General features: G+C 38.5%; 66 protein-coding genes and 1 tRNA gene (1 of these 67 cut by a window edge). 11 read left to right on the forward strand and 56 right to left on the reverse strand.

From position 1 onward, the window contains the following. Window positions 1-182: 182 nt before the first annotated feature. The 6 genes from K1I43_RS09185 to K1I43_RS09210 form a co-directional block, all read right to left on the reverse strand. Window positions 183-455, reverse strand: a complete 273-nt coding sequence (locus K1I43_RS09185) for an EamA family transporter (protein WP_019417669.1) — start codon at window positions 453-455, stop codon at window positions 183-185. A gap of 37 nt (window positions 456-492) precedes the next feature. Continuing rightward, window positions 493-1425, reverse strand: a complete 933-nt coding sequence (locus tag K1I43_RS09190; protein ID WP_019417670.1) for a DMT family transporter — start codon at window positions 1423-1425, stop codon at window positions 493-495. 163 nt (window positions 1426-1588) lie between these two features. Further along, on the reverse strand, window positions 1589-2005 hold the full coding sequence (arsC, locus tag K1I43_RS09195) for an arsenate reductase (thioredoxin) (protein ID WP_019417671.1): 417 nt from the start codon (window positions 2003-2005) through the stop codon (window positions 1589-1591). A gap of 15 nt (window positions 2006-2020) precedes the next feature. Next, the gene (locus K1I43_RS09200) at window positions 2021-3319 is read right to left on the reverse strand and encodes an arsenic transporter (RefSeq protein WP_019417672.1); all 1299 of its coding nucleotides are present in this window, start codon (window positions 3317-3319) and stop codon (window positions 2021-2023) included. Between the two features lie 18 nt (window positions 3320-3337). Next, a complete protein-coding gene (locus K1I43_RS09205; RefSeq protein ID WP_019417673.1) occupies window positions 3338-3667 on the reverse strand; it encodes an ArsR/SmtB family transcription factor in 330 nt (109 codons plus the stop codon). A 207-nt stretch (window positions 3668-3874) separates the two neighbouring features. Further along, window positions 3875-4015 (reverse strand): YrzI family small protein, encoded by a 141-nt coding sequence (locus tag K1I43_RS09210; RefSeq protein WP_009361250.1) that lies wholly within the window; start codon window positions 4013-4015, stop codon window positions 3875-3877. Between the two features lie 450 nt (window positions 4016-4465). On the opposite strand from K1I43_RS09210, the gene K1I43_RS09215 reads away from it, so the two are divergent. Next, window positions 4466-5386 (forward strand): CobW family GTP-binding protein, encoded by a 921-nt coding sequence (locus K1I43_RS09215; protein WP_026011670.1) that lies wholly within the window; start codon window positions 4466-4468, stop codon window positions 5384-5386. A gap of 13 nt (window positions 5387-5399) precedes the next feature. Here K1I43_RS09215 and K1I43_RS09220 read toward each other — a convergent pair whose 3' ends face one another. From K1I43_RS09220 to K1I43_RS09315, 20 genes are all read right to left on the reverse strand, one after another. After that, complete coding sequence (locus tag K1I43_RS09220; protein ID WP_019417675.1) at window positions 5400-5996, reverse strand: ribonuclease H1 domain-containing protein; 597 nt, start codon at window positions 5994-5996, stop codon at window positions 5400-5402. Between the two features lie 72 nt (window positions 5997-6068). After that, window positions 6069-6161, reverse strand: a tRNA-Ser gene (locus tag K1I43_RS09225). Window positions 6162-6212: 51 nt separating this feature from the next. Then, a complete protein-coding gene (locus K1I43_RS09230) occupies window positions 6213-7172 on the reverse strand; it encodes an MBL fold metallo-hydrolase (protein WP_019417676.1) in 960 nt (319 codons plus the stop codon). Between the two features lie 2 nt (window positions 7173-7174). Beyond that, on the reverse strand, window positions 7175-7807 hold the full coding sequence (locus K1I43_RS09235) for an NUDIX hydrolase (RefSeq protein WP_009361254.1): 633 nt from the start codon (window positions 7805-7807) through the stop codon (window positions 7175-7177). Then, complete coding sequence (locus K1I43_RS09240) at window positions 7807-8787, reverse strand: ABC transporter permease (RefSeq protein WP_019417678.1); 981 nt, start codon at window positions 8785-8787, stop codon at window positions 7807-7809. Before K1I43_RS09240 ends, K1I43_RS09235 begins: the two co-directional genes overlap by 1 nt. Then, on the reverse strand, window positions 8780-9691 hold the full coding sequence (locus K1I43_RS09245; RefSeq protein WP_019417679.1) for an ABC transporter ATP-binding protein: 912 nt from the start codon (window positions 9689-9691) through the stop codon (window positions 8780-8782). The genes K1I43_RS09240 and K1I43_RS09245 overlap by 8 nt, the downstream gene beginning before the upstream one ends. Continuing rightward, complete coding sequence (locus K1I43_RS09250) at window positions 9691-10482, reverse strand: SGNH/GDSL hydrolase family protein (protein ID WP_026011671.1); 792 nt, start codon at window positions 10480-10482, stop codon at window positions 9691-9693. Before K1I43_RS09250 ends, K1I43_RS09245 begins: the two co-directional genes overlap by 1 nt. Window positions 10483-10581: 99 nt before the next feature. Continuing rightward, the gene (gene glnA / locus K1I43_RS09255) at window positions 10582-11943 is read right to left on the reverse strand and encodes a type I glutamate--ammonia ligase (RefSeq protein ID WP_019417680.1); all 1362 of its coding nucleotides are present in this window, start codon (window positions 11941-11943) and stop codon (window positions 10582-10584) included. A 271-nt stretch (window positions 11944-12214) separates the two neighbouring features. Next, complete coding sequence (locus K1I43_RS09260; RefSeq protein WP_003398700.1) at window positions 12215-12415, reverse strand: cold-shock protein; 201 nt, start codon at window positions 12413-12415, stop codon at window positions 12215-12217. Window positions 12416-12604: 189 nt separating this feature from the next. Beyond that, on the reverse strand, window positions 12605-13165 hold the full coding sequence (locus K1I43_RS09265) for a thioredoxin family protein (RefSeq protein ID WP_026011672.1): 561 nt from the start codon (window positions 13163-13165) through the stop codon (window positions 12605-12607). A gap of 82 nt (window positions 13166-13247) precedes the next feature. Beyond that, entirely contained in the window at window positions 13248-15713 is a 2466-nt protein-coding gene (locus K1I43_RS09270) for a U32 family peptidase (protein ID WP_019417681.1), read from the reverse strand. Between the two features lie 101 nt (window positions 15714-15814). Beyond that, complete coding sequence (locus K1I43_RS09275) at window positions 15815-17722, reverse strand: DUF6449 domain-containing protein (RefSeq protein ID WP_019417682.1); 1908 nt, start codon at window positions 17720-17722, stop codon at window positions 15815-15817. Continuing rightward, complete coding sequence (locus tag K1I43_RS09280) at window positions 17697-18596, reverse strand: ABC transporter ATP-binding protein (RefSeq protein ID WP_019417683.1); 900 nt, start codon at window positions 18594-18596, stop codon at window positions 17697-17699. The genes K1I43_RS09275 and K1I43_RS09280 overlap by 26 nt, the downstream gene beginning before the upstream one ends. Beyond that, entirely contained in the window at window positions 18583-18978 is a 396-nt protein-coding gene (locus tag K1I43_RS15940; RefSeq protein WP_019417684.1) for a GntR family transcriptional regulator, read from the reverse strand. Before K1I43_RS15940 ends, K1I43_RS09280 begins: the two co-directional genes overlap by 14 nt. A gap of 112 nt (window positions 18979-19090) precedes the next feature. Next, window positions 19091-19759: a nitrous oxide reductase accessory protein NosL gene (locus K1I43_RS09290; RefSeq protein ID WP_019417685.1), complete on the reverse strand. Its 669-nt coding sequence runs from the start codon at window positions 19757-19759 to the stop codon at window positions 19091-19093. Between the two features lie 102 nt (window positions 19760-19861). Then, window positions 19862-20071 (reverse strand): DUF6501 family protein, encoded by a 210-nt coding sequence (locus K1I43_RS09295; RefSeq protein WP_006318546.1) that lies wholly within the window; start codon window positions 20069-20071, stop codon window positions 19862-19864. 14 nt (window positions 20072-20085) lie between these two features. Next, on the reverse strand, window positions 20086-20289 hold the full coding sequence (locus tag K1I43_RS09300; RefSeq protein WP_009361263.1) for a hypothetical protein: 204 nt from the start codon (window positions 20287-20289) through the stop codon (window positions 20086-20088). 112 nt (window positions 20290-20401) lie between these two features. Continuing rightward, a complete protein-coding gene (gene ilvA, locus K1I43_RS09305; RefSeq protein WP_019417686.1) occupies window positions 20402-21610 on the reverse strand; it encodes a threonine ammonia-lyase in 1209 nt (402 codons plus the stop codon). Between the two features lie 166 nt (window positions 21611-21776). Then, complete coding sequence (locus K1I43_RS09310) at window positions 21777-22673, reverse strand: manganese catalase family protein (RefSeq protein WP_026011673.1); 897 nt, start codon at window positions 22671-22673, stop codon at window positions 21777-21779. A gap of 17 nt (window positions 22674-22690) precedes the next feature. Next, window positions 22691-22897 (reverse strand): YuzF family protein, encoded by a 207-nt coding sequence (locus tag K1I43_RS09315; protein WP_009361266.1) that lies wholly within the window; start codon window positions 22895-22897, stop codon window positions 22691-22693. Window positions 22898-23066: 169 nt separating this feature from the next. Between K1I43_RS09315 and K1I43_RS09320 the strand changes: the two genes are divergently transcribed. Next, a complete protein-coding gene (locus K1I43_RS09320) occupies window positions 23067-24320 on the forward strand; it encodes a two-component system sensor histidine kinase NtrB (protein WP_019417688.1) in 1254 nt (417 codons plus the stop codon). Between the two features lie 24 nt (window positions 24321-24344). On the opposite strand, the gene K1I43_RS09325 is transcribed toward K1I43_RS09320, so the two are convergent. Then, complete coding sequence (locus K1I43_RS09325; RefSeq protein WP_026011674.1) at window positions 24345-25760, reverse strand: alanine/glycine:cation symporter family protein; 1416 nt, start codon at window positions 25758-25760, stop codon at window positions 24345-24347. 155 nt (window positions 25761-25915) lie between these two features. Between K1I43_RS09325 and K1I43_RS09330 the strand changes: the two genes are divergently transcribed. Next, window positions 25916-27256, forward strand: a complete 1341-nt coding sequence (locus K1I43_RS09330; RefSeq protein ID WP_019417690.1) for an MATE family efflux transporter — start codon at window positions 25916-25918, stop codon at window positions 27254-27256. Between the two features lie 28 nt (window positions 27257-27284). On the opposite strand, the gene K1I43_RS09335 is transcribed toward K1I43_RS09330, so the two are convergent. The 4 genes from K1I43_RS09335 to K1I43_RS09350 form a co-directional block, all read right to left on the reverse strand. Beyond that, window positions 27285-27404 (reverse strand): YjcZ family sporulation protein, encoded by a 120-nt coding sequence (locus tag K1I43_RS09335; RefSeq protein ID WP_019417691.1) that lies wholly within the window; start codon window positions 27402-27404, stop codon window positions 27285-27287. A 25-nt stretch (window positions 27405-27429) separates the two neighbouring features. Then, entirely contained in the window at window positions 27430-27534 is a 105-nt protein-coding gene (locus tag K1I43_RS09340; protein ID WP_009361270.1) for a YjcZ family sporulation protein, read from the reverse strand. Between the two features lie 106 nt (window positions 27535-27640). Further along, window positions 27641-28540 (reverse strand): EamA family transporter RarD, encoded by a 900-nt coding sequence (rarD, locus tag K1I43_RS09345; protein ID WP_019417692.1) that lies wholly within the window; start codon window positions 28538-28540, stop codon window positions 27641-27643. 20 nt (window positions 28541-28560) lie between these two features. Then, window positions 28561-29439 (reverse strand): cation diffusion facilitator family transporter, encoded by an 879-nt coding sequence (locus K1I43_RS09350; protein ID WP_019417693.1) that lies wholly within the window; start codon window positions 29437-29439, stop codon window positions 28561-28563. Between the two features lie 227 nt (window positions 29440-29666). On the opposite strand from K1I43_RS09350, the gene K1I43_RS09355 reads away from it, so the two are divergent. Together K1I43_RS09355 and K1I43_RS09360 are read left to right on the forward strand one after the other, a co-directional pair. Then, window positions 29667-30977: a Na+/H+ antiporter family protein gene (locus K1I43_RS09355; protein ID WP_026011676.1), complete on the forward strand. Its 1311-nt coding sequence runs from the start codon at window positions 29667-29669 to the stop codon at window positions 30975-30977. A gap of 132 nt (window positions 30978-31109) precedes the next feature. After that, window positions 31110-31382: a hypothetical protein gene (locus K1I43_RS09360; RefSeq protein WP_019417695.1), complete on the forward strand. Its 273-nt coding sequence runs from the start codon at window positions 31110-31112 to the stop codon at window positions 31380-31382. Window position 31383: 1 nt separating this feature from the next. Here the strand turns inward: K1I43_RS09360 and K1I43_RS09365 are convergent, their stop codons facing one another. The 3 genes from K1I43_RS09365 to K1I43_RS09375 form a co-directional block, all read right to left on the reverse strand. Continuing rightward, complete coding sequence (locus K1I43_RS09365; protein ID WP_136260194.1) at window positions 31384-32193, reverse strand: M15 family metallopeptidase; 810 nt, start codon at window positions 32191-32193, stop codon at window positions 31384-31386. Between the two features lie 61 nt (window positions 32194-32254). Next, on the reverse strand, window positions 32255-32959 hold the full coding sequence (gene deoD / locus K1I43_RS09370) for a purine-nucleoside phosphorylase (protein WP_009361276.1): 705 nt from the start codon (window positions 32957-32959) through the stop codon (window positions 32255-32257). Between the two features lie 109 nt (window positions 32960-33068). After that, on the reverse strand, window positions 33069-33434 hold the full coding sequence (locus K1I43_RS09375; protein WP_009361277.1) for a hypothetical protein: 366 nt from the start codon (window positions 33432-33434) through the stop codon (window positions 33069-33071). A gap of 81 nt (window positions 33435-33515) precedes the next feature. On the opposite strand from K1I43_RS09375, the gene K1I43_RS15690 reads away from it, so the two are divergent. Beyond that, window positions 33516-33641 (forward strand): hypothetical protein, encoded by a 126-nt coding sequence (locus K1I43_RS15690; RefSeq protein WP_019417697.1) that lies wholly within the window; start codon window positions 33516-33518, stop codon window positions 33639-33641. Between the two features lie 99 nt (window positions 33642-33740). Here the strand turns inward: K1I43_RS15690 and K1I43_RS09380 are convergent, their stop codons facing one another. The 8 genes from K1I43_RS09380 to K1I43_RS09415 all read right to left on the reverse strand — a co-directional run bounded on the left by K1I43_RS09380 (window position 33741) and on the right by K1I43_RS09415 (window position 39518). Next, complete coding sequence (locus K1I43_RS09380) at window positions 33741-34064, reverse strand: YodL domain-containing protein (RefSeq protein WP_168707717.1); 324 nt, start codon at window positions 34062-34064, stop codon at window positions 33741-33743. Between the two features lie 132 nt (window positions 34065-34196). Next, window positions 34197-34967 (reverse strand): sporulation protein, encoded by a 771-nt coding sequence (locus tag K1I43_RS09385; RefSeq protein WP_136260196.1) that lies wholly within the window; start codon window positions 34965-34967, stop codon window positions 34197-34199. Window positions 34968-35056: 89 nt separating this feature from the next. Then, complete coding sequence (locus tag K1I43_RS09390; RefSeq protein WP_009361280.1) at window positions 35057-35230, reverse strand: YozD family protein; 174 nt, start codon at window positions 35228-35230, stop codon at window positions 35057-35059. A 235-nt stretch (window positions 35231-35465) separates the two neighbouring features. Beyond that, window positions 35466-35660 (reverse strand): hypothetical protein, encoded by a 195-nt coding sequence (locus tag K1I43_RS09395; RefSeq protein ID WP_009361282.1) that lies wholly within the window; start codon window positions 35658-35660, stop codon window positions 35466-35468. 83 nt (window positions 35661-35743) lie between these two features. Beyond that, a complete protein-coding gene (gene bioB, locus K1I43_RS09400) occupies window positions 35744-36733 on the reverse strand; it encodes a biotin synthase BioB (RefSeq protein WP_009361283.1) in 990 nt (329 codons plus the stop codon). Between the two features lie 108 nt (window positions 36734-36841). Beyond that, window positions 36842-38278 (reverse strand): NAD(P)/FAD-dependent oxidoreductase, encoded by a 1437-nt coding sequence (locus tag K1I43_RS09405; protein WP_136260197.1) that lies wholly within the window; start codon window positions 38276-38278, stop codon window positions 36842-36844. 144 nt (window positions 38279-38422) lie between these two features. Next, window positions 38423-39361, reverse strand: coding sequence for a magnesium transporter CorA family protein (locus K1I43_RS09410; protein WP_009361285.1), 939 nt, complete (start codon window positions 39359-39361; stop codon window positions 38423-38425). 22 nt (window positions 39362-39383) lie between these two features. Continuing rightward, window positions 39384-39518 (reverse strand): hypothetical protein, encoded by a 135-nt coding sequence (locus K1I43_RS09415; protein WP_255572031.1) that lies wholly within the window; start codon window positions 39516-39518, stop codon window positions 39384-39386. Between the two features lie 164 nt (window positions 39519-39682). Here K1I43_RS09415 and K1I43_RS09420 point away from each other — a divergent pair, with 164 nt between their 5' ends. Continuing rightward, window positions 39683-39970: a HesB/YadR/YfhF family protein gene (locus K1I43_RS09420; protein WP_009361287.1), complete on the forward strand. Its 288-nt coding sequence runs from the start codon at window positions 39683-39685 to the stop codon at window positions 39968-39970. Window positions 39971-39988: 18 nt separating this feature from the next. On the opposite strand, the gene K1I43_RS09425 is transcribed toward K1I43_RS09420, so the two are convergent. From K1I43_RS09425 to K1I43_RS09470, 10 genes are all read right to left on the reverse strand, one after another. After that, window positions 39989-40408, reverse strand: coding sequence for an acyl-CoA thioesterase (locus K1I43_RS09425; protein ID WP_019417703.1), 420 nt, complete (start codon window positions 40406-40408; stop codon window positions 39989-39991). Window positions 40409-40510: 102 nt separating this feature from the next. After that, complete coding sequence (tlp, locus tag K1I43_RS09430; RefSeq protein ID WP_009361289.1) at window positions 40511-40735, reverse strand: small acid-soluble spore protein Tlp; 225 nt, start codon at window positions 40733-40735, stop codon at window positions 40511-40513. Between the two features lie 125 nt (window positions 40736-40860). After that, on the reverse strand, window positions 40861-41004 hold the full coding sequence (locus K1I43_RS09435) for an acid-soluble spore protein N (RefSeq protein WP_003396082.1): 144 nt from the start codon (window positions 41002-41004) through the stop codon (window positions 40861-40863). 34 nt (window positions 41005-41038) lie between these two features. Then, window positions 41039-41170: an FbpB family small basic protein gene (locus tag K1I43_RS09440; protein ID WP_009361290.1), complete on the reverse strand. Its 132-nt coding sequence runs from the start codon at window positions 41168-41170 to the stop codon at window positions 41039-41041. Window positions 41171-41250: 80 nt separating this feature from the next. Beyond that, window positions 41251-41766, reverse strand: a complete 516-nt coding sequence (locus K1I43_RS09445) for a peroxiredoxin family protein (protein WP_009361291.1) — start codon at window positions 41764-41766, stop codon at window positions 41251-41253. Between the two features lie 52 nt (window positions 41767-41818). Then, the gene (locus K1I43_RS09450) at window positions 41819-41959 is read right to left on the reverse strand and encodes a hypothetical protein (RefSeq protein ID WP_009361292.1); all 141 of its coding nucleotides are present in this window, start codon (window positions 41957-41959) and stop codon (window positions 41819-41821) included. A gap of 61 nt (window positions 41960-42020) precedes the next feature. After that, the gene (locus K1I43_RS09455) at window positions 42021-42293 is read right to left on the reverse strand and encodes a YpbS family protein (protein ID WP_019417706.1); all 273 of its coding nucleotides are present in this window, start codon (window positions 42291-42293) and stop codon (window positions 42021-42023) included. Beyond that, window positions 42286-45915 (reverse strand): dynamin family protein, encoded by a 3630-nt coding sequence (locus K1I43_RS09460; RefSeq protein WP_136260198.1) that lies wholly within the window; start codon window positions 45913-45915, stop codon window positions 42286-42288. The genes K1I43_RS09455 and K1I43_RS09460 overlap by 8 nt, the downstream gene beginning before the upstream one ends. 78 nt (window positions 45916-45993) lie before the next feature. Beyond that, window positions 45994-46494 carry an isoprenylcysteine carboxyl methyltransferase family protein gene (locus tag K1I43_RS09465; RefSeq protein ID WP_136260199.1) on the reverse strand — a complete coding sequence of 167 codons (501 nt, stop codon included), beginning with the start codon at window positions 46492-46494 and terminating at the stop codon, window positions 45994-45996. Then, window positions 46491-47558, reverse strand: coding sequence for a type III polyketide synthase (locus tag K1I43_RS09470; RefSeq protein WP_136260200.1), 1068 nt, complete (start codon window positions 47556-47558; stop codon window positions 46491-46493). The genes K1I43_RS09465 and K1I43_RS09470 overlap by 4 nt, the downstream gene beginning before the upstream one ends. Before the next feature lie 260 nt (window positions 47559-47818). On the opposite strand from K1I43_RS09470, the gene K1I43_RS09475 reads away from it, so the two are divergent. The 4 genes from K1I43_RS09475 (at window position 47819) to K1I43_RS09490 (ending at window position 50827) form a co-directional block, all read left to right on the forward strand. Continuing rightward, a complete protein-coding gene (locus K1I43_RS09475; protein ID WP_009361297.1) occupies window positions 47819-48274 on the forward strand; it encodes a chemotaxis protein CheX in 456 nt (151 codons plus the stop codon). A 262-nt stretch (window positions 48275-48536) separates the two neighbouring features. Beyond that, window positions 48537-48686 carry a cytochrome c oxidase subunit 2A gene (locus tag K1I43_RS09480; RefSeq protein ID WP_009361298.1) on the forward strand — a complete coding sequence of 50 codons (150 nt, stop codon included), beginning with the start codon at window positions 48537-48539 and terminating at the stop codon, window positions 48684-48686. Window positions 48687-48707: 21 nt separating this feature from the next. Then, window positions 48708-49181 (forward strand): cytochrome c oxidase subunit II, encoded by a 474-nt coding sequence (locus K1I43_RS09485; protein ID WP_006318623.1) that lies wholly within the window; start codon window positions 48708-48710, stop codon window positions 49179-49181. Continuing rightward, window positions 49178-50827, forward strand: a complete 1650-nt coding sequence (locus K1I43_RS09490; RefSeq protein ID WP_075039111.1) for a b(o/a)3-type cytochrome-c oxidase subunit 1 — start codon at window positions 49178-49180, stop codon at window positions 50825-50827. The genes K1I43_RS09485 and K1I43_RS09490 overlap by 4 nt, the downstream gene beginning before the upstream one ends. A gap of 25 nt (window positions 50828-50852) precedes the next feature. Here K1I43_RS09490 and K1I43_RS09495 read toward each other — a convergent pair whose 3' ends face one another. From K1I43_RS09495 to K1I43_RS09510, 4 genes are all read right to left on the reverse strand, one after another. Then, a complete protein-coding gene (locus tag K1I43_RS09495) occupies window positions 50853-52364 on the reverse strand; it encodes a carboxypeptidase M32 (protein ID WP_136260201.1) in 1512 nt (503 codons plus the stop codon). Window positions 52365-52416: 52 nt separating this feature from the next. Next, complete coding sequence (locus tag K1I43_RS09500; RefSeq protein WP_136260202.1) at window positions 52417-54345, reverse strand: ATP-dependent DNA helicase; 1929 nt, start codon at window positions 54343-54345, stop codon at window positions 52417-52419. A gap of 96 nt (window positions 54346-54441) precedes the next feature. Then, window positions 54442-55593 carry a THUMP domain-containing class I SAM-dependent RNA methyltransferase gene (locus K1I43_RS09505; RefSeq protein ID WP_136260203.1) on the reverse strand — a complete coding sequence of 384 codons (1152 nt, stop codon included), beginning with the start codon at window positions 55591-55593 and terminating at the stop codon, window positions 54442-54444. A gap of 13 nt (window positions 55594-55606) precedes the next feature. Beyond that, on the reverse strand, window positions 55607-57223 hold the 3' portion of the coding sequence (locus tag K1I43_RS09510) for a putative bifunctional diguanylate cyclase/phosphodiesterase (RefSeq protein WP_370628352.1). Its footprint extends 93 nt past the window's final position; only the last 1617 of its 1710 coding nucleotides appear in the window; its start codon lies off the right edge, out of view — the gene reads right to left on this strand; its stop codon occupies window positions 55607-55609.

Genomic DNA, 57223 nt, shown 5'->3' on the forward strand with positions numbered 1-57223 from the left:
TTGAATGGAGTACACATATCCTCTGCCACGTTTCACTTCTGCCATGTGGTTCACCTCAATAATAGCGCAACATATATCAGAGGAGTTTTAAAGTCAATTCCTTTTAAAACAAGCATTTTAAATCAAACCATACATCGACATATGTCATTTGTTTAAAAAGCCGATTCATCTCATGACTGAAGTCACGAGTGTTCTCGGCTAAAGTCATAAAAAGAAGATTGCATCATATAGAAAATGCCACCTAGTAAAAATAAATACAATAGATGTGACCGCGAAACCTTCCAGTTTTTTTCTTTTAACCATAAGTACAGAAAAAAGAAGAGCGCAGCCAATGCAAAACGTAAAAACAACAAGGTCGTCACAGTGACACCGCTGTCGTATGCGTATAATGCAAAAATGGGAATAAACGCAAATCCTGTTGCCGATAACAATATAAGTCCATATCCTTTCCACATGTTCCTTACACCTCAAATGTAATCATTTTTCACGAGATCATATGTTCGCTCCTTTTTTGATGATGGGGAACATCGCTTTTTCTTGTTTGCTGTAAATGTTAAACAAAATACCGCTAAATACAAACGCCGCTCCAACGATATGGGTCATTGATAAATGTTCATTAAAAAAGATCGTTCCCATCACCGTAGCAGAAATAGGCATCACATTAATGAAAACCGAAGCGGTTGAAGCTCCCACCTTTTGAATACCATTATACCACCAAACGAAGCTGATAGCCGAAACGACAACAGCAACGTATAAAACGCTTAACCACACATCCCATCCACTCATTTTGACAGATGCAAAGGAAGTATAGTATAGCGCAAACGGTGCTAAAAATAACGTTCCAAAACCTGTTGCGTACGTTGTTGCTGCGAGCGGACTATATGTTTTCATTGCCACTTTTCCGATAACAGAGTATGTACTCCAGCTGAGACATGCCCCTGCTAGCACGAGATCGATCGGAGCAACACCAATTTCGATAAGTACGGACGGATGACCATTTGTAATAATATATACCGCTCCAAATACAGCGAGCAACATACCAAATATACTTCTTCCGTTCAATTTTTCCTTCAAAAATAGTGCAGACAACAATGTAATCAACGGAGCATTGACTGCAATGACTAATGAGCTTTTAACAATTGGTGCATATTTTGTAGCTATAAAAAAGAAAATGTTGTATAAAAACACTCCCGTTAAACCGAGGAGCGCTAACACGATCCAATCTTTTCTCGTCGGAGTTGGTCTATTCGGTTCTTTCCAGTACAGTAATGGAAACAAAATCAAACTAGCACCGAAAAAGCGAAAAAAAGCAACTGACACAGGATGTAAAGTCGTCGTTGCTACTTTTCCAGCAACAAAGGCACCACCCCAAATCGTAGCAGTTAAAAACAAAAGAATATACGTTTTTATATTTTTTACTGACACAAAAACATCTCTCCCTTATTCGTAAAATATATATCTTTTAGGGTGGATAAAAGGAAAACTATACTTTAATCATTTTATGCTCTTTTTTATCTGAAAACAATATATTTTCGTTATATTAAGAAAAGAAGCCGGGACGTTTCCTTCCGGCTTCTTGTTTTTCCTCTTATTCTCCTGTTTCGGCAAATCGTTTAATTCGTGCACCAATTTCATCACGGACGCGTTGGAAGACAGCCCATTTTTCTTCTTCTGTTCCTTCTGCTTTTGCAGGATCGTCAAACCCCCAATGAACACGTTTGACATGCGGTGGTGTGACTGGACAATGATCAGCCGCATGTCCACATAATGTAACGACTAAATCGGCTCTGTTTAAAATATCTTCATTGATAACGTCTGATGTTTGATTTGAAATATCGATCCCTACTTCTTTCATCGCTTTGACTGCGTTCGGATTTAAACCGTGGGCCTCAATGCCAGCACTATATACTTCCCATTCATCGCCGAGATATTTTTTTGCCCATCCTTCTGCCATTTGGCTACGGCAAGAGTTCCCTGTACATAAGAAATAAATTACTTTTTTCATCTCAATCGACTCCTTTTAATGAATAATAAGTAACCATATATATAACCCAACGAGAGTAATAAATAACGTTGGGATGGTTAAAATTAAACCATTTTTAAAATAAGTGCCCCACGTGATTTTTACTCCTTTTGTTGAAAGCACATGTAACCAAAGAAGTGTGGCGAGCGAACCGATCGGTGTAATTTTCGGTCCTAAGTCTGAGCCAATCACATTTGCATAAATCAGCGCTTCCCGAATGATTCCCGTCGTATTCGTATCAGCTATCGCTAGCGCATCAATCATGACGGTTGGCATATTATTCATGACAGATGATAAGATAGCTGCGATAAATCCCATGGCAATCGTCGCCATAAACAGCCCTTGATTCGCAGCCGCTTCGATCATATCAGCTAGAATGTTCGTTAATCCGACGTTACGTAATCCGTAGACAACAACATACATCCCGATCGAGAAAAAGACGACAGCCCATGGCGCCCCCTTTAATATTTGTTTCACATGTACAGCCGGACTACGTCTTCCCATCCATAAAAACAATAACGCGACAGCACCAGCAATAAACGAAACAGGGATATTTACAAATTCACCGACAAAATAACCGACTAATAAAACCGCAAGAACGATCCAAGACAATCGAAACATGCGCACGTCTTTAATCGCTTCGTATGGTTGTTTGACATGCGATAAATCATAACGTTTCGGAATGTCTTTTCGAAAATATAAGTAAAGTACCCCGATGCTCGCTGCGAGCGAGAAAAAGTTTGGTACAATCATACGCGATGCGTACTCAGCAAAGCTAATATGGAAGAAGTCCGCAGAGACAATATTGACAAGATTGCTTACAATAAGTGGCAAAGATGTTGTGTCTGCAATAAATCCACTTGCTAAGATGAATGGCAATACGTTTCGTTCATCAAACTGCAATGCACGTACCATGGCTAATACAATCGGTGTTAAGATGAGTGCAGCGCCGTCGTTTGCGAAAAACGCTGCCACAAGTGCGCCGAGAATAGAGACGAATATAAACATGTTCATCCCATTTCCTTTAGCCGCACGCGCCATATGTAACGCTGCCCATTCGAAAAAACCAATTTCATCTAAAATTAAAGAAATGATAATGATCGCAATAAAAGCAAGCGTCGCATTCCAAACAATGTTTGTTACATCTATAACATCTTGGAAATCAACGACTCCAACAAGCAACGCTAATAAGGCGCCCCCGCAGGCAGACCAACCAATGGATAAATTGCGCGGTTGCCAAATGACAAAAACGAGGGTAATAAGAAAAATCAGTGATGCAAGAATAACGGAAAGCAAAAAACCACTCCTCTCTTTTTATTCACACTGCATACGCATTCCTTTTTCCTCAAGTGGACGAATGCGCTCTTTTGGATCTGGCAAATAAGCAAAAATGCTTTGCATCATTGGATAAAACTCATGTTTTTTATTTAGTGAATAAAATACCCACTGCGCTTTTTTTGATTCTTTTACTAAACCGTTGTCTTTTAATTTTCGTAAATGTTGACTAATGGCTGGCTGGCTCATTTGTAACATGTCAACAAGCTCACATACACAGCAGTCTGTTTCGTTCAATATACTGATAATCATCAGTCTAGTCTTATCGCCTAGTAACTTTAACATATTTGCAACTTCTTCGTGATACATATACCTCCCTCCTTCATCCGTTAATCATTATATAATCATATACTTATATGAACAAGTAAAGATTTTGTAAAGAAAAAAGAGCTGATCTATAAGAGATCAACTCTTGTCGCGTAAAACTAATCGTCATCTACCGTCCAAGTCACATTTGTTTTCGAGCGTTGTTGTTTCATTTTTCATTCCCCCTTCAACATGTGTTTGTTTTCCAAATTAAAACAATTGGTACATTGAACATTTTCGATCCATCATCTCTTCTTCAAGTTGATGAATGAGCTGTTCTTGCTTTATTTCTTCAGCCGTCCATATTCGTCGTTGAATAGAAATCGTTAAGAAAAATAAATGAAACTTCATCGCTTGCTCACCTCCTTTCAATAAAAAATCCGCAAGAGAAGATCCCTTTGCGGACTGAAAATAAAAGCCGCAAGGAACAGTACCTTCCTTGCGGCATGTGAGCGCTTATGAAAAGATCAATGATCTTCACACGGGAAGGTTGGACCAGTCTTTCTTTGTTCGATTGTGCAATATGCTACTGTCATTGTCGTCATGGTCCTTCCCTCCTTTTCAAATGATTGGATATAGTAAATTATATACATGATAAGATAAGTTTGTAAATAGATGATAAAAATTTTTCCAAAAAGATTACAAAGATATGTATATGAAAGAAAACAAAAGGTATGCAAGGACAGATGCATCATTTTTTCTCTTTTAAGCAAATTGCCCATCGATGCACGATATATTTTTCTTGTGCTATGCATTACTTTTGACTATGATCAAAAAAGAACATGTAGAAAGGAGAACTTTATGAAACATACAGACATATACATCTTATCTGGATTTCTCGGAAGTGGTAAAACGACATTATTAAAGCGACTACTACAAAATGAAAACGAGCGTGGACGGAAAGTGGCTGTGGTAATGAATGAAATCGGTCAAGTATCTATTGATTCGCATGCCGTTTTAGAAGATGCTGTGTTAAGCGAATTATTAAGCGGCTGTGTATGTTGCACCATTCAAGATCAATTTGAAGTAGAGCTTTATTCCCTCCTTCAAAAACATGAGTTAGATGTCATTTATATTGAAACGACAGGGGTAGCACATCCTGTTGAAGTACTCGATGCGTGTATGTCGCCATTGTTTGCTGGTCGCATTCAAATGGGGGGGATTATTACGACAATCGACGCAACACGTTGGATGAATCGTCAACAACTCTCCATTCCCCTGCAAATGTTGTTAAAAGAACAAGTTCGTCACGCGGATGTATTAATTGTCAATAAGACAGATATATTACGTCCGGATGAACAAGCGAAATTATCGTTTGAATTACAAACGATCAACAGCGAGGCGCGCACAATTTTCACAACGTTTTCTAATGTGCGAATGGAAGATATTCATTTGTTATCGAAGCGGATGAGAAACGAGCATGAGCGAATGAATATCGAAAGACTACGCATTCAAACATACGTACATACATTTACAAGTCCAATTGATTTAGACGTGTTCGAACACTGGGTACGACAACTTCCTGATACTATTTACCGCATGAAAGGATTTTTACGCTTTACTCATACAAGTGGAGTTTATTCCTTTCAGTATGCATACGGCACACCGCTTTATATGAAAGAGGAAATGAATGTCCCGTTACATTTTGTCATGATCGGTGAACAATTGGATAAACAAAAATTAAAACAACAACTCGATGACATGCAAAAAGGAGAAGGTTAATATCCCTCTCCTTTTACTTTCGTCCAAAGTCTGCTTTAATTTCTCCCCATTGCTCGGTTTCCCATTTCATAATTTCATTTGTATAATGGTGCGTGCGCAGCCACGCTTCAGCACGTTCAACAAGTTGCCAGACACGTTCTGTTTCAGCGTTGCGAACGAGCGTTGTATTTGCTTTTTTTCCTTTTACCCATTTTATAGCTGTTGCCGAATCAGAATAAATCGGCAAACTTTTGTTTTGTTGTTGTAACCATGCTAATGCGTGGACAATGGCTAAAAACTCCCCAATGTTATTTGTTCCGATCATCGGTCCAACATGAAACAACTCTTTCCCTGTTTTCGTATGTACTCCTCGATACTCCATCCATCCTGGATTTCCGCTACATGCCGCATCTACGCAAATACTTTCCTCTACATAGTTCGTTGCAAGCACTTTATTTTTTTTCGTTCGGTTTACAAACGGACCAGACGCAAATGCTTGTTCTGCTTCTTCTTTCGATGAAAATGAGCGATATTTTGCCCCTGGAACGCCAATGACGTACGGTTTACACTCGTCCCAAGAAGAAAAAATGCCTGTTTTCGTCCCTTCCCAAACGACATAATATTTTTTCAAATTGTCACATCCTCGCAATTGAAATAAAGAAACAAAGTTGAAGATTACAAAGAAGGAATAAAAGAGGAGATATGGCGGAGGAGGGGGGATTCGAACCCCCGCGGGCTTTGACACCCCTATCGGTTTTCGAGACCGACCCCTTCAGCCGGACTTGGGTACTCCTCCGTATCAGTGGGGTGCCAAAGAAATTATAGCGAAAACATGATTTTTCGTCAATTACCTTTTTTGTTTCTCCATATAGTCAACAAGACCCATTGCACACACTTGTAAATCGAGTTGAAGTATTTTATATACATCAGCATCATCAGGTACTTGCTGTTTGCGCAAAAATGTTTGGATATGATCAAATAAACGATTGGAAACAGCCTCTGTTTTTTCTGTAAACGATTGATTCATTTGCTCATTTACAATCTCATGACCGATTTGTACAAAGAGCGGTAACCAGTAATGAAGTTGATCCCAAACTACTTGTGTATGTGTTGACATACCAAAATGACCAAAATATATTCGCTCTGGACGCAACGTCATAAATCTTTCAATCGATGCGCGCATCGCCTCGGGATCAAATTGATTTGGCGATGTAGACGGCAGGTATAACTCTACACCATACGAAAGCAATTGAGGATAAAAGACACCGGCTGTATCGCCTGTAAAAATGCCGTTACTTTTTTGATCATAAATAGAGAAATGGTGATTTGCATGCCCTGGTGTATGAAGAAACGTTAATGTACGATTTTTTCCGATTTGTAACGTTTCCCCATCTTCTTTTACAATTAATCGCTCTTCAGGAATGGGAACAATCGGGTCAAATAAAGCATCAAACGATTCACCATAAACGGCTTTTGCCCCTTCAATGAGACGAGATGGATCGACCAAATGGCGCATCCCCTTTGGATGAACAAATACGCGAGCATTTGGACAATGTTTTAATAATAATCCAGCTCCACCAGCATGATCTAAATGAATATGTGTAACGATAATATTTTTTACATCGTGTAAATCAATAGAGAGTGCCTCTAGTCCTTTAAGTAAATGCGGGATAGACGGGCTCGCACTTGTTTCAATAATTGTCACTTCTTCTTCATGAAAAACATACGCTCCTGTTCGTTGGGCAGTTTGTAGATCATATAAATCAATAAGTGAAATGCCAAATCCTAAATCAACAGGTTGTCCCATACTTATTCTCCCCTCGTCTGTTCAATAAGTCTAGCGAAATGATAAACAATTTTTGCGGTTAATCCCCAAATGACTTTGTCTTTGTAGTAATAAAAATGTTCTTCTATTTGCCTTGGTCGCCAATTATACTGTCTTCCTCCAGGAATATCGTCAAATGGAAAATCGTCTTCAGGCTTTGGTTCGAATTGAACACGATATATTTGTGGCTTCGTTTCAATAAAAAAAGATAACGGGACGGTAAATACATCTTCCACTTCTTTTTTATTAATTTGCATGTGTGCGTTATTCACAAATGCAACAAACGGATAAATGACCATCCCAAATGGTGAAAGCACATAATCAAGTGGAACGACATGTGTAATATGTTCTGTTTCAATCCCCAACTCTTCACATGTTTCCCGAATGGCTGTTTCTTGTGGATTTTGATCACACGGATCCATTTTTCCACCCGGAAAACAAATTTCACCGGGCTGTCGACGCAATTGAAATGAACGTACTTCAAATAAAACAAACACGTCATCGTGTTGACGGATAAGTGGAAGAAGAACAGCATATGTAGCAAATTTGTCGAAATCCATAATTGTTGGTGTTCGGTGTCGTAATGCATCCATTGCCGTATAAATCATTTTTTCCATTAGTAAACATCCCTTTTCGTAAATACGTAAAACGAAACGATTAGTGCACCAAGCGCCCAAATGGCGAGTACAGTCATTGAAAAAGAAAGTGTCATCCCATCAATCGGTGGCGCCATTCCACTAATGTAACTTGTGAGTCGTAAATTTACCATAAACAAATATTTTGCAGACTCCCACGATGATACCATACTTGATAAAATTGCACCTGAAATAAGAGCAGCTAGCATAATTCCCATCACTGCGGCTGTACTACGTATTAACACGGATAACATAAACGTAAGTGTACCGACGACGAGCGAAACAAAAAAAGCGAGCCCGAATTCAATAAGCAAGTATTTCCATTGGGCAATAAGATGAACAGTTGTTGTATTTAATTCTTCGCCTTGAATCGAAAATCCTGTTAAAAGCGGCAAATTCCATCCACCATATCCAAATACAATGCCAGAGATAGCGTATGATAATAGAGCGACAGAAAATACGATAAACGACGTAGATAAAATCAACGCTATATATTTGCTCATTAAAACTTTCCATCGTTTCACTGGACGTGTCAACAGCAGCTTGATTGTTCCGCCGCTTGCTTCTGACGAAACGAGATCAGCTGCAATGACCATAACGAGAAGCGGTAAAAATAACTCAATGGAGTTTTCAATAAACATGCGCATAAATGTTGGAGCACCGGGTGCCATTGGATTAATATTGTTGTCTAAATAATATTGTTGTTGCTGTAAACGGATTTTAAGAAACTTTTTCCACTCCTCAGAAATTCCTGTTGAGTTTAAGCGGTTTTGTGTGTCGATGATTTGTTGTTGTAGCTGTGTACGCCAATCTGTCGTTCCGATCCGTTCTCGAATCGTTTCGATTTGTTTAAATTGCGCGTATGTAAATAAGCTAACAAGAACAGCAACGATCGCTGCGATAATAAACAAGCGTTTTTTACGAACAATTTTTAACATTTCATTGTATACAAGATTAATCAATCGTTTCCCCTCCCGTTAATTCAATAAATAAGTCTTCTAGTGTTGGAAGTTTGCGTTCAATTCCACTGACATATACTCCTGCTTCAATTAAACGAGCATTGCAACGCGCAATCGTTTCGTTTGATTCATACATTGTCACGAGCGCTCCATCTTTTTCACCAAGCACAGTCGTTTCATTTTGTAGTATTTGTTTTGCTTTATCTACCGGATCAACGCTCCAATATGTCCGAGCTTGTTCTTGTAGCAAATGTTCGACCGTATCAATACGAATAATCTCTCCTTTAGACATAATCGCCACACGGTCACACATGAGTTGTATTTCACTCAATAAATGCGATGAGACGAGCACACTTAACTGTTCTTTTTCAGCAAGCGAGCGAATAAACTGTCTCATTTCACGAATGCCGACAGGATCTAAACCGTTTGTTGGTTCGTCTAAAATAAGCACCGTCGGTTTTCCAAGTAGCGCTTGCGCAATACCGAGGCGTTGACGCATGCCGAGCGAATACGTACGAACAAGATCATGGATCCGATTTTGTAGACCGACGAGTTCAACCACTTCTTGAATGCGATGAGCTGTAATTCCTGGAACCATTCTTGCGAAGTGTTCAAGATTTTCCCAACCGCTTAAATACGGATAAAGTTCAGGGTTTTCAACGATACACCCTATATGTTGGATCGCTTTTGTAAATTGTTTTTGTAAATCATAGCCGCAAATTGAAATCGTTCCAGCTGTCGGTCGAATTAATCCGACGAGCATGCGAATAGTCGTTGTTTTTCCTGCGCCGTTTGGACCTAAGAAGCCGAACACTTCCCCTTTTTTTAACGAAAACGAAAGTCCTTTAATAATTTCTTTTTTTCCGATTGTTTTTCGTACATGTTGTACAACTAACGTTTCTTCCATTATTCTTCTCCTTTCGTTAACGTAATAAGTGAGGCAACACGTTCACCGATTCGTTTATATCCTTCTTTATTAGGATGAAATTTATCTGTATATAAATAGTCGTTTACTTGCAGTTCAAACAAGTCATATGTCGGCACACAAATAATGGATTGATAGTCGGCTGCTACTTCAGATGCTGCATAATTCCAACTACGTACAACGGCAGATGTTTCTTTCCCATTATCTAAATCATTGAACGGATTATATAAAGCAATATAAAATACGGGCGCATCGTTGTTTACTGTGCGAACAAGCTGAAAAATCGTACGTAGCTGCTGGACAAATTTCTCTTTTTCTTTTTCTAATTGCGTAGTGGATAAGTCTCTCAATGCTTCACCACCGCGAAATAAGTCGTTTCCTCCGATCGTCATTAAAATCATGTCAGCTGCTTTTAATTGCCGCTGCACTTCTTTTTGTTTCAGTTGGCTAATCAATTGCGCAGATCGTTGCCCTTTAATGGCTAAATTGGTGAATTGGACATGTTGATTTGTCCGTTTTTTTAGTTCATCTACAACATAGCCAACATATCCTTTTCCTGTCTCATCTCCCGTCCCGCGCGTTAATGAATCGCCAAGTGCGACAATGAAAAGCGCATCGTTTTTCTTTGTGTTTGCCGTTGTTTGCTTTGGTTGTTTTATTGAGGAGGCTTCGTAAAAAAATTGATCTTGAATAGTGACGATTAAACCGATCGTCCATAGCACTGTTGTTGCGGCACAAATCGTTACAATCATTCCGATGATTCGTTTAGACACAATACCACCCTTTCGTTATGTTCTATGTATCATCATAAACGATTTGTTGTTTAAACACATAATGAAAACATGCAAAAAAGCGAGCACAATCGCCCGCTTTTAAAATTTTGCTTGATAATGTTCAATCTCCCAAGCATGAACAGCTGTCCGATAGCTATCCCATTCGTTCTTTTTCATTGCGATATATTCGTTAAATACATGGTCACCTAATGTATGACGTCCAATCGTTCCGTTTTCTAATTCTTCAATCGCTTTCCCTAAACTACCTGGAAGGTTTTCAATACGAAGCTCTTTACGACGTTCATTCGTCATATGGAAAATATCTTCGTCGATTGGTGCTGGGCAAGTGAGCTCTTTTTCTACTCCATCAAGCCCTGCCTCAGCAATAACTGCAAATGCTAAATACGGATTGGCAGATGGATCTGGACAACGAAGCTCAACGCGTGTTGCCAATCCTCGTTTTGCAGGGATGCGAATTAATGCGGAGCGGTTCGATGCCGACCACGCAATATAACAAGGCGCTTCATATCCCGGGACGAGACGTTTATACGAGTTGACTAATGGATTCGTAATGGCTGCGAAACTTTTTACGTTGTGCAATAAACCGGCAATAAATTGATATGCCGTTTCAGATAATTGATTGTCATCCGCTGGATCAAAAAACGCATTTTCTCCATCTTTAAATAGCGAAATGTTTACGTGCATACCTGAACCGTTAATACCGAAAATCGGTTTTGGCATAAATGTGGCATGCAATCCGTATTTTTTAGCAATCGTTTTTACAACCCATTTATATGTTGTGGCATTGTCAGCGGAACTGAGCGCATCTGCATATTTAAAGTTAATTTCATGTTGACCTTCAGCCACTTCATGATGCGAAGCCTCAATCGTAAATCCCATTGCTTTTAATGCACGATAAATGTCTAAGCGAACTCGTTCCCCGAGATCTTTTGGTGATGGCTCAAAATAGCCGCCGTTATCTTGTGGTGTTGTTGTCGGATTCCCATTTTCATCCGTTTTAAACAAGAAAAACTCTAATTCAGGGCCAACGGAGATCGTATATCCTTTTTGTTTCGCTCGTTCAACTGTTTTTTTCAATACGTTACGTGGATCGCCGTCAAATAACGTTCCGTCTGGATTCATCACAGAGCAAAGAAAACGTGCTTCTGCATACCCCTCTTCTACTGTCCATGGTAGTACTGCAAATGTTTGTAAATCAGGGAGTAAATATAAGTCTGAGCGATTGATTGGGGAAAAACCTTTAATAGAAGATCCATCAAACATTATTTTTCCTTCTACTACATCATCTAGTTGTTCTGCTGTCACTGTGACGTGCTTTAAAACACCTTCAAGATCAACAAATTGTAAATGTAATAGTTCCACATGTTTTTGTTTGATGATTTCTTTAATTTGTTCAAGCGTCGAAGTGTTTGTTTGTTCAGAGACGAGAAGTTCACTCATGTTACATTACCTCACATTCTTATGTATAGTTTTATAACATGAGTTTATTATATGGAATCATTCATCATTTTTCAATAGTTTTTTTATCAAATTTTCTGTATTTTTATTTAAAAAAATACACGCTCATCAAGAGCGTGTTGAACAAACAAAAACGACGGAAACCCTACCTCTCTTCCGTCCTTGCAGCTCCGAAGCTGCGCCAGTGAGAATTTGTTTCGTTGCATATAAAAACGGGATCTCACGAAAAGCGAGACCCCGTACGTTTGACTATTTATGCTTTTTGGACGTTTGCCGCTTGCGGCCCACGGTTGCCATTCACGATGTCAAATGTTACTTTTTCGCCTTCTTCCAACGTTTTGAATCCAGTACCTTGGATCGCTGTGAAGTGAACGAATACGTCTGTACCTCCGTCCGTCTCAATGAATCCAAAACCTTTTTCTGCGTTAAACCATTTTACTTTACCTGTGTTCATGTGAAATTCCTCCAAAACAATTTTAAAAATTGACCACCGTTTCATTACTCATAAAACAAAAGCTACACTTTCGCCAAGTCCTTATAAGATGAACCTGACAAAGGTGCAGCTTATAACGATCATTGATATAACGAACGAAATGGTACTTCTTAAGTATATAGGCTTGAAATAAAAATGTCAAATGTTTTTTTATTTTTCTTTCCATTTGATGCTGCAACCGATGCTTGGCTTCTGTTCTTTCGGAACAGGTTTCCCTAAAAGCAATGCATCTAAAGCGGTACGAACAGAAGATCCAGTAACTGGGATTCCGTTACTTGGTCGTGAATCATCGAGTTGACCACGGTAAACACATTGTAATGCACCGTTGAATATGTAAAAGTCTGGCGTGCATGCAGCTTGATATGCTTTTGCTACTTCTTGTGTTTCGTCAAATAAATACGGAAACGGATATCCAAACTGTTCGGCTACCTCTTTCATTTTTTCTGGCGAATCATCTGGATATTTTTCTACATCATTTGAGTTAATGGCAATAAATGAAATCCCTTTTGGTTGATAATCGTTGGCGAGACGGACAAGCTCCTCTTGAACATGTTTAACAAATGGGCAATGATTGCAAATGAACATGATTACTGTTGCAATATCCGATTTGACGTCTTCTAATCGAACGATTTGTCCGTTGATCACGTTGACAAGTTCAAACGATGGAGCTTTCTCTCCTAGTGGAAACATATTTGATTCAACAGCTGGCATACAAATCACCCTTTCTTTTTTCGTTCATTTACTATTATAGCAAAATGTACAAATAACAAAAAATAAGCGAGCTTGAGCCCGCTTATTTTTTGATTAGCTGTCCTCGTGTAACGCCGAGTTGATTAATGGCTTTTAATGTGCGCCATACGCTTGTTCCGCTCCGTTCGCCTTCGAGCGCTTCGCGATATAATGTGATGACTTCTTCTACTTTTTTCGCTGACTCTTCCAAAAACTCGACACGATACGAGCGAACACCAAGGGATAAAAAGTGTGGAATATATTCTGCCCCAGATTGTTCAATGGCATTGTACACTGTATTTCGGCAGCCGATATCCACACGAACAGGATGAAGCATGTCAATACGGTCACGCAACGATACGCGATGTTTTTCACATGGTCGTCCGCAGTTCGTAAAATCGGTTCCTTCACTTAAAAATGTACAGTATACACAATGTTCAGTGTGAAACATCGGTAAATGTTGATGAATAACAATTTCCATATGTTCTGTTGGTGCTGCTTCAAGTAAATCAATCATTTGTTGAATATTTAAATCGTATGAAGGAGTAATCCGATCGAGCCCTCGAGATAAAAACAACTGTGCAGCTAGATGATTTGAGATGTTAAGCGAAAAATCTCCAATTAACGTTTGTTCTATTGATTGATCCGTATAATACTGCACCGCTCCTAAACTACGAACTAAAATGGCATCTGGTTCAGCTTTTAAAATCCCTCTTAAAATTCCATTTTCCCCAGGCATATGAATGCGCGTGGTAGCTAAAGCGATCGGTTTGTTTGTTGCTCGTGCAATCTGCACAGCTTTCGGATAATCGGTTGTAAATTCGAAATCCGCATACACCATTTCTACATCTGTATCACATGCCGCTTCGACTTGTTCGAGCGTACGACAAAGCGCCATTAAAGAAGGGTTCTCTGCTCGTTGTTTTTGTCGATAAGAAGATGTTAAATCAACGGCTTGCTTGATGTATAGCCGCGGACGTTGTCGCTTTTCAATAAGCTGTTCAACGGCTTGTCTTCTTATTCGGTTTAATTCTTTAACCGGAAGAATAACATTACCTGTGATATGCATATAAACGTCTTGTAATTCAAAAATTGTTCCGCCTAATCTCCCGAATTGCTCTTTTATAAAATCTAATGTGAGCGGACGCTTTTGCGCAACATCTAACATTTGCTCTGATTGAACGATTACTTCATTTCCTGTCGTTTCATCGCGCCAAGTTGAAATGAGCGGTTTTCCTGTTTCACCGTACACATGCACAGTTAGAGGAAACAACTGATATGGCCGCTCGGTTTCAAATGTTTTACGCAAACGACGATCAAGCTCTTGATCGCTCGTTTTCCAAATGCGATCTCCGACACGCACGCGCGTTAAATTGACGTCATGTCGACCAGGGACAATTTCAACAAGACCTTTTTCCACTTCCCCCTCCACTTTTTTCCCGTGTTTTCGTAAATCGTATACGCGGCCGCCTTCTTCTTTTTCTTCTGGACGGCCTGCATCAAATACGATGCCATCCCCACGTTTTAATGGGGCTTGCAGTTCACATAAAACACCGTCTTTTAATACTTTTTTGACCGTTCCAAGAAATACACCACGGCTTTTCGGGAATGTTCCATCAACAAGCTGTTTGTTGTTTGTTCCTTTTAAAAAGCCATGTGTAAATCCTCGACTAAAGCTTTGTTGTAGCTCACGTATTTCTTCTGTTGAAGGAGTATAATGGCGTCCTGCTAAATATTCATCAATAGCTTTTCGGTATTTGCTGACAACATTCGCTACATATTCTGGTGACTTTAATCGCCCTTCGATTTTAAACGTACTTACTCCTGCTTCAATGAGTTCTGGAACGAGATCAAGAGCAGCTAAATCTTTTGGCGAAAGTAAATAAGCCACGTTTCCCATTTCTTTTTGCTCGCCATCAACGATTAAATCGTATGGAAGACGACAAGCTTGAGCGCATTCTCCGCGATTCGCTGAACGCCCACCCCACATTTCTGACGTTAAACATTGCCCGGAATATGATACACAAAGTGCTCCGTGAACAAATACCTCTAAAGGAACGTTCGTTTTCTCAGCAATTTTTTGAATATGTGTTAAATTATTTTCACGACCAAGTACAACGACTTCTAAATGGTAAGGCTTTAGAAATTCAACAGCTTCTGGAGATGTAACGGTCATTTGTGTTGATCCGTGAATCGGAAAATCAGGCGACAAATCGCGGATGAGTTTCACAAGTCCTAAATCTTGGACGATCAGTGCATCTACTCCTGCATCTATACATGCTTCAACGAGCTGTTTTGCTTCTTCTAGCTCATTTTCAAACACTAAAATATTAAAAGTAACATATCCACGAACATTGTATTTATGCAAATAAGCCATCACATCTTTTAATTCTTCCATACGAAAGTTTTTCGCCCGTACACGTGCATTATATTTATCCACACCAAAATAAACGGCGTCTGCTCCATTGGCAACAGCGGCACGAAGACAATCCCAATCTCCCGCTGGCGCTAACAGTTCAATTTTTCTCACAGCTAGTCAACCTCTCTATTTTTTATCATGAACAACAATATATTACCGAATATCCTCCTCGTTTGCCAACAAAGAAAAAAAGACCTGAACGTACAGGTCTTTTAATGAACAAATGGAGGAACAAAATCTTTTGAAAACGCTTGAATGTCAATACGACCATTTTTATAGTAAATACCTAAAATATAATCTCCTTCTCTCCAAGTAGCCATTTGTAAGCATTGTTCAATCTTTTCTTTATCGTGAATGACCATTGTTGCTTTTTCTCTCTCAATCATTTCAGGTGTCCAGTCATACTGTGGAACTTGTTTTGTGTTTTTAATAATTTTGATTTCAGCAATATCATCAGCTGTCACTCTCGCTTGTTGTAATAAACCGCGATCTTGTAGCCATTGTTCAATCAGATGGTACGATTTTCTCCATTCTATTCCTTGTTCTTCGTATTTTTCATACAAAATACTAATTGTACCCCAACTGCGATTTATTGTTGTTTCATCAAACGTTTCGTGTAAAAGTTGTTGTTGTAAGACTGCTAAAAATGATTCAATATCAGCACGATCTTGCAAGCGAACGACTTTATCTTCTGAACCAACTCTGATTTGTAAGACATCTTTAAAATTCGTCTTACGTAAAATCGGATAATGATTCTTTTTGAACTCAATGGAATTAAAAATCGGCTTATAAAATTGATTGTATAAATTCGTTGGAACAGTATATTCGCGAACGATTCGTTTTCCATTTTTTAAGTCATAGCCGATAACAACATTACGTCTATCGTTAACTGGATATGTTCGTTGTTCAATAAGGTGTTGATGAAATAAATAAATATTTCTAATATTTTCCTTTTCGTAGTAAAAGGCGTTTTCCTCGTCTATTTCATCGTTTTCCAAAAAGTATATGTGGTCACCGAAATATGCTCGTTCAATTTCGTTTAATGACGGTTGATACGTCTTATATCCAAATAGATCAAATGTAAATAATAAACCAACGATACTGATAAATACCACATATCCGATGTATTCTTTCCAACGACTAAATACACGCCACGTTTTTGCTAAAATCATGCGGGCGATGATGTAACCAAATAATGATGAAAATACGTATCCAAAAATCACCCAACTCATCTTTTGTTGCATCTGTCCAAAATATGCTCCACCGACAAGCATGACACAAAACGTGAAACCGTATGTAAATACCGGGCGGAGTGGGCGAAAGACAATCGCATCTGTTGCCATTTCAATATGTCGTTTTTTGTACAACCATACACTAAGTCCATAAAAAATAAAAGTCAGCACAGCATATATCAATATTTCGAGCGGTTGGATTCGTTCTGTCTCCCAATTTAGTGCTTGAATAAAAGGAATCATCTCATTCAAGCTAGAAGATAAATAATATTCGTATGCAAAGCCGTACAAAAAATATTTCAAATTAAATATAAGTAAAATAAATATTCCAGCAGGGAAGAAAAAGAGAATGTAAGCAAACATGCCTTGCAAAATGGACATGCCAGTAAGCATTCCGACAAACACAGCTCCAGAAAATAATAATAAATTCATCGCGACGGTACTAACAAACCAAATAGCTACATGTTTAAATGAATATAAAGGAACCGGAAGGAACGGCTTCATGACGATTAAACATATTGCAACGATTGTGATGGGCACGATTAAAATAATCATTCCAACAACAATATGTTGAAGAAACAGCACCTCCCGTTTGATTGGCAGACTATGCATGTGGTCAGCTGATCGCTTCACTTGCATATAACGAAATAAAAAAATAGCGAGTAAAATAGGGAGTGTGAACATCAGGGCAAACTGAATGATACTTCCAATATCGAATATGCGCCCTGTTTGATGATGCATAAGCCAATCTTTGTTTTCGCTCATCATAAAAATATGAATAGGCAAAGCAAAAAGTAAACCGATGAAATAAATAAGTGAGACCCAACCGACGTTGCGAACAATTTGAGTAAATATTCCACGATTAAACAAGAATGTTTTCAATGGCATATCCTTGTTCCCCCATTTCATAAATAAATATTTCTTCTAACGTTAATGGTAATAAATCAAACAAAATTGGTTCATGCTTTTGAATATGTGCAATGATCTCTTCCTCTTTTCCACGAACAATACAAAGTAAAACGCTACCACGCTGTTCTTGATAAACAACATCCATGTGTTGAAAAAAAGAAGAAGGAGCTTGCCCATGAAATGCCACTTGGACTTTATGAATATTGGTTTTTAAATTATCTAGCTCTTTTTCAATGATGAACGAACCGTGGTGTAACATGCCAATACGGTCACATAAATCTTCTACTTCAAATAAGTTGTGCGAGGAAATAACAACAGTCATTTCCCGTTCCGCTACGTCCTGAAATAAAATGTTTTTCACTTTTTGTCTCATGACAGCATCTAGCCCATCAAGTGGTTCGTCTAAAATAAGCACATCAGGCATAGTAGAAAATGCTAACCAAAATGCAACTTGTCGCTGCATTCCTTTTGACATGCGGTGAATTTTTTTGTTTACGTCAATTGGGAATAGTTCTTGCATGTTGCGGAAACGTTCTTCGTTCCATTTTGGATATATATGACGATAAAAGTCAGCCATTTGTCGAATTGTTGTATGTGGGAAGAAATAGAGTGCATCAGGTAAAAAAATGATTCGTTCTTTTTGCTTGATGTTTTCGAAAATCGGCTCACCATCAATAGTAATCGTTCCTTTGTCTTGTTTATAAATACCTGCAATCATTTTCATCAGTGTTGTTTTTCCAGCACCATTTGATCCAAGTAATCCATAAATCGACCCTTTTGGGACGGAAAATGTCACATCTTTAATCGCCTCTAATTCTCCAAATCGCTTGCTTACATGATTAATTTGAATCAAGTTCCTCTCCTCCTCGCATCGTGCTTTGTGCACGTTCCACAATCGAAAAAATATGTTCTTTTTTTACCCCGATATAAAATGCTTCTTGACATAGTTTGAATATACTTTCTTCTAGCTGTTTTACTTTTTCATCGTAAATGGCCTTTTTTTTATTAGCGACAAAACTCCCTTTCCCGGGAATAGAGTAAATGTACCCTTCTCTTTCTAATTCTCGATATGCTTTTTGAATCGTATTTGGATTAATCGTTAATTGTTTCGCTAGCAAGCGAACAGACGGTAGTTGCTCATTTGGTTTTAACACATCATGAATGATCATTTCTTTCATTTTTTCTATAAGCTGTTCATAAATCGGTTTTCGGCTTCGTAAATCAAGATCAAACACATCGCCACCTCCTCCCTACCTGTGCTAACTGTAACAACTGTATTATATTAAATAATACAGTTGTTGTAAATAGTTTCTAAAAAAATTAAAAAGCCGCCCAAAAGGCAGCTTTTTAATTATGGCTGTGTCCATCGTTGTTCATATTTCCATCTTGATGACCATCTTGTTGCATATTGTCGCCATGACCGTGACCTTGTCCATCATTTTTATTTTGCATCATTTGTTTCTTTTTCATATAACGCTCATGAGCAACTTGATCAACATCTTCCCAAGATACAATCGTTGCATTCGGTTGTTCACTTACAAACTGTTCAGCATCTTCTTTCTTCGCAAAAAACGCATATCCATAGTTCATTGGTGTCTTAATGTCAGCTTTCACCACTGTCGCGTTTTGTAATTCAATCCATTCTAATGTGTTGTAATCGCGTACATATTTCTTTGCAGCTTCACCGTGATCGCGCTCATAGTTAAATAAACATCCGATGTCATCAAAAAACAAGACGTCACCGTTTTCTGTCGCAGATTTCGCTGTAAATTTGCCGAGTTCATGTTCTTTTGGATATACTTTCATGTTACAAAACACACATACAGTGTTTTCATCAGGTTCAGCCATTGCTGCTTTCGCAAATACATCTTCTTCATTTGACTGTTCCTTGTTTTGTTCTGTTTGTTTTTCCTCTGCTTGTTTTGTTTCTTCTTTCTTTTCCTCCGCTTGATTGTTGTTACATCCTGCTAGAGCGAAGAAAAGTGCAGCGATTAACAGTACGATCCATTTTTTCATTACTAACGATCCCCCTCATTTTCATTCAATCCGTAAGCTAGTATAGTACATAATTGTGAAATTTATTTGAGAAGGTTGTGTAGAAAATGAAAAAAAGCGGCATTACACCGCTTTTTCTGTAAAATAATGCTTATAATATCCCCCAACTTTTCCACGGTTATCAATAATAAAATAAAAATCATCCGTTTCATTTTTCACTTCATACTCTTTTCCAGGTGTTAATACGTTATGTACAATGTATTTTTCAGCATTTGTATGGTTGCACACAACCGTTTTTATCGTTGGTCTTTCATGCCAGTTTAAATGAATCATCATTGATTCCTCCTTCAAGATCCTTTATATTTATTTAAAAATTTAGCAAGTTCATGTAGCGCTTGTAATACCGCAAAATGTTTATCGTTTCCGCTCGCTTGCGCTGTCGCCACATCTTTAAACTTAGCATGCGCTTCGTATGATCCATTTTTTTTATATACATCTACTCGCACAGGTCCTCTTGGATGCGGAACGATAAAAAACTCTATTTGCTTCATTTATTCTCCCCACCTTTAGTGACAATCATTTATTTAATTTAATAATAGTAAAAAATAAATCAGTTTAAAAGCATTGTTTTACGCAAAGGAAGAAAATTTACAAATTACATGTTTAGTCTAGTCGGCGGATCATGTATCCAGATTCGATCAATACACGCTGAATTTGATCAATATGCTCGCTATTTTTTGTTTCAAGGGAAAATCGAATTTCTGCTTGCCCTGGAAGAACATTTGTGCCCATTCGTTGATGATCAATGGACATGACGTTCGCTTCTAAATCTGCGATAATTCGCAACAATTTATTTAACTGCCCTGGTTTGTCAGAAATGACTGTCGAAAATGTGACGAATCGTCCTGATTCAACGAGCCCTCGTTCAATAATTCTTGAAATGAGTGTGACATCGACATTTCCACCACTTAAAATGGCTACAACATTTTTTCCTTCAAGTGGGATTTTTTTATACAATAAGGCTGCTAGTGAGCAAGCCGCAGACCCTTCAACAAGCAATTTATTTCGCTCGAGCAAATATAACATCGTCCGTGAAATATCTGTTTCTTCTACGCAAACAATATCATCAACATATTTTTGTATGTATGAAAAAGTTAAATCTCCAATTCGTTTCACAGCAATGCCGTCCGCAATCGTATTGGATGGCGTAATGACAATCGGTTGATTATGTTGTTTAGCTGCTGTTGTGCTCGCGCAAGCAGCAGATTCCACGCCGTATACACGAATAGCTGGATTTTTTTGTTTCATCGCAATCGCTATACCAGCTAGCAATCCCCCACCTCCAACCGGGCAAATCACTGCGTCAATATCGTCTAGTTGTTCAAATAATTCTAGCCCGATTGTTCCTTGTCCAGCAATGACAGCTGGATCGTCAAAAGGATGAACAAACGTCGCTCCTGTTTTTTGTTGGAGGTTTCTGGCGTATTCTAACGACTCATCAAACACATCCCCATATAAAATCACATTTGCGCCGTAACTTTGTGTCGCTTGAATTTTACTTAATGGTGCCCCTTTAGGCATGACAATTGTGCATGGAATACCGATCATTCTACTTGAATAAGCTACCCCTTGTGCATGATTACCGGCTGAAGCAGCGATAACTCCCCGGCTTTTTTCTTCATCACTTAACAACATAATTTTGTTGTAAGATCCGCGTACTTTAAATGAACCTGTTTTCTGTAAATTTTCTAACTTCATGTATACACGATTATTCGATAAACGACTAAATGTTTGTGAAAATTCAAGGGGGGTTTTATGAACGACCGCTTTCATTCGTTGTTGAGCTTCTTGAATATGTTGTAGCGTAATCAATGGTTTTCATCCTCCTTTGTGTCCTTTTTATTATATTTGATTTGAAGAGGTGCAAGCAATTGTCTCTTGTTTCTTTCTCTTTTTTGTTTTACATTGATTATTTAGAACATAGTTTTATTATAAAAATGAACCCAAAAAAAATGCTATGCGCATAGCATAGCTTATTTTACAAACCGGCTGATTTTTGAAGGCGCTTAGCAATTTCAAGAAAGTCCTCGTATGAAATGCCGGGGGCAAATGTTTCCTCCACTGCTTCTAAATCTGGAATCGGTGCACCTGATGGCGTCCCTTGAATGACCTCGAGTTGTCCTCCATCAAGCGGATGTGTTCCTTTCCAAATTTGTTTAACATCTTGAAAATCATGTTCGCTAAACGTATATAGTCTTCTATGCCACCCTTGCGCCTCGTACTTTTTTGCCGCATCAAATTTATCGTTACTTAAATTCGGAATCGGCAACATTTTTGTGACATCCACCCCTGTAACAATTTGAAGTGCTTTGGCATAAGCGATGACGTGCACACCTCCTCGGACAAGTAAATAGCCGATCATTTCTCGTGCGACTGGATGATCGGTCATCTCATATACTCTCATTTTATGTGTACGTGCTCCACACTCTAAAAAGAAATTGTGCAATAAATCTAACACTAAATTTCCACTATTGAACACGTAGTCACCTGACCACGATTTTCCCATCGAATCTCCAGGCAATGCTGTTTGTGCCGTTGCAATAAAATGATACGTATTTCGTTGATCTACCCCGTTTTGCATGGGTGTAATATCAGGAGCGCCTTCATGTGTGGTTCCTGTTAAGCATAAGTTTATAGCTGTTGTAACGAGCTCGACATGACCTAATTCTTCTGCGGTAATACTTGCAACTAAATCGTAAAAAGGCTTCAATTTTTTCTTTTCCCGAAAATTGAATGACTGAAACAAGTAATTGTTTAACGTTGACATTTCTCCAAATTTTCCACCGAGTAACTCTTGAACGGCCGCTGCTGCATTAGCGTCTGCATACGTAGATTTTGGCAACTCAATTTGAAGCTTGTTTATTCTTGTAAACATTGAGTCCCCTCCTTTTTTTATTTCGGCATAATCCAAACGATTTGCTGAATGCGGACAAAAAAGAGGGTGTCGTTACTTTTTAATACAATATGATCAGGCTTCACATCTTGAATAATGCCTTGCACATTTCCGCGCACCGTTTCAATGATGACTTCTTTTCCTCTAATCGTTTGCAAGGTTTGATAAACATAAGGATCGATGAAAGACATAAACTGAGGTGTCATTTTCCTTCCTCCTTCTCGTTTATTCTTTCCCATCTTATTCTCATATCTTGTTGTTTATCACATTTTTCATTTAGAACATAGTTTTATAAAATTTTATTTACATACTAGCCGAGCCGTTCATTTTGCGTTAAACTTCAACATAGGAATAGTGAAATAAGGAGTTAGAAGGATGGAAAGTCATGAACAACTAAAGCAAAAAATAAATGAGCTTGAAGAAGAAATACGCTTATATAAACGCTTTGTGGAACACATTTCTTTTCCGTTTTCATACGTTGATTACGAACTTGGAAAAATAATAAAAAAAGAAAGAAATATTCCTTCCCCAACGGTTGAAACAATAGAGAAGGAAAAAAACAAAACATCTATTTTGCAATGGAATATTGATTTGCAAAAAGACTATCCATTTGAACAAGTGGAACAGTTTTTATCACCTATTTTTGATCTTGTTTCTCACCATATCGTTTTCGTGGATGCTGAAGGAAAAATTACATTATGTAATTTACAGGCAGCAAACGATGTCGGGGTAAATCGCGATGAAATGATCGGTAAACATATTCGCGAATTGTTAAACATTCCTGATGAACAAATTATGACGTTAAAAACGTTGCGGACAAAGCAACCTCTTTACAATTGTGAAGTGCTCGATCGATATTATGGCATCATTAATACGCGCATTTTATATAACGAAGATGGGTCAATTAAACGCGTAATTAGTATGTTTCAATCGCTAAATCAAATAAAAGAAGCAGAAAAACTGGCGATCGCCGGCCGGATTGCGGCAGGGATTGCCCACGAAATTCGAAATCCTTTAACGACAGTACGAGGATATTTACAGTTTTTAAAAGAACAACTGCCTAAACATATCGTTACTCTCATTGATCAACTTCTCATCCCAGAACTTGATCGAGCAAATGATATTATTACAGATTTTTTAAACGTTGCAAAACCAAGTGAAGTAAAAGCAGAATGGATTGGAATAAACGAATTTATTCGACATGATTTAGATCTTTTGTTACGAAGTGAAGCGCTTCTTCATAACGTAGAGCTTTCGTATCATTTAGATGAAAAACTACAACGATACGTTGTTAACATTGACAAAAATCAACTATTGCAAGTGTTTATTAACTTATTTCGCAATGCGATTGAAGCAAAAACGGAAAAATCGTTACGGGTAGACATTGAAACGAAATTGCACAATAATCTCGTTCAAATTTATGTGCGCGATAATGGGCCTGGTATCCCTTCTACCATTATTCATCACGTTTTCGATCCGTTTTTTTCGACAAAGCCGACGGGAACAGGTCTTGGTTTATCTTTGTCACGAAAAATTATTGAATTGCATAAAGGCTCGATGCGTGTTCAAAGCGAATTCGGGAATGGTTCATGTTTTATAATTGAATTACCCGCTTATTTAAAAAAATGAGGCTGCTTGATTGCAGCCTCATTTTTACGCCTCTTTTTTCCATTCTGTTTGTTTTTCTTTCCAACATTGCACTTGATGATCTACACCAATATTCCGTGCATAAAATACCGGATTTTTTCCTTGTTTTCGTTGCGTAATATAGTCTTGTAATGCCGCGAAAGCGACTCGACCAAGTAAGAAAATCGAAACTAAGTTCACGATAACCATAAACGCCATAAATAAATCCGCTAAGTCCCAAACAATTTGGATGCTCGATACAGAGCCCCAAATGACCATCGCTAATACCGCAAGTCGATATACGAGCAATGATGCTTTGCTTGAGCGAATAAATTCAATATTTGTTTCGCCGTAATAATAGTTTCCGATAATTGAACTATATGCAAATAAAAATACACTGACTGCAACAAATCCTTTTGCCCATTCACCAATATGCGTACTCAATGCCGTTTGTGTTAAAGTAATTCCATCAAGCCCTTCTTTCATATAATCGCCTGATAGTAAAATCATAAATGCTGTCGCACTACAAACAACTAACGTATCAACAAATACACCTAATGTTTGAATGAGACCTTGTTTTACTGGATGGGAAACTTCTGCTGTCGCTGCCGCGTTCGGGGCACTACCCATTCCAGCTTCATTCGAGAATAATCCGCGCTTAATTCCCATCATGATGGCCGCGCCAAATCCTCCACCAACTGCTTGTTCAATACCAAATGCATTTTTAAAAATTAGAGAAAATACTGCTGGCAACTCCGTCATGTTCGTTAAAACAACATAAAACGCAATCAATAAATACAAACTCGCCATCACTGGAACGATAATAGATGATGCCTTCGCTACACGATGCACACCACCAAAAATGATAAAGGCAGTTAAAATAGTAAGTACAATACCGATCACTGTACGGTCCATTTGGAACGCATGCTCAAATGCAAATGTAATCGTATTCGCTTGAACAGAGTTAAATACAAGACCGAATGAGAACGTAATTAAAATAGCAAACAGTATACCGAGCCAACGTTTTTTCAATCCTTGCTCAATATAATATGCCGGACCGCCACGATAACCGTTTCCATCTTTCACTTTATAAATTTGGGCAAGTGTGCTTTCCACAAAACTTGATGCCCCACCAATTAAAGCGATCAGCCACATCCAAAATACCGCACCAGGTCCGCCAACGGAAATCGCTAACGCAACACCTGCTAAGTTACCTGTTCCGACACGAGATGCTGTGCTCATAAAAAACGCTTGGAGCGACGAAATCGCACCTGTTTTTTCTGGTGCCTCTGTAATGACTCGAAACATTTCACCAAAATAACGAAATTGAACAAATTTTGTACGGAATGTAAAATACAATCCGACGACAATTAAAAGAGCGATAAGAACATACGACCATAATATGTTGTTTAAAAATGATACGACCGTTTGTAATAATTGCATGCTCGTCACCTCACCTGATGTTTATAATAAAAAAACGACTTTTTTAATGTAACAAAACTTAACATGAAAAGCAAGAGGATTATCCATGAATATATGAAAATGATATGTTATAATATCGTTTGTTTACATTTTTCATATGTTATTTGGAGGAACAGATGAAAGAAACATATACGGTAAAAGAAAAAATAAAGCAGTTTTTACATATATTATTTCCTATTTTTCTTACACAAATCAGTTTATATATGATGAACTTTTTTGATGTGACGATGACGGGGAAATATAGCGCAGTTGATTTAGCTGGTGTAGCGATTGGCTCAAACATTTGGATCGCTACATTTACAGGAATCGGAGGTATATTAACCGGTCTAACCCCTATTGTTGCTCAAGCTTTCGGGGCGAAAGACCACGAGCGTATTTCTCGAACCGTTGAACAAGCAATATACTTAGCGATCGTCTTTGCTTTCTTTGTGTTTACGCTCATTTATTTTTTCGTTCCTATTTTATTGGAAAACATGCCGATCGAACATAATGTTCAAATCGTTGCTTATCAATATTTACAAGCATTATGTATTGGTATCGTCCCGATTTTTATTTATCATGTTCTTCGTTCATTTATCGATGCACTTGGTCGAACGAATGTAACAATGATGTTAACGCTATGCTCGTTGCCATTAAACATTTTATTGAATGATATATTTATTTTCGGACGATGGGGTATACCTGCATTCGGTGGAGTAGGAGCAGGATACGCCACAAGCATAACGTATTGGTGCTTATTGCTATGTGCATTTTTACTCGTTCGCTTTCGTAAACCTTTCGCAACATACAATATACTAAAAAAGCTTCATCCGATATCATTTTCTATTTGGAAACAATTATTTTTCATCGGTACACCGATTGGATTAGCTATCTTTTTCGAAACGAGCATTTTCTCGGCTGTTACCTTGTTGATGAGTCAATTTGGAACAGCCACGATTGCAGCTCATCAAGCAGCGCTCAACTTCGGTTCCCTTTTATATATGATTCCATTAAGCGTTTCCCTTACTTTAACCATTATTGTTGGTTTTGAAGTAGGAGCGAAGCGGTTCGAGCACGCGAAGCGTTACTGTATCATCGGTATTTCTTCTGCTGTGATGATGGCTATTGTTGCCTCTATCGTCCTATTGCTGTTTCGAGAAGCGATTGCTTCCCTATATACGAATGATGCACTTGTTTTACAATGGACGAAGCGTTTTTTGTTATACGTTCTATTTTTCCAATTCTCTGATGCCGTTGCAGCACCTATTCAAGGGGCATTACGTGGATACAAAGACGTTCGCTTCCCATTTTTTATTGCACTCGTATCGTATTGGTTAATTGGTTTACCGGTTGGATACGTATTCACTCACTATACAGCCGCTGGGCCGTTTGGGTATTGGCTCGGCCTTATTGCTGGTTTAGCTTCCGGCGCCATATTATTATTTATACGATTAATCCAAAAATGGAAACATGCATAAAAGCAAGAGGGGGATTCCCTCTTGCTCTTTAGCACCAAGCTGCACCGACGATAATTAACAAAATAAATAATACGACGATAAGCACAAATGTTTTCCCGTATCCTGGATAACCGTAACCATATCCATAGCCATAGCCATATCCGTACATCACGTATTTCCCCCTCTATTGTTGATTAATAACCCCAGCCACCAATATAAGCACTGCCAACAATAATTAGCAAAATAAACAATACAACAATTAACGCAAAGCCACTACCATGATGATGTCCTCCACTCATCTTTTGACACCTCCTTCTTGTACTAACAACCTATTCAACCGCTAAGTAAAACGTTATCGTTTTAAAAAAAAATGGGTGAAAAAAACGCCTGTTCACGAGACAGGCGCTACATGTTCAACGATTTTTCTTTTCGCTTCTCCCATGTACTAGAAAGTGAAAATAAAAGCAAAGCCGTCCAAATACAACTAAATGCATACATGTGTGCATTTGTAAACGGCTCGTGAAACAAAAACACACCGAGCAACAAACTTAATGTTGGAGAGATGTATTGTAAAAAACCTAAAAGAGTTAATGATATATGCTGTGCCCCTTTCGAAAAATATAAGAGAGGCAAGGCAGTCGCTGGTCCAGCACCAACAAGCAACAACATCGTCATCAATGAAAAAGAAGGTCCTGACCATTCGCTAAACGAATGAACAATCCATGCTAGTGCAAAAGGAGTAACAAGCATCGTCTCTACTGTTAAACCGATTGTTGCATCAACTTTAATCACTTTTTTCACAAGACTATACAACGCGAAGCTGCAAGCAAGCGACAGCGCGATCCATGGAAATTTACCGTATTCAATCGTCATGAGCACAACACCAAAAGCAGCTAAAATAAACGAGACAACTTGCCATTTGTACAGACGCTCTTTTAACACAATCACACCTAATAAAACATTTAATAGCGGATTCATATAATAGCCTAGACTTGCTTCAACCATATGATCGTGATTAACAGCCCATATGTAAATAAACCAATTCATACTAATAAGCACCGCAGCCGTAACGAAAGCGGCTGCTCGCTTTTTTTCTCTCCACAACCATTGACACGTATGCAAAAACGTAGACCAGCTTTTTTGAATAAACAACAACACAATCATAAATAAAAAAGAAGCGACAATCCGATAAGATAAAATCTCTTCTGCCCCGATATGTTGAAGTAATTTCCAATATAAAGGTAATATTCCCCATAGTACGTAAGCAGATAGGGCGTAAACAACTCCAATTGTTCTATTTTCCATTTTATAACTCCTCTCTCATCTCAGTCCCCACGAAAAACATACTCTTGTTCATACGGCTCAATATGAATGTGGGCGTAGACAACTCCATACTTTTGTTCGAGCAAACGCTCAACTTGATCTGCAATGTCATGACTTGTTACAACATTCAAATACGGGGCAACAGAAATCGTAACATCTATGACAACTTCATTACCGTACATTCTTCCTTTAATATCTACTACTTGCTTCACACCGTCAATACGCTCAATTTCCTGTTTATATTGCTTTAACATTTCGTCATCAAACCCATCCGTCAACGTATGGGATGCTTCTTTAAAAATATCCCATGCTGTTTTGCAAATCATAAATCCAATAACAAAAGCGGTAACAGGATCAAGCCAACGCATATGTAGCTGAGCACCAATGACCCCAACAACTGTTCCTACACTAACGAGCACATCGGATAAATGGTCTTTCGCAGCAGCAGCAAGTGCTTGACTATTTGTAGCTATCGCTAAGCGGTTGTTAAACATATATACAAAAAACATAAATACAGCTGAAGTACCTGCTGTCCATACCGCTATCCAATCTGGTTTGACATACTCCCCTTCCTTCAACGTTTGCACAGCATTTATCAATACATCCACTCCGATCGACATCATAATAAACGCTGCGATTAAAGATGAAATATGTTCCGCGCGTGAATGACCGTATGGATGGTTGTCATCGCGTGGTTTTTTTGCAATAAGCAATCCAATTAAAATAGCGGTAGAGGCAAGAATATCTGTGAAGTTATTCCATCCATCGGCTTTTAATGCCTCTGAATTTGACATATATCCGACGTATAACTTTCCAAAAGATAAAACGATATAAGAGCCGATGCTCACCCACGCCCCAAATTCAGGTTTCATCTTTGTCATCTGTTCCACCAACTTCTTCGTCATTTTTTGCGTTATCATTGTACCAAGCGTATATCGTGTGGGTCTATAGCAACAAAATTGGTTCATTGAAGAACAGTAGGAAACATGCAATAACATTGCCTTAGACCAAATTTATTGTTGACGAACGATTCATACATATGATAGATTGTTTAGTGTTTCATCACTCTACCAATTTATCAAACTAAAGTATTTTGGAGGTCACAATTATGAACGCTGTTGTCATCTCAGTACTCGTCATGCTGATTCTTAGTTTATTGCGTATGAATGTCGTGTTTTCGTTATTGATCGCGTCATTAGTAGGAGGACTCATTGGAAATCTCAGTCTTTCTAAAACCGTTGAAGTGTTTTCAGAAGGATTAGGAAACAGCGCGGAAGTCGCTTTAAGTTATGCGTTGTTAGGTGGATTTGCGATTGCCATTTCGAAAACTGGCTTACCAAACGCCATTGTTCATATGATTATAAAAATGGTCGGAAAACAAGGGGAGTCAAAAAGAAAGCAATATTCCAAAGCACTTGTTCTTCTCGTCATCTTATTCATGTCATGTTTTTCACAAAACTTAATTCCAATCCATATTGCGTTTATTCCTATTTTGATTCCGCCACTTTTGCACATCTTAAATGAGTTGCATGTGGATCGTCGGTTAGTCGCATCAATCACTACGTTCGGTTTAATTACTCCATATATGTGGTTACCGACTGGATTTGGGGCTATTTTTCATGACATTGTACAATCAAACATGGCTCAAGGCGGGTTGGTTGTTGCAAAATCAGATATTCCAAAAGCGATGTTTTTCCCTTCGCTTGGAATGATTGTTGGTTTACTGCTTGCTTTTTTTACGTATCGAAAACCGCGCACATATAAACAAATACAACTAGAAAGCGAAGAATCTCAATCGTTTCAAAAACGCGGAGTATGGTTTGCGATCGTCGCTGTCATTACTGCTTTAACCGTTCAACTTGTTCTTGACTCTATGATTTTTGGGGCGTTTGCAGGAATAGTTGTCATCTACTTAAGCGGATGTATTCGTTTAACAGAAGGCGATCGTTTATTGACAGAAGGCATGCGCATGATGGCGTTTATTGGGTTTGTCATGTTAAGTGCTTCAGGGTTTGCGAATGTATTAAAACAAACGGGACATATTGAGAAACTGGTTGAACAAGCAGCTTCCCTTATTGGCCATAACACAGCGCTAGGCGCATTGCTTATGTTAATTGTCGGACTGCTTGTCACGATGGGAATTGGTTCTTCGTTTTCTACTGTTCCAATTATCGCAACCATTTTCGTTCCACTTTGCATAAAGCTTGGACTTAGCCCAATGGCAACCATTGCGATTATTGGCGCTGCTGGTGCACTTGGTGATGCAGGATCACCTGCCTCAGACAGCACACTCGGTCCAACATCGGGTTTAAACGTGGATGGTCAGCATCATCACATTTGGGATACATGCGTCCCAACGTTTATTCATTACAACATTCCGGTCATTATTTTCGCATGGATCGCAGCCATGATTTTATAAAAAGGAGCTACTTTTCACTGTAGCTCCTTTTTTGTCGAAATTTCATCGCACATTCCGACACTTTTTTTAAAAAAGATATGTTAATGTATTGTAAAGTATATTTCAGTTTTGTAAACACGAAGGAGGATGGAAATGATGCTTTCGCAATTCATCGGTCAAACAGAGGCAGCGATCCTTCGCTTCTCCATCTCACTATTGACAGAAATCGAATTAAAAATTAAGAAAAAACAAATTATTTCACAACATCAAGCAATGAAGTATGCCAAACGTCAAATCGAATTATTTGTTAAACAGTTGCATTTACGACAAGCGCTAACCGCTGTATACCAATCGGAATTATACATTTACGTATCTAAAAAGTTAGCGCATGTATTTGAACAATATTGCGTACTCAAGTGTGTATAAGTCATATTTTCTTTACGATTTGAAAATATTCTTCTAACGTTATTTGTTTCTCATAAATGACTTTGGCCACTTTTTTCCCAACATAGCGTAAATGCCAAGGTTCATATTGATATTCTGTAATATGTTCCTTTCCTTTTGGATAGCGGATAATGAAGCCAAATTCATGCGCATGCTGGGCTACCCATTTCCCCTCTTTTGTGTCGCCAAATGCAGGCGTAATCGCATATTGAACACTCGGGCTTGTAATGTCCATTGCTAACCCCGTTTGATGTTCGCTTTTTCCCGGCATCGCAACGGCAACAACCGCTTTTTCTTTCCCTAATCGTTGAACTTCAGATGTAAATAATTGTTGTTGCCTCTCATATGAACGATAGCCTGACACAGCATATAATATCACTTGTTGTTTTTTCGCTGCTGTAAACATTTCTTCCAACGCCTTGGCAGCTTCTGCCCGCATGTGACGTTTTTCAACATCCGTTTCTTTAAACGTAAACGGAACATTTGGAATGACTAAGTCAGCCGGCTTGTAGTCAGCCGGTAACTGTTGTTCTTTATTTACTAAGGCAAGTACGTTATCTGGATTCATAATCACTTTTACCCCGTTTTGCACTTCAATTTGATTCCAAAAACGTTCTTCAAGTACAAGCTCCTCTTGTTCCTGTTGTTCGGAAGGGGGTGTCGGTGTCTCAGAAGATGGTGCCGGCTGCTCAACTTGGACAGGAGGCTTAGACGGTTTTTGTTCTTGCTCAAGTGATCCAAAGGATTGACAGCCACTCATGATGATCAAAAAACAACATAACCATTTTTTCATCTTTTTCTCCCTCACAATAGAAGAAAGCTCCGCGGGGAATGAGCCGCAGGAGCTTTTTCATTTATTGACGAATGGCTGTTTCAAGCGCCACTTCGATCATTTCGTTAAATGTCGTTTGGCGCTCTTCAGCTGTTGTTTCTTCCCCTGTTAAAATATGATCGCTTACCGTTAAGACGGACAAAGCTTTTCTGCCAAATTTAGCGGCTAACGTATAAAGCGCTGTTGTTTCCATCTCTACCGCCAGTACACCGTACCGTGCTAGCTTTTCAAATTGTGCATTTTCATTATAAAACATGTCAGCTGTAAATACACTACCAACTTTTAATTGCAATCCTTTTTCTTTTCCAATTTCATATGCTGTTTTCAGCAAGTCAAAGTTGGCCGTTGGAGCGTAATCAATTCCTCCGAACGTCATACGATTCATTTGGGAATCGGTTGACGATGCCATCGCTAAAATGACGTCACGAACGTTTACGTCTTTTTGAATAGCCCCACACGTTCCGACACGAATTAATGTTTGAACGTTATAGCTTTGCATCAGTTCTGTAATATAAATAGAGATAGATGGCACACCCATACCTGTTCCTTGAACGGAAATACGATGGCCTTTATATGTACCCGTGAACCCAAGCATACCGCGAACTTGATTATAACAAGTAGCTCCCTCTAAAAACGTTTCTGCAATGTACTTTGCGCGAAGCGGATCTCCAGGAAGTAAAATTTTATCCGCAATTTCATGTTCTTTTGCACCAATATGAACACTCATATGTATCCTCCTTTAGCCTTTATCGCTACATATATACTATATCACACTCCTATGTTTCGCTAAAGCATTGTTTTTCATGTATAAAAAAAAGAGGGAAATTCCCTCGTGTTTATGACGATATTTTTCGAAAATACTTCGGTTTTACATACAAAACTTTTTTATCTTCACTCACGATATATTTTTTCTTCGCTTGCTCATAATGTTCATATATTAAATAGCAAACAACGTAAATCGGCAACATTGCTTCTAAAGACGCTAAATATATAAGATAAAATGGATGTGCGTTCGTTTCAAACATTCCGCTGAACACATAGTAAGCGCTTGCAATAACGACGTTAGTGATACTAATATTTGCGAAATGAAGGAAGAAAATTTTCTTTCTCCGCCCAATCAACCGCTCTAATTCAAACTTAATAAACAAAGAACAAAAAATAGCAATAAGTCCGACAATCGAAGAAATCATAAATGCAAACATCGCTTTTCCCACCCCGTATGTATATTTTTTATGTTCTTGTCGATGTTAATGGATGTAACTACATGTAAAGGAGGGTTACGATTGGGAAAAAAACATCGCAACCGTATCAATAGTCCGAAAAAAAACAATCATGTTCCAAAAGATACGTTAATTGCTGAAGCTGAAGCACACGATAAAGAGTATAGTGCCGAGAAACGAAAAAAATAATCCCCTTGTGCACAAGGGGAATTTTTTATCATACTCTAACCTTGTGCTAATTGTCTATATACAATATAGCACAATTTTGTGAACATTTAAAGACATTTTTTAACGCACATGCATACGGTGAATACGTTCCCATCCATCCGAGCTTAAACGATAAAAAAATTGACCGTATATTCCTTCATCAATAAGCAATATATCACCTGTACTCACATATCGCGCACGATAATCTTTCGGTACTAAATCTGGAACATTAAACATTCGATAAACTTCAGCTAATACGTCATCGTGATCTTCTCCACTCACCGTCAGCCGATATACTTGACGATATCCTTTCGTTTGGCCAAATTGCGGAGTTTGAAATAACGTTACATCATAGCTTTGTATTGATTTTAATATTTTCCCCATAAGCATGCGAATCACTAACATCCACCCCTCTTTTTTCTTTACGTATGTATTAGCGATTCGCTTTGTCGATTCCTTTTGCATTTTTTTACTATTTTTGTCGAATATATAAAATCATACAATTTGCATAAAAAAAGATTGGGAGTCCCCAATCCTTTAAGCATATCGTCGAATGAGTGCAGCAAGATCCGTTTGTAACGTTTGAATATGTTGCTCATGAATAGTAACACGAACAAAAGTTTCATCTAAATCAAGCACTTCTGCAAACAAACCAGCTAGCCCACGCGCTCGTCGGTCCACTTGAATAAGTAATTCACATTCTTGTGGTGTATGTGGGAAAAAAATCATTTCTACTTCATCAAGTTTCCCACGAAATTCGCCACTCGTTGGAACAAACTCAAACTCTTGAACAAAAGGGAGGTTTTTCCGAACATAATAAGCCGCTTCTTTGCATTCTGCTTCTTTTAATCGGAATCCTAAGTTTTCCATCGCTCGAAATACTTCGTTCATCATCCGATTAGGTTGAACACGAATGTAATCTTCATCTGTCGGATCGACAGCATTTTTAATATCAAGTCCTGTGTGTAACCACACTCTTGTTTTTCCTACTGTAATTGGTGTGTCAAGCGGAAGGGAAAAAGAAAACGGAAATTCTTTCTTTTCTCCAGCACGAATAACGAATGATTGGGCAATTTTCCACTTTTCAATAATGGCTTGCTTCGTTACTTTGCGATCATCTACTTCTTTTGTATATGTAGCACAAAGAGACAAGTATATATCATCAATCTCTTGATCTACATTTCCTCCTGTAACTTCTACAACTCCTGTAATCCGTTCACCAAGTGATAGTTGTGATTCATGCAACTTCGTATCCACCTTAGCAGAACCAATTCCAATACTTGCTAATACTTTATTAAATAGCCCCATAAAACAGCCTCCTTTATTTTTCATTCTATACGTTATACGAACGAAACGAAAAAATGTTTCAAATAAAAAACGACGGAACAACCGTCGCTTTATTCATCAATCATCTCTTCATCAATAATACATTTTTCAATCAAGTAATCAAACATAATATCTGCCATTTCTTCAATTTCACGCTCTGTTGGGACAAAGCCTCGCCGAACAAGTTCATTGTAAAAGAACTCCGCAATTTCTTCCGTATCAATGACTACTTCAATTTCTTTCACAATATCGCCCCCTTTGTATTATGTTATGAAAAAGTTATTCATTTATGTCATCCGTTTTTTTATGTATATTTGCCACTATGTACACATACGTTGAAAGTAAAAAGAAACGGAGGACAAGCTTATGGACGAACAAATTGATCAATGGATGGAAACGATCACGAATGGACTCTTTTATGGCGTGCTCTTTTTTTGCATTCCTTATTTTATATACGTGTTATGGCAATGTATATAAATTTCATTCGCGTCGTTTCCGTCTCGTAAACTTTTTCAACTGCTCGACGATTTGCTCCATCATTTGTTCATACTGTTCATCGCCAAACTGTTCGTACAACCATTTATAGTCATTATAAATATCTAATAAACCGTCAATAATCTCTTTTTCTTCTTGTTTTCGACGCAACCGCTCATTTTCAAATTTTCTTGATATCACATGAACTTCACTCCAACGTTGAACATCGTAATTAGTAATAGTATATGTACATATAAAAAAGCCGACACAAAACGTCGGCTTTTTTATATCGCATAAGATGCTGGTGCAAAGTCAATATCAAATCCGAGATCTTCAAGCATTTGAAAATCAGCGTGTTTTTCTTGTCCGGCTGTCGTTAAATAATCTCCAACAAAGATGGAGTTGGCAGCATATAAACCGAGTGGTTGCAAGCTACGCAAGTTTACCTCTCGCCCCCCAGAAATGCGAATTTCTTTCGTTGGATGAATATAACGAAACAGCGCGAGCACTTTCAAACAATAGCGAGGATTTAATTCTTTTGTCCCTGCTAACGGCGTTCCATCAATTGCGTGAAGAAAATTGACAGGGATCGAGTCCGCATCTAGTGCTTTTAAGCTTCTCGCCATCGCAATGACATCTTGTTTTGTTTCTTTCATACCGATAATGACGCCAGAACATGGAGACATCCCTGCTTCTTTGACCGTTTCTACCGTCCGTATCCGATCATCGTATGTATGGGAAGTCGTAATGTGCGGATGATGCTCTTTCGATGTGTTAATGTTATGGTTGTATCGATCCACACCTGCTTCTTTTAATCGCAACGCTTGCTCTGGTTTTAATATCCCTAAACAAGCACATACTTTTAAACCGTATGTTTCTTTAATTTCTTTCACCGCAGATACAACAACATCTATTTCTTTATCACTCGGACCTCTTCCGCTTGCGACAATACAATATGTTCCTATTTTCGCTTCATACGCTCGTTTTGCCCCTTGTAAAATCGTATCTTTGTTTACCATTTTATATGTCGGAATCGAGGCAGTAGATATGGAAGATTGTGAACAATATCCACAATTTTCGGAGCACAATCCTGACTTTGCATTCATAATCATATTTAATTTCACTTTATTTCCGTAATACGTTTGACGAATGCGATAAGCGCCTTGTAGTAATAACAATAGTTCATCATCTGGACAATTTAATATCGAGAGCGCTTCATCATCTGTAATTTCCTCCCCTGTTAATACACGATCCGCGAGCAATAACCAATCCATTGTTCTCCCCCTTTACTTCTAATTACCAATAATCGTATTCGATCAAAAGATATATGTCAACATTATTTTTATATAAGTTAACAAAAGAAAGCTAGCGAGAACGTCTCGCTAGCTATACGTTTCTACAATATGTCGAGCAATCCATACCCCACATGCCCCAGCCTGTGCCAGTCCGCGCGTAATTCCAGCACCATCTCCTCCGACATATAACCCTGAAATTTCTGTTTCAAAACGTTCGGTTAATTTCGGACGTGCGGAATAAAACTTTGCTTCTACCCCATAAAAGAGCGTATGTTCTGAAGCAATACCTGGAGTAACTTTGTTCAACGCTTCTGTCATTTCGATTAAACTTTTCATCGTGTTATATGGAAGAACGAGACCTAAATCCCCTGGAACAGCTTCTTTTAACGTTGGTTCAATAAATCCTTCTTTCATTCGTTTTTCGGTTGAACGTCTTCCCTTCAAAATATCCCCATATTTTTGCACAATAATCCCACCGTTAGATAACGCATTCGCTAAACGAGAAATTTGCTGTGCATATTCGTTCGGCTGATCAAATGGCTCAGAAAATTTATGAGATACAAGAAGAGCAAAGTTTGTATTATTACTTCCTAGCTTCGGATCTTTATATGCATGGCCGTTCGCGAGCATAATACCAGAATGATTCTCGACAACAACATGCCCAGACGGATTACTACAAAACGTTCGAACTTGTGTTCCAACGGATGTGTTAAAAATAAACTTCCCTTCATACAAATGTGTATTAATTTCTTCCATTACTACGTTAGACGTTTCAACACGAACACCAATATCAACTTGATTATTGATCATTTTCAACCCGCGACGTTTCAATATGTTCGATAACCAAGCTGATCCATCACGCCCAGGAGCAATGACGACACGATTGGCATATAGCATATCTCCGTTTTTTAGTTGAACTCCTTTGACATGATTCATGCCATCGACTGTTTCGGTTAAAATGTCGCTCACTTCGGTTTTAAACACCATATCAATATGCGTTCGTAAATATTCATATATACTCTTTAAAATTTGTAAGTTTTGTTCTGTACCAAGATGGCGAACTTGCGCGCGCAGAAGTTTCAACCCAGCCGCATAAGCGCGTCTTTCTATTTCCTTCACTTCATCTGTCAGCGGATCAGTCAGAGACTGAGTGGCGCCATGTTTTAAATTAATTTCGTCAACATATCGGATAAGTTGTAACACTGTCGAGGCAGGTAAGTAATCCGTCATCCATCCGCCAAATTCGCTCGTAATGTTAAACTTCCCGTCTGAATAAGCCCCAGCTCCTCCAAATCCATTTGTAATGGAACAAGCAGGTAGACATCCAGCATAATCTTTTTTTCCAACTGGCGGTGGGCATTTTTCGATTTTCTTTTGCAAAATGGGACAGTTTCGCTTATAAATATCGTGTCCTTTATCAATGAGTAGCACGCGTGCACCCGGTAATTTTAACGTTAATTCATAACAAGTAAAAATCCCTGTCGGACCAGCTCCAACAACGATCACATCATAACGATTGTTCATTATTCATCCCTCACCTTTCATTTTCCGAATGTTAATATACTAAATAGGACATAAACAGTCAATAAAAAACGATCTTTTTTTTAAAAAAAACAATAAATGTTCGTGTTTGTTTTGTACAAAAAAAGAACGGCATGTACCGTCCTTTTAAAAATAACGTTTCTTCCAAAAAACAAACGCAGTCACACTTGAAAGAACGAAAGAGATTCCTAAAGCAACTAAATACGCATATGGCTTGTCTTGATACGGAATCGGAACGTTCATTCCGTAAAAACTTGTCACCATCGTTGGAAAAGAAATAACAATCGTAATAGCAGCTAAAAATTTCATTACAATGTTTAAATTGTTCGAAATGACAGAAGCGAATGCATCCATCATTCCGCTTAAAATGCTACTATACACCTCTGTCATTTCAATCGCTTGTTTATTTTCAATAATGACATCTTCTAACAACTCTTGATCATCTTCATACATCCGTAAATAATTCAAGCGAAGCAGCCGTTCCATCACAATATTGTTCGCTTTTAATGATGTTGTAAAATAAACGAGGCTCTTTTCTAAACTAAGCAACGAAAACAATTCTTTATTTTGCATCGATTGATGTAGCTGCTTTTCAATTTCACTCGTTTTGCGATTAATTTGTTTTAAATATCTTAAATAATACGTCGAAATCATATATAACATTTGTAAGGCAAAACGTGTTTTCATATACGTATAAAAATTTTTTACCTTACTTTTCGTAAACTCTTCAAAAATCGGATTTTCTTGGAGGCATACAGTAATAAAGCATGTATTTGTAATAATCATTCCAATTGGAATGGTTTCATATGTTGGAATGTTCCCTTCATCGTACGTAATAATTGGGATATCGACGATAATTAATACATGATTATCTTCTTTTTCAATACGTGAACGCTCTTCATCATCGAGCGCATCTTTAATAGAATCAATCGGAATGTTCAGATGTTCTGAAATGTAGCGAATTTCACTTTCCGTTGGGGAGACGAGATTAACCCAACAGCCATTTTTCAACTCGTGAATTTCTTCTAATTTTCCTTGCTCATTAGATAAATAAATGTTCATCATGGCGTAACCCCCCTTATCTTCTCTACAAAAGGGAAGCACCGCTTTTTTGTCGTTGGAGCGTCTGTTTCGTTCGTGAGCAGTACGTCCCAGCGAAAAAAAACGAAACGACTTCCCCTATTATTGCTGGTTCTGGTTCATTTGTACTCGCCCTGCTCATAACGGAAACGTCACTCCTTTCGCTTTTACGTTCATTACGCATTAATGATACATGTTTTGCCACCATTTGTATAGTTCCTTTTTCATTTTTTCTCACAATGAGTGCGCAAAATAGAAAAATATTTCTCGTTATTTTATAATCATGTGTGAAGGATGGTGAATACAATGAACATATACATGTGTGACGAAGCATTTGCATGGTACAAAGAGGAACTGCAACTACAGCGTGGAGACTACGTTCGTTTTTTTGCTCGATACGGTGGATGTAGCACCGTACAAAAAGGTTTTTCTTTAGGAGTGAATAAAGAAAGCCCGATCGACGCTGCAGTAAAATTAGAAAAAGAAGGAATTATCTTTTTTATTGAACAAAACGATACGTGGTATTTTGATGACCATGATTTGCATATTGAGTTTGACGAAGAACGAAACGAGCCAATATTTACATATAGATAAAAGCGGGATGGCCCGCTTTTATCTTTTTTTTGCCCGTTCATACGCTTCATGCCAATCAGGAAAATATTTTCTGATTAAAACAGGTTGAAACGTTTCTTTCGACACGCAAACATGTTTTGAAGTTGCTGTTGCTGCGATTTCATTTGTTGGCGTTAACACTTCATACCCATAAACAACCCGAATGCCGTCATATGACTCTACCCACGTTTTAATAGTGGCTGTCTCTCCATAGCGTAAAGGCTTTTTATAAGAAATTTGCAAATCAATAACCGGAGACACAATTCCCCTTTTCTCCATATCAGCATATTGAAAACCAAGTTGTTGAATAAAATGGGCTCGTCCGATTTCTAACCAAACTAAATAATTGGCATGGTAAACAACCCCCATTTGATCTGTTTCTGCGTAACGCACTTCAATTTCTTTTTGTGAAATCATCATTCGTTCTCACTCTCCGAAATAACAATAATTTATTTTTTTATTGTACCATACATAAGAACATGTAAACAGAGCATACAAAAAGCCGCACGTATGCGGCTTTTATCATTCATATCCTCTTTCACGAGCTCTTGCTTCATCTTTGATTTCTGCTCGCATCGCCTCAATTGCTTCTTCACGGCGATGATTTTTTTCCCTAATTTTTTCACGCTCCTCTGGACTAGCGAACGCCATCGTCTCTTCTGCTCTTTCAATATTCTCAAGCGTGTTTTGTACCATGTCCTGTAATTTTTCTACGTTGTCACGACGATCATCATAATTTGGCTTCATTTTATCATCCTCCTTGTAAAAGTAAAATGTACACTTTTATCGTGCACGTTTTTCTTCATGTTATACAAACTTTATTGTTTATCATAATCTAATTATGTAAACTATATAAGGGCGAATATTCGCCCTTATTCGCCCTTCGTTTGAATGACTTGTGGATGTTGACCAGATTGATCTTGCATTTGCTTTCCTTTATTGCCACCTGCTGCTCTTGGCTTCGTACCGATATGTTGTGGTACAAATGGTTGTTGATTACTTTTTGGATTGCCCATTTTTCATCCCCCTCTCCCTTATAGTATGGCTATATTACTCTGCTTTATGAAGCCAACGTGTTTCCATTTTCTCTTCCAATTTTTCTAATGCCCTCGCATCGTTTAATAGTTGTCGTTTATTTTCCATCACGAGTTCTGCAAATGTCCGTTTTCTTATTTTCCTCATTACGTATTCACCTACTTTTTGTTTTTTTCTATCTTTTCCAAACATAATGACAAATATACAAAAAATAGCCGATTCCTCGGCTATTTCCCCCATTTCTCTACATATTGCACCATTTGTTCATACGACATCGGACCGATTTGCTTTTCACGAATGATGCCTTGTCGATCGATAATAAACGACGTCGGAATCGGTTGAATATCATATTGCTTCATGACATGTCCATCAACATCTAGCACAACCGGAAACGTTAAACGATAATCTTTTACAAACTGATTCACTTTTTCTTTCGAATCTCTCACCATCACATTGACGGCTACAATTTCTATTTGTTTTTCATAACGCTCATAAAACGTTTGCATATCCGGCATTTCTGCGCGACAAGGTGGACACCACGTTGCCCAAAAGTTCACAATAACTGCCTTTCCACGCAATTGCGAAAGTTGAATGACTTTTCCATCAATCGTTTGCAAAGAAAAGTCCGGTGCCTTCATTCCAATATGAATACCGGTTGCGATCGTTTGTCTTTCCGTTATATGTTCCCAAAGCATGTATGCAAAAAAACTAAATAAAATAATAATAGCGAGCCACTTTTTCATCGACATACCGCCCTTCGATTTTTCATCTTAAAAAAAGGCGCATATGCGCGCCTTATCGAATATTTTTATGCTCGTTGCTCATTTTTTTTACTTCAACTTCAGCATATGAAGCAAACTCATTATTGAAGTCGTTTTTTTGTTTTGCGTTATTGTTTCGTTGCGCATTGGCATTTCCTAATTTTGTTCGTCCCATCGCTTTCCCCTCCTTTTTATACATGATGCACAAATAGTATGCGCGAATGGGACGTTTTACACTACGACGATTTGTTATTTAATTTTTGGACATATTCCTTTACCATGTCAACCGTCACATATTTTCGCTGTGGTACAATTCCATTTTTAGCTAATTCATTTATTTGTTTTGTTACTTCGTTAATGTTGTGTACAGAAAACGATTCGCCGCGTTGACATAAAGAGACGGCTTCCTCAATATACGCTTCTCGTTTCGCGTCTAGCTCGATAAACGCCCGAACGAGTGCATGTTGCTTTTGTGAATGTGCTGTAATCGCTTGGTGAACTTCATTCATCATCCATTCCTCCGATCATATCGTAAATATGTTGTAATTCGTCTATTGGTGCTTTAGCCGTTAATGCGGCAAATAAACCTGTAAAATGCTCATTTAGTTGTTCACGCATATGACAATGAAGTTGCTCAATAATTATATTCCACTGTTTTGTATAATGCGCGAGCAACCGTTGTTTTTGTTCAGCTACATACGCCGCAATTGGCTCATGTAATTGTTTTTCTAGCTCTTCTTTCATGAGTCGCTTTTCATCTTTTTCAAAAAATGATTTCGCATTTTTGTACAACGAAAGCGCCTTTTTAAACACGTTGCGATCGATTTGCTCAAAAGCGATCGGGAATTGTAACGTCGGAAAACTTGAAAGATCGACTTTTGTTACAATAAGATCATGCACTTGTTTCCACTGGTTTTCTAACGCCATAAAATGAAGATCGTACCGCTTATTTATAAAAGCTTCTATTCGCAAGCTAGTTGCACGCATTTCTTGCGCCAAATCAAATCCGATAGAGTATAAAAATTCATCTAAACATAATTGTAACGCCTTTTTTATATTTGTTTGTCGGTCATGCAAAACAGATGGATTAAACGATTCTTTAAACCAGTCTGACAGACGGAAAGAAATGCGCTGTTGAATATAATAAACTAACTCGTTCAGCTCTTGTTCGATTGCATGAACATCATAGTCTGTTTCATATTGTTCAATCATCTGTTCAAGCTGTTGTCGCTCTTGCTGCAAGATGTGCAACTTTTTACGTTTTATATCATCGCTTTGCTTCGCTTCTGCAATATATTCTGCTAACCGTTTTCGCGCTTGTTTCATTTGCAAACGAGCAGAAGCAATGGCTAGTGAGCCGATCTCATGATGGATAAACGGATAAAATGTTTGCTCGAACGTGCTCATTCCTGAATTCGATAACACATGATGATCGAATGTTTCCCCGTTTTTTTCTGCAAGTGCCCATTTACTCGATAATGGAAAAAGACGTGGATGGCGAATACCAAATTGCAAAAGCTGCTCTTTTACATAACGAACGACCGACTGCAATTCCTCTTCTGTATGAGCTAGGTCAGCTGCATTAATGATGAAAAACATTTTATCTAAACTAAATGTATCTTTCACACGACCAAGCTGAATTAAAAATTCACGATCCGCTTTGGAAAATGCATGGTTATAATATGTGACAAAGAAAATCGCATCAGCATTTTTAATGTAATTAAATGCTACTCCTGTATGACGAGCATTTACAGAATCGGCTCCTGGTGTATCAACAAGAATAATATTTTCACGAGTGAGCGGACAATCATAATACAATTCGATCCATTCAACAAAACACGATTTCGTTTCATTTGCTACATATTCGTGAAATTGCTGAAATGAGATGACAAGCAATCGCCCTAGATTTTCTTTCATTTGTTCATAACCGCGCACGACAGCTTGTAAAAATGCCCAATGTACACGCTCTTTTGCATCAATAGCTTCATTACGAATAGCTTTTTTGCTTTCTTCGATCGCCTCTTGTAACGAATGAACTTGCACGCCGAAAAAGCGCAAAGAGTGTTGCAAATCGTTTAAAAGCTGTTGCTCCGTTTTTACTTGTACAACTACGGTTCCATGTGGATGCTCGTCTGTCGGCGGAACAATTTTATTTATTGTCGCCGTCGTTGGATGAGGTGAAACAGGTAAGACGTGTTCACCTATTAACGCGTTTGCAAATGAAGATTTTCCTGCACTAAACGCCCCGAATAGAGCAATTGTAAACGTCCGTTGTTGAAGTTGTTGAATTTTTTCGCCCATTTCTTTCGCTAGCTGTTTCATCCCTTCAATCGGAGCAATCATTTGGCTAATGACCCGTAGCTTTTCGATCGTTTGCTCAACCGTCTCATTTGCCATTTGCACCGTTTGAATTGGACGTTCTTCTTGCACCGCTTCCTTTTCCTGTGGAACTTCTTCTTTCTTTTGATTGCTTATTCGCATCGTAAACGTCTCGTGAATAAATGGATAAATCGCATCATCGCTTAACGGTGTTGCATGGTCAACGACTTTTTGCAATTGTTCACGCGTATGTTTACGATGATAAACAAGTTGCTTCAATTGCTCCCAACGCGCTCGCTCCTTTATCAGCTCATCTAGTTGTTGCTCATATATATTTAACCGTTGTTGCGCCTTCCCTTTTTCAATTATTTGCTCCGCGAGTTGAAGAGCCGCATCGCGATATAACCGTTTTATTTCATTCGCTATATCGTTTGTATACGTTAATACATAGTCCCCTGTAACAAGCGGCTGATTTGGCTTTCGTTCAACAATCCATTGTTCTGAAAACGGAACAGTTAATTGTTGAATACGATGTAATAACTCGTGGTCATGAACGTCATATTGTTGATAAAAACGTTTCAGTAGGTCACGAACATGCCATTCTAACTGACTTTCGATTTTTTTTCGCAAATCTTCATAAAAAGCACGCAGTCGTTTCCGTCGTTCTTCCTCTGTTTTTTGCTTTGTAAACAAAAAACCTACTTTAAAATCAGGTTGACATGCTTCTAAGTAGGCACGAGCATGCTCTCTCGTTTCATAAGGCATCATATAGGCGTTATGCAACGTCGCTTCTAACTGCTGTTCAACATGCTGCTTTGCACTCAACCACGTTTTCTTTATATAATCAATCGCTTGCTCCGTTTCTTCCATTTTCTCAAGAAGCATTCTTTCATCCTCAAACGAAAGCGATTGACGAATATGTTGCTCTTCTTCCTCTTGTTGAGCGATAAGCATCTGCATATGATTATCAATCATTTGCTCGACAGCAATACGTATACTTTGCTCAAGCCGCTCCTCCTTTTCACAAAAAAGCAACTGCAACAACTGTTTTAATTCATCGAACTCATTATGTACATGCTCTTTTTGTTTCAGCGAAGTATAAAACATGCGTTCAAATGTGACTCCCCATTGCTGAAATGCCTCTTCAACAGAACGAGTAAACTGCGAAAACGGAAGCTCTTCTTCACGATGTTTATCAATTTGATTTACAACTAAGTATAACGTTTTTCCGTACTGTGACAACCGTTTTGTAAACTCAAAGTTCAATTCTGCCTGAACATGATTATAATCCATTACATAAAATATAACATCGGCTAAATGAAGAGCAGACTCTGTTGCCAAACGATGGGCATCATCTGTCGAATCAATTCCTGGTGTATCCATAAGTACAATTCCACTTGGAATTGTGTCTGTTTCATCGCTAATTTCAATCATATCAATTGTATCGCCATCTAGACAAAACGTTTTTACTTCTTCGTAATCGTAAGGAGCTGCGTATTCGATCGCTTGACCAGACTTATAATATACGCGTGCATACGGTTTCCCTGCTTTTACTTTCACAAGATTTGCACTTGTTGGAATAGGGCTAGACGGCAACAGTGAATCACCGATCAATTCATTAATTAAGCTAGACTTTCCGGCAGAAAAATGACCACAAAAAGCGATTGTAAATTCTTGATGATACACTTTTTTAATTAATTGTTTCGTTTTATTTGCCTGCGCCATGTCACCTATTTTCATAAATTCATCATGAAGTGCAATCAGTCGATATATCCATTGTTGCAATGATTTTGTTTTTGTCATTTGAATCATTTCCCATACCCCTTTTAAAAAATCTACCTTCATTTTACTGTAGTTCACAAAAAAAATACATAAAAAATCCCCTGCTTATTAGGGGGATTTTAATAAACGTAGCGCCTGCTCCTCTACACGAATACGAACAGATAAAAGGTATGCGTTACATATTGTAAATATGACAGCTGTCCAATATGCTTGAAACATAAGCGGAATAACAAGGAATTCTAGAACAACAACGAGGTAATTCGGATGACGAAACCATCTATACGGGCCTCTCTGTACCCGTTCTGCTTTTGGCAATACAATAATTTTTGTGTTCCAATACCTTTCAAGCGAAGCGATAATCCAAAGACGGAATAACTGTAATACGACAAATATGTTCAACAAAACAGGCCACAATCGTGACGGACGTTTACGAATCCCTTCTAGCAAGAGCGAAACAAAAAATAAACAATGCATACATACGATATACTTATAGTGATTTTGTCCGAATTCCTTTGCCCCCCGCTCCTTCATCCATCGTTCATTTCTTTTTGCCCAATACAATTCAACGAATCGTTGAACAATTAAAAAGAAAAATATGCTCCATTTCATACCCTATCTCCCCATTTTAACAACAAAAGTTCACAACTAAATCCTGGTCCCATCGCCATCATTAAACCGTATCCCTGTGGAGTCATCGACTGCTTTAAAAAACGTTGTAAAACAGCGAGCACAGTAACAGACGACATATTTCCGTACTGTCGTAAAACCGTGATCGCATGAGCGAGCTTGTCTTCATCGATGTGTAAACCATCTTGATACGCATCAAGCACTTTTTTACCACCTGGGTGCAAAACAAAATGTTCAATTTCGGAAAGTTTGATTCCACTTCTTCCTAAAAATAATTCTACGATTTCGCCAATTGATTGACGAATCATCGTCGGAATATGTCGAGAAAACACAACATAAAAACCTTGATCTTTTATATCCCACCCCATGACATCTTCCGTGTTACGCATAAATATCGATTGCATATCAATCACCTGAGGAACGACATTTTGTTGCAGTACATCATCCCCTACTACACACGCGCAACCTACTCCATCAGCAAATAATGATGTGCCAATAAGATTACTTTTTGATACATCATCCATTTGAAACGTTAGACTGCAAAGTTCCACAGCAAGAACAAGCACTTTCGCTTTCGGATATGCTCGACAGTAATCTACCGCCCGAGCGATACCAGCTGCTCCACCCGCACATCCGAGCCCCCATATCGGAATGCGTTTCATGTGTACAGAAAAAGGAAGTTCATTCATTATTCTTGCCTCAATGCTCGGTGTAGCAATTCCGGTCGTTGAAATAAAAAACATCGCTTCAATGTCTTCAAAACCAATGTTTCCACGACGTAAACAGCGTTCGATCGCCTCTTTTCCATATCGAACCGCATGTTCAATATACAGCTTATTTTTCTCAGCAAACGAATGAGTTTGCATATACCAATCTAATGGTTGTACAAACGATCTTGACTGAATATGATCATGTTCAAAAATAGATAATAACCGATCAATATGTTCATAACGGTGTTGAAACATACGTTTTATGGCAACCATCACCTCGTTTTGTGAAACGCGGTAAGGAAGTTTAGCTAATTCAACTGCAACAATACTCGGCATCTATGTTCCTCCTTTCGGTAAAGATAATATTTTTCCAATAAAGAAATTTTATACATGATAAATAGAAAAGCTTTCCTCTCAGCAATAGGAGGAAAGCTTTCGACGTTTTGAAAGGAGGTATGTTGTTGTGCACTTTCATTATAACGCAATTTGTTGTTTCGTCACTATGTTTTTTATATATTCGTGTTTGGATGTGTCGAAAAATGATGTCATCAAAGTGAAAAATTTGTTATGATGAAGAAAAAAGGGGGGTCTTTTTTATGGCTTTAGGTGAGAAAATTACAACGATTTTAAATGGAACGATCGAATCGATTCGGTCTGTTATCCCACTACTAATGACAATTGATAAGCCTTCATTGTTTGTCCAACCTTTTACACAAACATCTATTAGTGTATTGATCGGGATGACTGGAGACTTACGTGGGCGTCTAATCATTGAAGGACATGAAACGATGTTTGGAAAAATCGGAGAAACGATGTTCGGTATGCCGTTAGAAGGTGAAATGCTTGAATCATTTACTGGTGAACTTGGGAATATGATCGCAGGAAACTTGGCCACAGTCGTATCACAAAAAGGCATTACCATTGATATTACTCCTCCGACTGTTCTTGTTGGTCAAACAAAAATTTACGGTTTTGACAAAGCTTTTCGCGTACCGATCCACTTCGAAAGCAATGGGGAATTACAACTTATTTTAACAATTGATAATGAATAAATGAGAAGCTTGCGCTTGTAAGCTTCTTTTTTTATGCCATAGCCATCTTTTTCTAAATATTTCACACTTTTTTCACAACCTCACAAAATGCGTGTGACAAAAGTCACAGATACCCCTTATTTTTACGGTTATGATGATGGTAAAGTAACGAATGAACAATTTGTGAAACATCTGAAGAAAGCGTTTCATTTCACAAATTGTTTTGTATGATGTAAGTGTATACATTTCTATTTAAGGTTTATTTAGGAAAGGAGGGGTGGAAATGAAAACTCAATTAAACACAAACACACCGAAAACAAAAGTGGAGAAAGAACCCGCATTAAAAGGAACACTTGCTTCTGTTTTGTTTTTAGGGTTTTTCCTCATTTTCACGTGGGTAAGCGTATATTTCTTGTTTTTAAATCGCTTATAGAGAGAAAGGAGACGAGACGTTATGCACATGCATAAGTATGAAAAAATTTGGCTGTTTTTCGGCATCGGTTCGTTATTCGTATTTTTAGCCGTCTTAGGAGTCGGTGCATTTGCGCAAGGAACGCAACCACCAAGCTGTTTAACAACGATCGATCCGGAAAAAGTCGATCAAACACCACCATTTGATAAACCAGGCCTTGTTAAAACGGGAGATAATGAATATCAATTGAACATCGTTGCTTCTGCATTTGCGTATACACCAAACCAAGTCGAAATTCCAAAAGGAGCAAAAGTAACGATCAATGTCGCAACGAAAGACGTGATCCACGGGTTTGAAATGGCTGGAACGAACGTAAACATGATGGTTGAACCTGGATACGTCAGTAGCTACACACAAACATTTGATAAAGTTGGCGAGTATGTCATTTTATGTAATGAATATTGCGGTGCCGGTCACCACTTAATGACGGCGAAAGTGAAGGTGGTTGAACAATGATGAACGGAACATGGAAAGTTGATGCACGTGATGGCAAATTAGCCATGGCCCATATTTATGTCGCTTTCGTTGCACTTGCGTTAGGAGGACTTGCTGGTCTATTACAAGTGCTTGTACGCTCTGGAAAATTTGAATTGCCGGCAGGCATTAGCTATTATACGATTTTAACAACGCATGGCGTATTGCTTGGACTCGTTTTAACTACATTTTTCATTATCGGTTTCCAATTTGCTGCTGTAAGTCGTACTGCCGGAACGCTTTCTGACCGCGTGCGGTTTTGGGGTTGGATCGGTTTTTGGCTCATGACAATCGGTACAGCGATTACTGCCTTTTACATTTTAATCGGTGAAGCTTCTGTTTTATATACATTTTATGCCCCACTACAAGCACATGCAGGTTTTTATATCGGTTTAACGCTTGTTGTGGTCGGTAGCTGGATTAGCGGTTTTGCTATGTTCGCTCATTATGCAAAATGGAAAAAAGCTCATCCGGGTCAAGTCAGTCCGTTGCTTACATTTATGTCTGTTGTCAACATGGTATTATGGCTCGTTTGTTCGCTCGGTGTAGCAGCGACTGTATTATTCCAGCTTATTCCTTGGTCATTAGGTTATGTCGATCGGATTAACGTGCTCGTAAGCCGAACATTGTTCTGGTATTTCGGTCACCCGCTCGTATATTTCTGGTTATTACCGGCATATATGATTTGGTATGCAATTATTCCAAAAATTATTGGTGGAAAAATGTTTTCAGACTCCCTTGCTCGTATGTCATTCATCTTATTCTTAATTTTCTCGATTCCTGTCGGTTTCCACCATCAACTTGTGGAACCTGGAATTGATCCAGCTTGGAAATACTTACAAGTTGTCTTAACGTTTATGGTCGTTATTCCATCATTAATGACTGCGTTCTCAATGTTCGCAACGTTTGAAATGTACGGTCGCTCAAAAGGAGCAACAGGATTATTCGGATGGTTACGAAAACTTCCTTGGGGTGATGCACGTTTCTTTGCGCCGTTTGTCGGTATGTTGTTCTTTATCCCTGCTGGTGCTGGTGGTCTTGTCAACGCATCACACCAATTAAACCAAGTCGTCCATAATACGATTTGGGTAACTGGTCACTTCCACTTAACATTAGCGACAACAGTCGTATTGACATTCTTCGGGGGAGCTTATTGGCTTATCCCGCACTTAACAGGACGAGTCATGACAAAAGCAATGAATCGTCTAGCAATTATTCAAACAATCGTTTGGTCCATCGGTATGATTTTCATGTCTAGTGCGATGCATTTTGCAGGGTTACTTGGTGCCCCACGCCGTTCAGCATTTTCAACATACGGCGATGCGCCACAAGCACTAGAATGGATTCCTTATCAAATCGCTCAAGCGGTTGGTGGAACGATTTTATTCATCGGTATTATTCTCGTGCTCATTATCGTAACAAACTTAGCATTTTTCGCTCCAAAAGGTGAAACAGAGTTCCCTGTTGCAGAAGTAGCTGAGCAGGCTGAACGTACACCACTTGTGTTCGAAAACTGGACATTGTGGATCGGTATTGCGGTTGTACTCATTTTAATCGCATATACAGTTCCATTTATCGATATGATCCAAAATGCACCTCCTGGATCAAAAGGGTTTAAACTTTGGTAAAAAACCGGGCACTCGCCCGGTTTTTTTATAATCGATAAATATGTTTATATTTTTCTTCTAAGTAGTTGATTAAGTAGATTGGATTTAAACCTTCTCCAGTTACTTCATGTAAAATATCGAGCGGTTTTTTCGTTTTTCCGAATTGGTGAACATGCTTTGTAAGCCATTCTCGAATACGAACAAGTTCCCCATTTTCAAGCAACTGATGAAATGTCAGTTCTTTCTCCATCGTATGTTTAAACTGTGCCGCATACATATATCCAAGTGCATACGATGGAAAATAACCAAAACTTCCTCCAGCCCAATGCACATCTTGAAGAATTCCTTCCGCATCACGCTCTGGACGAATACCTAAATACGCTTCGTATTTTTCGTTCCAAATGTATGGTAAATCTTTCACTTCAATGGCGTCATCAAACAATGCTTTTTCCATTTCATATCGAACAATGATGTGTAATGGATACGTCAGCTCATCAGCTTCAATACGAATAAGGGACGGTTTCGACTCATTAATCGCACGATAAAAATCGTCTAACGAAACATGCGAAAAATGCGGAGCATATTGTTGTAATAAACGATAATATCGCTTCCAAAATGAATAATGACGAGCAATAAAGTTTTCATAAAACAACGATTGGGATTCATGAATCCCCATTGACGTTCCATCGTACAACGGTGTACCTGCCAGTTCTTTAGAAATATGTTGTTCATAAAGGGCATGACCACATTCGTGAATTGTACCAAATATGGCTGTTCGGAAATCGTTTTCGTCATATTTCGTTGTAATTCGGACGTCCCCATCATTTAATGTAATAGCAAAAGGATGTACAGTTTCATCTAGCCGACCTGCATCAAAATCGTAACCTAACTCTTTTAACAGCGCCAAACTAAATGCTTTTTGCTTTTCTTTCGGAAACGGTTGAAATAGAAAGCTCGTTTCCGGTTTGTGACGGGACTGGCTAATTTGCTGAACGAGCGGAACAATATGATGACGTAGTTTTGAAAACACATCATCTAATAAATCGACTGTCACGCCCGGCTCATATAAATCTAATAGCGTATTATATGGGTGTCCGTTTGTGCCCCAATATGTAATGAAACGTTTTGTAAAGTCAACAAGCTGTTTTAAATATGGTTCAAAAAGGGAAAAGTCAGATTTTGCTTTCGCTTCTTCCCATACACTTTCCGCTTTTGATTGCAAAATGACATATTGTTTATATTCGTCAGCAGGAATTTTTTTATTGCGCTCATACTCTTTTTGACATTCTGCTAACGTATAACGGGTAACAGGTGATAATTGTTCTTGTACCGACTTAGCGGAAAGTTCCGCAATATATGCGGCCATTTGTTCTGAAGTCGACATGCGAAACACTTCTTGCGACAACATCCCGATTACTTCAGAACGTTGGTCAACCCCTTTTTTCGGTGCCCCTGTGCGCAAATCCCAATACATAAGTGAAATGGCTTCTTTATATGCCATCATTTTTTTGATGTATTGGAGAAATTGCTTTTCTACTTCTTGAATACTTGTCTTCATCTTCTTCCCTCCATTCTATATTTGTTATTCTACAATACTTACAATGATTCCTTTATTTTTGTTGTACATCTGTCGGTAATACACGTTTGATCGCCTCGATTACTTGCATCGGTTCATCATCTGTTACAAAAATACATACGATTCCTCGATCATCTCGTTGACGAATAAGGCGCCCGATTCCTTGTCTCAATCGTAAAATCATATACGGAACATCAACTTCCCAAAACGGATTGTCCGTTTCCTTTCGCTTCGCCTGAAAAACAGGGTCATTTGGAGGGTAAGGAAGCGCCCAAATAATCACGTTGCTTAATGAAGGGCCTGGAATGTCTAATCCTTCCCATAAATGTTGGGCACATAAAATCGTCTCTTCTTCATTTTGAAAGCGAGAAACAAGTTCGCTAATTTCTTGATCCCCTTCAAATAAGAAAGAAAATTGTTCTTCACGCTGGGCACGAGCTTTAAATTCATTCAATTGTTCGCGCGTTGGGAACAATACGAGAGCACGCCCATTCGTTTCGCGTATTTTTTCTAAGGCATACGCGTATTTCTCTTCAAATATACGTTCGTTCTTTTCAAATATTGGCATGTAAATGGTCATTTGTTCATCGTAGTCAAACGGGGAATCGACATGAAACGATATATATTCGTCAATTCCTAGACTTTTTGCCATATAATCAAATGATTTTTCATTTGATAGTGTGGCAGACGAAAAAATAAATGGCATGCGTTTAGAAAATACTTTTTCCCGCAACACTTCCTGTACCGTTCTCGGCATAATCACAAGCGTATTGCCATCTAGCGATGATTCAAGCCATGTAATTGCATCTCGGTTGTGAATAAATAAGTGCAAGGAGTGATGAATTTGATCGAGGTACTCATCAACAACTTTTAATTGATAGTGATCAATCGTGTACGTCTCACTTTCAAAGACGAGTTCATCTCCAATTTGCTCAACTTTTGTTTGTAAATTTTGTGCAAGTTGCAAAAGAGATGGAGTAAACGTTAACTCTTGACGATTCGATCCCGGTACAGCTTTCGCATGATTCATTAATTCATCAAAAAAACGTACACTCAGTTCTAATGTATCTTCAATTAAATAAGCTAATTGTTCACGAATATCATTTTCTAATAAACGAGAAAGCAATGTCTCTAACGTCGTTTCTTTCATACGATACGTCAACGCTTTTTGAGCGGCAAACTCTAATAAATGCCCTTCGTCAAAAATGACACAGCTCGCTTCAGGCAAAAGTGGAAGCTGTCCCTCGCGTTTCCGCGCTTCATACGTCCAAATATGTTCCATGTAAAAATCGTGCGAACAAATAATTAAATCCGCTGCTTTCCGATAATAGTCGCGCGATAACGTTTGACCACAGCGATGACGTTTTTCGCACGCTAAACAGTCTTGAAACGGATCCCAAGCAATTTTTGACCATTGTTCATCACTTAAATGAGCATAGTCTTTTCGATCACCATAATGATAAAACGTTTGAAGTGGAGCATGATCATGAACAAAAGGAGGCAGTTCATCAAAAATTTGCTCGTACAACTCCTCTTCTTCCGTCATTAATACTTCGTCTAATTTGTTTAAACATAAATATTGATCTGACGATTTGGCTAGTCGAACATCAATGTCCATGTTTAAGACGCGCGAAATTTTCGCAATATCTCCTTCTTTTTTGACAAGCTGTTCAATTAACGTTTCATCTGCGCAAGCAATAATCGCAGGCTTTCCGATATAACGTGCATAGCAAATAGCATAAAGTAAATATACGATCGTTTTTCCTGTCCCTACACCCGCCTCGGCGAACATCACTTTTTTCTCTTTAAACGCTCGCTCAAGTTGAAATGCCATAAAAATTTGTTCATCGCGTAATTCAAACCCTGCTTCAGGTAAAATATCGTAAAAAACGTCCCCAATCCATTCATTCAATTTATCAAAAAAGTTTTCATTTTTGTTTAATGTAAACGGATATTTGCTCATATTTTTTAGCCCCTCCATCAATTTAAACGAAGTACACAAACATTAATTATCGATCAAAAAAAGAAAGAAGTCAATGAAGTTGAAAAGAAAAAGCTGTCAGCGAGACAGCTTTTCGTACAAACGTGGCGGACGAGGTCCCCAAAACTGATAATATTGCGTTTCGATGAAGCCGTTGAACAATTTTCGGCGTTTTGTTGCACGTCTACCATACAATTGCTCAAATTGACGGTGAGAAGTTAACATATAGATCGACCACGTATCGAGAGCTGCAAATGTTTTTCCCATTTCTCGATACAATTGTTCCACTTCTTCTTTTTCTCCTAATCGCTCACTATAAGGCGGATTGCCGACGATGACACCGTATTCGTCTTTCGTCCGAAAATCTTTTACTTGCATTTGTTTAAATGTAATTAAATCTGCTAATCCAGCTTCTTGGGCATTTATTTTCGCTATATCGACCATGCGATGATCAATATCAAATCCGACAATATGCAACGGTTGGTCATAACGCGCTACATCTTCCGCCTCTTCTCTTGCTTCGTCCCATAAGCGAGATGGGATCCAATTCCATTGCTCACATACAAACTCGCGATTAAATCCCGGCGCGATATTTTGTCCAATTAACGCTGCTTCAATTGCGATCGTTCCTGATCCACAAAATGGATCAACAAACGGACGATCTGGCGTCCAATTCGTTAATTGAACGAGCGCTGCTGCTAATGTTTCCTTTAATGGTGCTTCCCCTTGTTTGACGCGATATCCTCTTTTATGCAATCCTGCTCCACTCGTATCGATCGTTAATGTAGCGATATCTTTATGTAAAGCTACTTCAATACGAAATAACGCGCCTGTTTCCTCAAACCAAGAAATGCGATAATGTTGTTTTAAATGTTCAACAATCGCTTTTTTTACGATTGCTTGACAATCTGATACGCTAAACAATTTTGATTTGACGGATTTTCCGACAACGGGGAATTGGGCATCTATCGGCAAAAATTGCGCCCATGGTAACGCTTTTGTTTGTTCAAACAACTCATCAAACGTTGTCGCCGGAAATTCACCTACTTTGATTTTTACACGATCGGCTGTGCGAAGCCATAAGTTCGTGCGACAAATCGCCCGCTCATCTGCAACAAATGTCACTTTCCCATTTTCTACTTCACAGTCATAGCCGAGCGCACGCACTTCGTCTGCAACGATCGATTCAAGTCCCATCGCCGCAGTAGCAATGAATGTCATTTGTCCCATATGTTTTCACCTTTCATTCATGTATAGCATCCCATTCCTGAATAAATAGTTGCACTTCATCTATTCGCATCGGCTTAGCGATGTAATATCCTTGTGCCATATCACATTGCTGTTGGCTTAAAAACTCATATTGTTGCCCCGTCTCGACCCCTTCTGCGACAACAGATAAATGTAAATGATGCGCCATCATAATAATCGTTGATACGATCGTTGCATCATCGCTATATAAAGATAGGCGACGAATAAACGATTGATCAATTTTTAAAATGTCGATTGGAAAGCGATGCAAATAACTTAATGAAGAAAAACCTGTCCCAAAGTCATCAATGGCTAGTTTAAAGCCGCATTGTTTCAGCTGTACGAGTTTTTGAACAGACTCTTCAGCATTTGGCATAATCGTACTTTCCGTCAGTTCTAATTTAAAAAAGCGTGTATGCACATGGTTTTCTTTCACAATTGTCGATAATTGCTCGACGAAATCGTCTTGTTGGAAATGTACGGCAGAAATATTTACTCCTATTTTCATATGTGGGGCGAATTGATGGATCGCCTTTATATGTATGCACGCTTGTTCAAATAGCCACTTCGTCATCGGAACAATAAGCCCCGTTTCTTCTGCAAGTGGAATAAATTGCGCCGGCGAAACGAATCCGATGTTTGGTTGTTCCCAACGCATTAATGCCTCAAGCGCTTCAATTTTTTTCGTCTTCATATTCACGATCGGCTGATAACAAATGAATAACTCATTTCGTTCCAACGCTTTTCGTAAATAATTTTCTAACGTCACAACTTCGCTTTGATAATCCAATTTAGCGGTATATAACTCAAAGCGATTTCGTCCGCTTTCTTTCGCTTTTTGCATTGCACGATCCGCTCGACGTAACAACGTCTCTCCATCATCTCCATCGTTTGGGTATATACTGATCCCAATGCTTGCTGAAATGTATACGTCTTTTCCATTCAGCATAAATGGAACTTGAAGTGCCTCAATCATTTGTTCTGCTATTGTTATTGCTTCTTGCCCATCTTTTAGTTTAGGCAAAATGACGACAAATTCGTCCCCACCAATGCGTGCAAGCGTATCTTTCGTGCGCAATAACTTTTTTAAACGATTAGCCACTTTTTTTAATAGGATGTCTCCGCTATAATGACCGAGTTCATCATTAATATACTTAAATCGATCTAAATCGAAAAGCAAAATGGCTAATTGCTGATTGTAACGCCGAACTACATCAAGTAAATGTTGCAGACGTTTCATAAATAATTGGCGATTTGGAACGTTTGTTAATAAATCATAATTGGATAACCGTGCTAATTGCTCCATCGTTCGTTTATGTTGCGTCACATCTGAAAAAATCGCAACATAATGCGTCGGAACTCCCGTAGCGTCATAGACTGCTTTAATCGTTAGCCATTCAACAAACAGTTCGCCGTTTTTTCGTTTATTCCAAATTTCTCCTTTCCAAACTCCATGATTGCGCAACGTCTCCCACATGTTTTCATAAAACTTCCGATCATGTAAACCGGAACGGAGAATGTTCGGTTTTTTTCCTAACACCTCTTCTTGTGTATAACCCGTCACTGTTTCAAACGCCGGATTCGCTAATAAAATACGCCCTTGCCCATCCGT

The organism is Anoxybacillus sp. ST70 (assembly GCF_019553625.1).
GTDB classification, from domain to species: domain Bacteria; phylum Bacillota; class Bacilli; order Bacillales; family Anoxybacillaceae; genus Anoxybacillus; species Anoxybacillus gonensis.

What these genes read in the sequence shown, in the direction of transcription:
- K1I43_RS09185 (WP_019417669.1), bottom strand. Translation starts at nt 455, where the DNA reads ATGTGGAAAGGATATGGACTTATATTGTTATCGGCAACAGGATTTGCG.
- arsC (WP_019417671.1), bottom strand. Translation starts at nt 2,005, where the DNA reads ATGAAAAAAGTAATTTATTTCTTATGTACAGGGAACTCTTGCCGTAGC.
- K1I43_RS09205 (WP_019417673.1), bottom strand. Translation starts at nt 3,667, where the DNA reads ATGTATCACGAAGAAGTTGCAAATATGTTAAAGTTACTAGGCGATAAG.
- K1I43_RS09210 (WP_009361250.1), bottom strand. Translation starts at nt 4,015, where the DNA reads ATGAAGTTTCATTTATTTTTCTTAACGATTTCTATTCAACGACGAATA.
- K1I43_RS09215 (WP_026011670.1), top strand. Translation starts at nt 4,466, where the DNA reads ATGAAACATACAGACATATACATCTTATCTGGATTTCTCGGAAGTGGT.
- K1I43_RS09230 (WP_019417676.1), bottom strand. Translation starts at nt 7,172, where the DNA reads ATGGGACAACCTGTTGATTTAGGATTTGGCATTTCACTTATTGATTTA.
- K1I43_RS09235 (WP_009361254.1), bottom strand. Translation starts at nt 7,807, where the DNA reads ATGGAAAAAATGATTTATACGGCAATGGATGCATTACGACACCGAACA.
- K1I43_RS09245 (WP_019417679.1), bottom strand. Translation starts at nt 9,691, where the DNA reads ATGGAAGAAACGTTAGTTGTACAACATGTACGAAAAACAATCGGAAAA.
- glnA (WP_019417680.1), bottom strand. Translation starts at nt 11,943, where the DNA reads ATGAGTGAACTTCTCGTCTCTGAACAAACAAACACTTCGACGCTTGAA.
- K1I43_RS09260 (WP_003398700.1), bottom strand. Translation starts at nt 12,415, where the DNA reads ATGAACACAGGTAAAGTAAAATGGTTTAACGCAGAAAAAGGTTTTGGA.
- K1I43_RS09265 (WP_026011672.1), bottom strand. Translation starts at nt 13,165, where the DNA reads ATGCCAGCTGTTGAATCAAATATGTTTCCACTAGGAGAGAAAGCTCCA.
- K1I43_RS09275 (WP_019417682.1), bottom strand. Translation starts at nt 17,722, where the DNA reads ATGCCATTGAAAACATTCTTGTTTAATCGTGGAATATTTACTCAAATT.
- K1I43_RS09290 (WP_019417685.1), bottom strand. Translation starts at nt 19,759, where the DNA reads ATGAAAAAATGGATCGTACTGTTAATCGCTGCACTTTTCTTCGCTCTA.
- K1I43_RS09295 (WP_006318546.1), bottom strand. Translation starts at nt 20,071, where the DNA reads ATGATTCATTTAAACTGGCATGAAAGACCAACGATAAAAACGGTTGTG.
- K1I43_RS09300 (WP_009361263.1), bottom strand. Translation starts at nt 20,289, where the DNA reads ATGAAGCAAATAGAGTTTTTTATCGTTCCGCATCCAAGAGGACCTGTG.
- K1I43_RS09310 (WP_026011673.1), bottom strand. Translation starts at nt 22,673, where the DNA reads ATGTTTACAAGAATAAACAAGCTTCAAATTGAGTTGCCAAAATCTACG.
- K1I43_RS09315 (WP_009361266.1), bottom strand. Translation starts at nt 22,897, where the DNA reads ATGACACCTCAGTTTATGTCTTTCATCGATCCTTATGTTTATCAAACC.
- K1I43_RS09320 (WP_019417688.1), top strand. Translation starts at nt 23,067, where the DNA reads ATGGAAAGTCATGAACAACTAAAGCAAAAAATAAATGAGCTTGAAGAA.
- K1I43_RS09325 (WP_026011674.1), bottom strand. Translation starts at nt 25,760, where the DNA reads ATGCAATTATTACAAACGGTCGTATCATTTTTAAACAACATATTATGG.
- K1I43_RS09330 (WP_019417690.1), top strand. Translation starts at nt 25,916, where the DNA reads ATGAAAGAAACATATACGGTAAAAGAAAAAATAAAGCAGTTTTTACAT.
- K1I43_RS09335 (WP_019417691.1), bottom strand. Translation starts at nt 27,404, where the DNA reads ATGTACGGATATGGCTATGGCTATGGATATGGTTACGGTTATCCAGGA.
- K1I43_RS09340 (WP_009361270.1), bottom strand. Translation starts at nt 27,534, where the DNA reads ATGAGTGGAGGACATCATCATGGTAGTGGCTTTGCGTTAATTGTTGTA.
- rarD (WP_019417692.1), bottom strand. Translation starts at nt 28,540, where the DNA reads ATGGAAAATAGAACAATTGGAGTTGTTTACGCCCTATCTGCTTACGTA.
- K1I43_RS09350 (WP_019417693.1), bottom strand. Translation starts at nt 29,439, where the DNA reads ATGACAAAGATGAAACCTGAATTTGGGGCGTGGGTGAGCATCGGCTCT.
- K1I43_RS09355 (WP_026011676.1), top strand. Translation starts at nt 29,667, where the DNA reads ATGAACGCTGTTGTCATCTCAGTACTCGTCATGCTGATTCTTAGTTTA.
- K1I43_RS09360 (WP_019417695.1), top strand. Translation starts at nt 31,110, where the DNA reads ATGATGCTTTCGCAATTCATCGGTCAAACAGAGGCAGCGATCCTTCGC.
- K1I43_RS09365 (WP_136260194.1), bottom strand. Translation starts at nt 32,193, where the DNA reads ATGAAAAAATGGTTATGTTGTTTTTTGATCATCATGAGTGGCTGTCAA.
- deoD (WP_009361276.1), bottom strand. Translation starts at nt 32,959, where the DNA reads ATGAGTGTTCATATTGGTGCAAAAGAACATGAAATTGCGGATAAAATT.
- K1I43_RS09375 (WP_009361277.1), bottom strand. Translation starts at nt 33,434, where the DNA reads ATGTTTGCATTTATGATTTCTTCGATTGTCGGACTTATTGCTATTTTT.
- K1I43_RS09380 (WP_168707717.1), bottom strand. Translation starts at nt 34,064, where the DNA reads ATGTTAGTGATTCGCATGCTTATGGGGAAAATATTAAAATCAATACAA.
- K1I43_RS09385 (WP_136260196.1), bottom strand. Translation starts at nt 34,967, where the DNA reads ATGGGGCTATTTAATAAAGTATTAGCAAGTATTGGAATTGGTTCTGCT.
- bioB (WP_009361283.1), bottom strand. Translation starts at nt 36,733, where the DNA reads ATGGATTGGTTATTGCTCGCGGATCGTGTATTAACAGGGGAGGAAATT.
- K1I43_RS09405 (WP_136260197.1), bottom strand. Translation starts at nt 38,278, where the DNA reads ATGAACAATCGTTATGATGTGATCGTTGTTGGAGCTGGTCCGACAGGG.
- K1I43_RS09410 (WP_009361285.1), bottom strand. Translation starts at nt 39,361, where the DNA reads ATGATGAACATTTATTTATCTAATGAGCAAGGAAAATTAGAAGAAATT.
- K1I43_RS09415 (WP_255572031.1), bottom strand. Translation starts at nt 39,518, where the DNA reads ATGAGCAGGGCGAGTACAAATGAACCAGAACCAGCAATAATAGGGGAA.
- K1I43_RS09420 (WP_009361287.1), top strand. Translation starts at nt 39,683, where the DNA reads ATGAACATATACATGTGTGACGAAGCATTTGCATGGTACAAAGAGGAA.
- K1I43_RS09425 (WP_019417703.1), bottom strand. Translation starts at nt 40,408, where the DNA reads ATGATGATTTCACAAAAAGAAATTGAAGTGCGTTACGCAGAAACAGAT.
- tlp (WP_009361289.1), bottom strand. Translation starts at nt 40,735, where the DNA reads ATGAAGCCAAATTATGATGATCGTCGTGACAACGTAGAAAAATTACAG.
- K1I43_RS09435 (WP_003396082.1), bottom strand. Translation starts at nt 41,004, where the DNA reads ATGGGCAATCCAAAAAGTAATCAACAACCATTTGTACCACAACATATC.
- K1I43_RS09440 (WP_009361290.1), bottom strand. Translation starts at nt 41,170, where the DNA reads ATGAGGAAAATAAGAAAACGGACATTTGCAGAACTCGTGATGGAAAAT.
- K1I43_RS09445 (WP_009361291.1), bottom strand. Translation starts at nt 41,766, where the DNA reads ATGAAAAAGTGGCTCGCTATTATTATTTTATTTAGTTTTTTTGCATAC.
- K1I43_RS09450 (WP_009361292.1), bottom strand. Translation starts at nt 41,959, where the DNA reads ATGGGACGAACAAAATTAGGAAATGCCAATGCGCAACGAAACAATAAC.
- K1I43_RS09455 (WP_019417706.1), bottom strand. Translation starts at nt 42,293, where the DNA reads ATGAATGAAGTTCACCAAGCGATTACAGCACATTCACAAAAGCAACAT.
- K1I43_RS09460 (WP_136260198.1), bottom strand. Translation starts at nt 45,915, where the DNA reads ATGATTCAAATGACAAAAACAAAATCATTGCAACAATGGATATATCGA.
- K1I43_RS09465 (WP_136260199.1), bottom strand. Translation starts at nt 46,494, where the DNA reads ATGAAATGGAGCATATTTTTCTTTTTAATTGTTCAACGATTCGTTGAA.
- K1I43_RS09470 (WP_136260200.1), bottom strand. Translation starts at nt 47,558, where the DNA reads ATGCCGAGTATTGTTGCAGTTGAATTAGCTAAACTTCCTTACCGCGTT.
- K1I43_RS09475 (WP_009361297.1), top strand. Translation starts at nt 47,819, where the DNA reads ATGGCTTTAGGTGAGAAAATTACAACGATTTTAAATGGAACGATCGAA.
- K1I43_RS09480 (WP_009361298.1), top strand. Translation starts at nt 48,537, where the DNA reads ATGAAAACTCAATTAAACACAAACACACCGAAAACAAAAGTGGAGAAA.
- K1I43_RS09485 (WP_006318623.1), top strand. Translation starts at nt 48,708, where the DNA reads ATGCACATGCATAAGTATGAAAAAATTTGGCTGTTTTTCGGCATCGGT.
- K1I43_RS09490 (WP_075039111.1), top strand. Translation starts at nt 49,178, where the DNA reads ATGATGAACGGAACATGGAAAGTTGATGCACGTGATGGCAAATTAGCC.
- K1I43_RS09495 (WP_136260201.1), bottom strand. Translation starts at nt 52,364, where the DNA reads ATGAAGACAAGTATTCAAGAAGTAGAAAAGCAATTTCTCCAATACATC.
- K1I43_RS09500 (WP_136260202.1), bottom strand. Translation starts at nt 54,345, where the DNA reads ATGAGCAAATATCCGTTTACATTAAACAAAAATGAAAACTTTTTTGAT.
- K1I43_RS09505 (WP_136260203.1), bottom strand. Translation starts at nt 55,593, where the DNA reads ATGGGACAAATGACATTCATTGCTACTGCGGCGATGGGACTTGAATCG.